We start from the raw sequence: 55730 nt of genomic DNA on the forward strand, positions 1-55730 counted from the left end.
TCCGTGCGGCACGGTGCACACCACTGCCCCCACACGTTGATCACCACGACATCGCCGGCGAAATCATCGAGGCTGAGCGTCGTGTCGGGGTCCAGCAGGTCCGGGCCCGAGATGGGTCCCGGGTTGCCGCGGTCGGCGGGCGGGTCGTAGAAGATGTCGGTCTGCCCGCCCGGTGCGACGAACTCGAACGTCCCGCCCTGGGCCACGGCGTCGTCACCGGTGGCGCAGCCGGTCAGCGCCAGCATGAGCGCGCACCCCAGGACTGCCAACCACCGCATCACAGGTGCCCAGCCGGCTCCGCGTAACCCCAGCCGACCAACCGGTCGCCGTCGAACTCAAACGATGTCAGCGAGGCCAGGTTGCACATCCGCGCACCCTTGGTGGGCAGGTGGGCCAACCTCTTGCCGGTCATCGCGCGGCGCAGCGTCTCCACCGGGAGTTGATGCGAAACACACACGGCCTCATGCCCTTCGGCGGCGACGCGGGCCCGGTGCAGCGCGGCGATCATCCGCGGCGCCACCTCCTTGTACGGCTCCCCCCACGACGGTTTGAGCGGGTTGCGCAGCAGCGGCCAGTTGCGCGGGTTGCGCAGCGCACCGTCCCCCGGGGCCACCCGCTGGCCTTCGAAGACGTTCCACGACTCGATGAGATCCGCATCGGTGTCGATGGGCAGACCGTGGCGCGAGGCCGTGGCCGCGGCGGTTTCCTGGGCGCGTTCCAGCGGGGAGGCGACGATGTAGGTGATGTCCCGGTCGGCCAGCCAGTCGGCAACAGCCTTGGCCTGAGCGCGCCCGCGGTCGGACAGGTGATAGTCCGGAAGCCTGCCGTAGAGCACCTTCTCCGGGTTGTGCACCTCACCGTGGCGCATCACGTAGACGCGGGTGTTCACGCGGTGGCCTCGGCGGCTGCCTTGGCCGCGCCAGGCAGCGCAGCGGCGATGTGTTCAAAAGCAGTGTCGTCGAGAGCGGCTGAGACGAACCAGGTCTCGTAGGCACTGCACGGCGGGTAGACACCCGCATCCAGCAGTGCGTGGAAAAACGGCGGGAAGCGCCAGGTCTCGGTGTTCTTGGCTTCGGCGAAGTTCGTGACGGGTGTGTCGGTGAAGAACACGCTGAGCATGTTGCCAGCCCGCTGGATGACGTGCGCCACCGACTCTTTGGTGAGCGCTTCGGTGATCAGCGCATCGAGCCGGTCGGCATTGGCGTCCAGTTTCGCGTACGCCGCGTCGTCGGCGTTGCGCAAGGTGGCCAATCCGGCGGCCATGGCCACCGGGTTTCCCGACAGTGTGCCGGCCTGGTAGACCGGCCCCAGCGGAGCCAGCCGCTCCATCACCTCGGCGCGGCCGCCGAAGGCCGCCGCGGGCAGCCCGCCGCTCATCACCTTGCCGAAGGTGAACAGGTCGGCGTCCACCGGGTCCACGCCGTACCAGCCCCCGCGGCTGACGCGGAAGCCCGTCATCACCTCGTCGGAGATCAGCAGCGCGCCGTGCTCGGCGGTGATACGGCGCAGCGCCGCGTTGAAGCCCGGCGCGGGCGGGACGGTGCCCATGTTGCCGGGGCTGGCCTCGGTGATGACGGCGGCGATCTGGTCACCCGCGGTCGTGAAGGCGTCTTCGACGGCGGCGACGTCGTTGTAGGGCAGCACGATGGTGTCAGCGGCCGCGGCGCCGGTGACTCCGGGGCTCGACGGCAGGCCGAGGGTGGCCACACCTGAGCCGGCGTCGGCCAGCAGGGCGTCGCTGTGGCCGTGGTAGCAGCCGGAGAACTTGATGATCTTGGGGCGTCCGGTGAAGCCGCGGGCCAGCCGGATGGCGCTCATGGTGGCCTCGGTGCCGGAGTTGACCAACCGGATCTTGTCGACCGGCGCCACCCGGCTGATGATCTCGTGCGCCAGCTCCGACTCGCAGGCGGTGGGCGCTCCGAAGCTCAGCCCGTGTTGCGCGGCCTCGGTGACGGCCTCGACCACGGCCGGGTGCGCGTGACCGAGGATCATCGGACCCCAGGAGCACACCAGGTCGACATAGGTGTTGTCGTCGGCGTCGGTGAGCCGGTAGCCCTGGCCCTTGACCAGGAAGCGCGGTGTGCCGCCGACGGAGTTGAACGCCCGGACCGGCGAGTTGACGCCGCCGGGGATGACGGCGGAGGCGTCGGCGAAGAGCTTGGCGGAGCGCTCGGTACTGCCCATGCCCAACAGTGTCCCAGTTCCGACCAAATCGTCCACTACAGGGTGTAGTTGATGGCGCCCAATAATTTGCGCACGTGCTAATTTCGGCACAGGCTGGAAGGCGTGACCGATCCGCATCGACAGACCCAGATCGAGGACACCGACTTCGCCGAGCTGGCACATGCCCGCAGTCGCGCGGAGATCGTCGAGGCATTGCACACCAGTACCGACGGCCTGAGCGCGGCCGAGGCCGCCGCCCGACTGGCCGCAGAAGGACCCAACCGGCTGCCGCAGCAGAAGCGCCGCCCCGCCATCATGCGGTTCTTCCTGCAGTTCAACAACGTGCTGATCTACATCCTGGTGGCCGCCGCCGTCCTCAAGGCGATCCTCGGCGAGTGGGTGGACTTCGCCGTCATCTTCAGCGTCGCGGTGGTCAACGCCGTCGTCGGCTACCTGCAGGAAGGCAAAGCCGAGCGGGCACTGGAGAGCATCCGCAACATGCTGTCGGTGTCCGCGCAGGTGCGTCGCGACGGCGAATGGGTCAACGTCGACTCCGAATCCATCGTGCCGGGCGACGTGGTGCGCATCAGCTCCGGCGACCGCATTCCCGCCGACATGCGACTGCTGCGGGTGACCAACCTCCAGGTGGAGGAGTCCGCGCTGACCGGAGAGTCGGTGCCTGCGATCAAGAACACCACCCACGTCGAATTCGACGCCGGCCTCGGTGACCGCACCTCGATGGTCTACTCGGGCACCATCGTCGCCGCCGGGCACGGGGTGGGGGTGGTCACCGCCACCGGCTCGGCCACCGAGATCGGCCGCATCCAGGCACTGATCAGCGAGATCGACAGCATCCAGACGCCGTTGACGCGTGAACTCGCGCAGTTCGGCAAGCGGATGTCACTGGCGGTGCTGGGCATGGCCGCGGCGATGCTGGTGATCGGCCGGATCTTCCACGACTTCACCGTCGACGACTTGATCTCGGCCGCAATCGGTTTCGCCGTGGCGGGCATTCCGGAGGCCCTGCCAGCCGTGGTGACCGTGACCCTGGCGCTGGGGGTCCAGCAGATGGCGCGACGCAATGCCATCACCCGCAAGCTGCCCGCGGTGGAAGCCCTGGGAGCGGTCAACGTGATCTGCTCCGACAAGACCGGCACGCTCACCCAGAACGAGATGACCGTGCGATCGGTGATCACCGCCGCACACCAGTTCGCCGTCACCGGGACCGGGTACCGCCCCGAAGGCGACATCGAACTCGACGGTGCCCGCATCGAGCTCGACGACCACCCCGACCTCGCCGCCACCGTCACCACCATGGGCGTCTGCAACAACGCCCGGCTGACCGACGCCGATGGCCAGTGGCGCATCGTCGGCGAACCCACCGAAGGTGCGTTGCGCGCCCTGTCGGTCAAGGCCGGCATCGACGACAGTGCCTATCCCCGGCTGGCCGAGATCCCGTTCGAGTCCGCCCACAAGTTCATGGTGACCAGCAACACCAGCCCCGACGGCAGCCAGTATCTGCATGTCAAAGGCGCTCCGGACCGGTTGCTGGATCGCGCGGCAGTTCAGTTGCGCGGCGGTGTGCTCGAGCCGATGGACCGCGACTTCTGGGAACGTCGCATCGACGAGCTCGGCGATCAGGGTCTGCGGGTGCTGGCGGCGGCCCGCAAACCCGTTGCACCGCAGAGCCTGGACACCGACGACATCCGGATCGAGGACGTCGACGACGGACTGGAGCTCCTGGGCGTGGTGGGCATCGTCGACCCACCGCGACCCGAGGCCATCACGGCGATCAGCAGCTGCCACAACGCCGGCATCCGGGTCAAGATGATCACCGGCGACCATGCCGGCACCGCGCGGGCCATCGCCCGCGAGATGGGGATTTCCGACCGGCCCGATCCCCCGGTGCTGACCGGCGCCGATCTGCAGGCGATGAGCCAGCCGCGGCTGCGCCAGGTCGCGGGCGAGGTGGACATCTACGCCCGCACCAGCCCGGAACACAAGCTGCGGATCGTCAGCGCACTGCAGGCCGAAGGCAAGGTGGTCGCGATGACCGGCGACGGCGTCAACGACGCACCGGCGCTGACCCGCGCCGACATCGGCGTCGCCATGGGCATCAAGGGCACCGAGGCCACCAAGGAAGCCGCGGGCATCGTGCTGGCCGACGACAACTTCGCCACCATCGAGCGTGCGGTGGAGGAGGGCCGCCGCATCTACGACAACATCCGCAAATCGGTGCTGTTCCTGTTGCCCACCAACGGTTCTCAGTCACTGGTGATTCTGGTGGCGATCCTGTTCGGTTTCGCGCTGCCGCTGCAGCCGGTGCAGATCCTGTGGGTGAACATGGTGACGGCGGTGACACTGTCGTTGGCGCTGGTGTTCGAGAAGGCCGAGGACGGACTGATGGCCCGCCCACCGCGGCCGCAGGGACGCTCCATCGTGGCGCCGATCGACCTGACGATGATTGCGCTGGTCTCGGTGCTGGTGGCGGGTGCGACGTTGGCCGTGTACTTCGTGGCGCGTGCCAGCGGGTACCCGTTGGCACAGGTGCAGACGGCGGCGGTGAACATGCTGACGCTGGGTCAGGTGGCCTATCTGTTCAACTGCCGATTCATCACCGCCTCGAGCCTGCGACCGGCGGTGCTGCACGGCAATCCGTGGATCTGGCGGATGACGGCGGTGCTGATCCTGCTGCAGGCGCTGTTCATCTACACACCGTTCATGAACACCTGGTTCCACTCGGCGCCGCTGAGCCTGCGCGGATGGGGCGTGACCGTCGGACTGGCGGTCGCGATCTTCCTGGCAGTGGAAGCCGCCAAGGCGCTGGGCCGGCGATTGGGCGCCCCGTTCACAACGTCACGCTGACAGCGTCGTCATCGATATATATCCGTTGTGACGCTGCCAGCGTGACGTTGTGGGCGGTTCTACATTGGCCGCGACGAGAAGCCCACCTGCATCATCCGCAGGATCACCTCGTCGGGCAAGGGAATGCTGCCGCGTGCCAGTTCCGCCGGCACGGGCGGCAGATCCCCGTGGACATCGTGGTGCAACCGCTCCATCTCGGTGTCCAGCCGGGCCGCGGTCTCCGCCGCCTCCGCCAGCGTCTGCGAGATGTCGCCGGGCACCTCACCGTCGTACTTGTAGTAGATCTTGTGCTCCAGGCTGGCCCAGAAGTCCATCGCGACGGTGCGCAGCTGTACCTCCACCGGTACCGTCACCGCCCCCGTGGAGAGGAACACCGGCACCTCGAGAATCAGGTGAAGGCTGCGGTAGCCATTTGGTTTAGGTTGGCGCACATAATCTTTGACCTCCAGCACGATGACGTCATCCTGCCTGGTCAACGCTTCGGACACTCGGTAGACGTCCGAGGTGAAGGAACACGTGATGCGGACGCCCGCGATGTCGGTGATGGTCTTGCGGATGGAGTCGAACCGCGGCGGGCACTTCTTGCGGGCGATCTTGTCCAGCACGCTGTCGGGTGTCTTGAGCCGGCTGGTGACGTGCTCGATGGGGTTGTACTGCTGCAGATGCTCGAACTCCTGCTGCAGGATCCCGACCTTGGTGGTGACCTCCTCCATACCGAATTTGTAGGAGAACATGAACCGGGAGAACTCCTCGCGCAGCCTTCGGAACTCGTCCAGATCCCACAGCGGTTCGGTGTCGAGCAGGTCAGTCATTCCTCCAGCATGCCTGGTGACTGCTCCTGCCCTGCTCAGAGGCGTCAGCCGGTGAGGGATCGATGCTGCTCTGATCAACAAGGTGCTGCGTCCCTTCAGCCCGTAGGACCGCGAAGGCCAGCGGGCGGCTACACCCGTGGGAGGCTGTGATCAGTCGTATCGGCCAGCGCCCGGTACAGCGGGGTCGTCGCCGCCGTGGTGACGATGGCCAACCCGCACAGCATCGCGAAGCCGAACGGGCTCACCAGGCCGGCCTGGAAACCCACTGACGCAATGGCGATCTCGGTGACACCGCGGCAGTTCAGCAGCACACCGAGTCGCATCGACGAGCGCCAGTCCCACCTATGCAGCGCCCCGAAAACACCGCCTGCGGTCAGTTTTGACACGAACGCGACAACCGCCAGCGCCGCCAAGCACACCATTCCTGCCCAGCTGACCTGATCACGCAGCGCCTGCAGCGGTACCGACATCGCGGCGCTGACGAAGAACGCCGGCAGCAGTACATCGACCACCGAACCGAACGTTCGCTGGGCGCCGGCGTCCAGGCGCCCCGCGGGGAAGAAGAAGCCCGCAAGCACGGCGCCGATGGCGGGGTGGAAACCCAGGAACTGCGTGGCGGCAGCACCGGCCAGCGCCGACACCACCATGACGACCACCAGGGGTCCCCCTTGCACCTGCGCCACCACCCGCGGAATGACCACGGTGACGACCACCAGCAGAACCGCACCGGCGGCCAGCGCTGCGACCGAGACGTCACCCAGGTGCGTGGCGATCACCAAGGCGGTCACCAGGATCCAGGCCAGCCCGTCGGTCACCACGGCGATCCGCAGCGCCGCCCCGGCCACCGGCGACGACCCGATGCCCAGATCCGCGATGATCGTGACCAGCACCGGGACGGCGGTGACACCGAGTGCAATGCCGACGAACAGCCAGCCGTAGCCCGCGTGGTCGCCCGTCACCCCGAGGTGCTCGCCGAACGGCCAGGCGACCAGCGCACACATCAGGATCGGCAGCACCACACACGGCAGGATCCGCCAGCTGAACGTCGGCCGGTCAGCGGCACCCACCCCACGCAACTCCGCGCCCACCAGGAACATCAGCAGCAGCAGACCAGCCGTGCCCGCGGCCTCCAGCAGGTACTTGGAGGTATGCGGAATCAGCACGGCCCGAACATCTTCCGAGCACGCCGCGATGGCCGTCCCCACTGCGATGCCTAGACTGATGGGGCCGAGCACGCGTGGCTGCCGGATGCTGGCGAACAGCCGTCCGGCAGCCAGCGAGGCCAGCACCACCAGCGCCAGAATGGTCAACCCGTGCAGGACATCTCCGAGCGGCATCGTCAGCCGAACAGGTGCTTGGGATGCACCTTCGAGGGCATCAACCGCAACAGGGAGAATCTGAACGCCACCCGGAACCGGTCCTCGACGGGCTCGGAGTAGAGGTCTGCCAGGGCCAGCGGGCCCCGATTGTGCGGGCCCACAACGCGATAGCAGGACGGGTTGAAGCTGCCGAACCACAGCTGCACGAACAGTTTCGGGTTGAGCACCAGCTTGCGCATCGGGATCAGGCAGCCAACCTCACGGGCCAGCGAATCCAGGTAGAGGATCTGCGACGGGATGGACTCGGTGTGCCGCGGACTCAGCGACGTCCAGTGCTCCTCCCAATCCTTCTCGCGGCTGATGACCTGCTCGAGATCGGCCGGGAGCGCTAGCTTGCCGCTGCACACCAGCGCGAAGTAGCGCGCTTGCATCTCCGCGCAGATGGGGATGCCTCCGGAGAACGGCCGGACGAAGCCGATGAAGGCCGCGGTGCCGTTGTGGTCGGGATGCAGGAAGTGCTTGTAGAGGTTGCGGACGTTGTTGTCCTTGACCTCGAGGTCACCCAGTCGCAGGTCTTTCTCGTAGCCGGTGCACAGGACCACGGTGTCGAATTCGGCTGCCTTCGCGTCGCAGAAGAAGACCTTTTTGCCGTCGGACCGCTCGATTCCGGAGTCGTTCACCGTGACTCGCCCGGAGACGATGCTGGGGACGAAGCTGACGTTCTTGCAGAAGATGCCCCGCTGGCTCCAGCTGCCGTCGCGGTGCGACCGTCGGTTCCAGTCCTTGATCAGCTCCATGTTCTCGGGCGTGTCGACGGTGCCGATGTCGAGCTTGGCGGGCAGCACCGGCTCTCCCATCGGGTTCACCAGCGGCGGCGCGGTGCGGTGACCCCTCAGTTTGTTGACCACGCCGACGGCCGCGGTGGCGAATCCGTAAACCACCGACAGCGTGACGAACAGCGCCTTGGCGAGTTTGCTGGTACCCCAGAAGGTCTGCAGGGGCTGCGGGTAGTCGGAGCTACGGTCATACATCTCGTGCAGGTGGGCGCGGACGGTGCCGTGGTCGGTGCTGCGGGTGCCGTTGTAGATACGCGGCAGCAGGAAGGTGTAGGACCGGATGGCCAGAGTGCAGGCCTCGGCGACGTCGCCGATCTCACGGACGATGTCGGCGCCGGATTCGGCCAGCCCGACCACCAGGACGCGCTTGCCCGCGAATCGTTTGTTGTTGCGGTACTCCGCCGAGTGCACGATCTCGCCGGTGAAGTCCTCGAGCCCGGGGATGGTCTTGTGTGGTGTCTTGAAGGGGCCGGAGCAGATGGCGACGGCGCCGAACTCCTGTGTGGTCTCGATGCCGTCGTGCTCCACGGTGACGGTCCACGAATCGGCGTTGCGCTTGAGGCCGGTCACGGTGTGGCCCGGGCGGATGTGTTCGGCGAGCCGGTAGCGGTCGGAGTAGCCCTTGAGGTAGTTGAGGTACTGCTCCCGCGAATAGAAACGGCGCTCTCCCTGGAACGGATGGTCGGAGTAGGCCATCAGCTTCATCGAGATGGTGAGCATGAGGTTGTCGAACGCCTTCGTGGTGTCCTCGTCGCCCTCGTGGCGCAGCCAGATGCCACCCAGGTCCGGGTTCTTGTCGAAGCACACGACGTCGTGCCCTTCGTCGAGTAGCTGTTTGATGGTCGTCAATCCGCAGGGCCCCGCCCCGACGACGCACACCTTCACCTGGACCTCCACGTTCACACGATTCACTGCAGACGACGTTCGATTAGGGGAGGCTAACCTATATGTAGGTAACCGATCCAAACCTATGAATGCGCTGTGACGGGGCTGTCAATTTACTGGATACATCGGTACGGGGTCCCGACCGTCGATCGGGGCGGCGTTGCCGAAAGCGATTGTTCGACAATGCCTTCAGGGCATCGTGATGACGACAACAGCAAGGCTGCCAGGAGACTCACAGCAATCGAGCCGGCGGGTCCCGGCTCTGCGCCGTCGACACTGCTGCGCTCACCGTCGCCAGGTGAGCAGCTCCCCCGTACCCCGGGTCATGATCGTGCCCGGCATCACCCGCAGCCGCGACGGCGTGAGTTTCCAGCCGGAGAACGCGGGCGAGGTGGGCCCATCCGCCCAGGGTTCGATGATGGCCGGGTCGTAGCCGACCGGTGCCGGACCCTCCTTGAACCGGTTCCACAGCTCGATTTTCTGAGCGTCGCCGACAACCCACTCGACAGAGGCCTCGGCACTGCACGTGTCGTGCGACGAAGCCCAGTAGTTGATCGACACGTAGGGGTGTGCGGCGATGTGTGCCCGCTTGATCGGGGTGGGGCCCGTCGCGATCCATCCGGTCAGCGTTGTACCGTCCCACTCCCAGATGGGGTGCAGCATGCGGGATCGGGGCCTGCCGTCAGCGCCCACCGTGGCCACCGACGCCCAGACGATCTGGTGGGCCATGCCGACGAAGGCGGGTGCGACGTCCTCGAGTGCGCTCATGCTCTGAGTTATACGGACACCGTGCGCAGCGCCGCAGGCAGACTCGGCAAGAAGTGCGCTGCCGCGAAACTGCGCAGGTCCTCGGCGGACTCCAGAGGCTGTGCGCCGGGCAGCAGCAGCGCCATCATCGCGTAGCGCAGGATCGCGTCGGCCAGTTCGTTGACCACCGCCGGCCCCACCCGGTCGGAAAAGCCGGCAGGAAAGATGCGCTCCAGCGCGTCGGCGATGCGCAGCACCGCAGCACCGTAGTGCTCGCGCGCCAGTTCCAGTGCCAGTGCCGGGTCGTCGGCGATGAGCTGGTTGAGCACGCGGTGGTTGCGAAATCGCACGATCGCCGAGACAAACGCCTCCACGTAGTAGTTCGACTGCGGTGCTTGGTGTTTCAGCTCGGCGGCGATATCGGCGCACAGTGCGATGTTCTCACGGTCGATCACGGCGGCCACCAGTTCGTCACGGTTGGCGAACCGGCGGTAGATGGTGGTACGGCTGACCTTCGCCCGTCTGGCGACGTCGTCGAGAGCCACCCGCCGGAAACCGTGTCGTTCGAACTCGGCGACGGCGGCGTCGAGGATCTTGGTGGTGGCAGGGTCGGTCACGCGCCCTCCCTCGCGAAACCAGCTTGTGCAATTCTGTTGTAGCGCACCGACATCGGCAGCTGATTCCACACCCAGTTCACACCCCGGGTGCGCCAGAACGCGGCAAAACGTTGGTAACGACGCTCCTGCCGGGCGGTCCACGGCAGGTTGAGCGTCGCCCGGGCCTGCGGCGGCATGCCACCTGTGGTCAGGAATGCTGCCACCGGGTTGAACACCTTTTGCGCGACCGACCACACCAGCGGTGACACACCTTTGGGGCGCGGAAACCCTTTGGTGACGTAGCCGACGCTGTAGGTCGCCGACGGGTGATCGAGCACCACGTCGTCGAGCATGTGCTGCCAGTACTTCTGGAACTCGGCGTAGGTGGTCGGCATGGGCCGGTCGCTCACGCCGTAGCGGCGATACCACGTCTTGGCCTCCAGGTACATCTGCTCCTTCTCGGCGTCGGTCAGCCGCTTGACGAAGGTGTCGGCGAAGTAGAAGACCTGGTCCAGGAAGGTGGCGTGCGCCCAGAAGTAGGTGTCGGGATCCAGCGCGTGGTAGCGCTGCCCGGTCTGGGGCATCTCGCCCTTGATGTTGTGGTGGAAGTCGCGCACTTGGATGCCGGCGTTCTGGTCATCGGAGCCGTAGACGGTGCGGAAGATCGGCGGCAATGAACGCTTGATCCGCGCTGCGGTGTCGGCGAAGAACACCGAGTGGTCCTGCACACCCTGGCCGAGCTCGGCCAGCATCAGCTGGAGCACCCCGGGGCGCGGTCCGATGAGGAACATGCGATTGTCGCCGAAATACTTCCAGATCAACGAGTCGGCCCCGAGTGGGAGCGCGTCGGGCTGCACCTGGGTGTTCTGATCCGCCAGTTCGGTCACTGCAACAGTGTTACAGATTTTGACCTTTGTTCCAACGTCTAGCTGAAACGGCGTAGGCGCAGGCTGTTCGCCACCACCAGCACCGACGACGCCGCCATGGCCGCACCGGCGATCATCGGGTTCAGCAGCCCCAACGCCGCCAACGGAATGGCCGCGGTGTTGTAGGCAAACGCCCAGAACAGATTCACCCGGATGGTGGACAGCGTGCGCGTCGACAACCGCAACGCCGTCGGCACGGTCCGCAGATCCCCGCGCACCAGCGTGACGTCACCGGCCTCGATGGCCGCGTCGGTGCCCGTGCCCATCGCCATACCGATGTCGGCGGTGGCCAGCGCCACCGAGTCGTTGACGCCGTCGCCCACCATGGCGACCTTCTTGCCGTCGGCCTGCAGACGCTTGACGGCCTCGGCTTTCTCGGTGGGCAGCACCCCCGCGATCACCTGGTCGATGCCGACCTGCGCGGCCACGTCGTTCGCCACTGCCTCGTTGTCACCGGTGAGCAGTACCGGCGTGATGCCCATGGCCTTCAACTCGGCGATGGCCGCCGCGCTGCTCGGTTTCACCACGTCCGCCAGCCGGATGGTGCCGCGGACCCGGCCGTCCCAGGTGACGTCGACCCCGGTGCCGGGCGTGGCAGGCGCGGGTGCCAGCAGATCGATACCGGTGATCGAACCCTGCCGGGTGACGCGCACCTGCACCCCGTCGACCACACCGCAAACACCGATGCCGGGTTGGTTCTCGAAGTCGGTGACCTCGGGCAGGTCGAGGCCACGCGCGCGAGCGGCGGCGACAATCGCCGCCGCCACCGGGTGTTCGGAAGCGGCCTCCACAGCGGCGGCGCGCCGCAGCACCTCGTCGGCGTCCTCACCGGGGCGGGTGTCGAGCGCACCGACCGTCATCCGCCCGGTGGTGACGGTGCCGGTCTTGTCCAACACCACGGTGTCGATGCCGGTCACGGTCTCGAGCACCTGCGGGTCCTTGATCAGCACACCCAGCTGGGCGCCGCGACCGGTACCCACCAGGATCGCGGTGGGCGTAGCCAACCCCAGCGCGCAGGGGCAGGCGATGATCAGCACCGCGACAGCCGCGGTGAACGCGGACGCCACACCCGCGCCGGCCAGCAGCCAGCCGGCCACCGTGAACACCGCGATCACCAGCACCGCGGGGACGAACACCGCCGACACCCGGTCCGCCAGCCGCTGAATGGACGCCTTGCCGTTCTGGGCATCGGTGACCAGCTGACCCATGCGCGCCAGCTGGGTATCGGCGCCCACCCTGGTGGCCCGGACCCGGATACGGCCGTAGGTGTTGACCGCCCCGCCGAGCACCGCGGAGCCGGCCGTCACATCCACCGGCACCGACTCCCCCGTCATTGCCGAGGTGTCCAGCGCCGAGTTGCCGTCGACCACCTCACCGTCGGTGGCCACCCGCTCACCGGGTCGCACCACGAAGATGTCGCCGACCTTCATGTCCGCCACCGGGATCTGCACCTCGGCGCCGTCCCGGATGACCACGGCATCCTTGGCGCCGAGGGTCAGCAGTGCCCGCAGCGCGGAGCCCGCCGACCGCTTGGCGCGGGCTTCGGCGTTGCGGCCGGCCAGCAGGAAGACCGTGACGGCAGCGGCCACCTCGAAGTAGACGTGCTGGTGAAAATGCGGGCCGGGATTCGTCACGACGGTGAATGTCGACCACAGATAGGCCGCCAGGGTGCCCAGCGAGACCAAGGTGTCCATGGTGGACGCGCCGTGACGGGCCGCGGTGACAGCGGCCCGGTGAAACGGGTAGCCACCCCACACCACGATGGGTGTGGTCAACGCGAGCACCAGCCACTGCCAACCGGTGAACTGCCACGCCATCACCATCGACAGCACCACCACGGGTACCGCCAGGATCGCCGATCCGATGAGACGGTTGCGCAGACTCGGTTCCTGGACGTCCGAAACGGGCTGTTCACCGGGGGTGGGCACCGGGCTTGCGTGGTAGCCCGCGGCTTCCACGGCCCCGATCAGCTGGCTGACCGTGACGGCCGGATCATGCTCGACGTGGGCACGTTCGACGGCGAAGTTGACGCTGGCCTGGACGCCGTCGAGGCCGTTGAGACCCCGCTCGACGCGGGCCGCACACGACGCGCACGTCATCCCGCGCAGATCGAGATCGGTCGCGACGGTGCTCACCGAGGAATTGGTCATGACGCCATGGTACCCCTAGGGGGTATGGGTTTGGGACCTCCGCCAGCGAGCGACCCCGAGCACCACCAGAACACCGGCCACCGTCACCAACAACAACGCCAGGACCAGCGGCGGAGCGTGATACACCCACGATGTCGTAGGCGGCTCCCCCGCGGTGATGGGGGCGACGTCGACGATCTCACGCACGTTGGCCGCGCTGAACGCCGCGCCGACAACCGCGGCCAGCGCCAGGATCAGTTCGACCGCCGCACGCTTGCGCTGCGTCATGACCGGCTGTCCATGAGCTCGGTCAGCGCCGCCCGCAGCTCGGCATGCCGACGCGCCCAGGCCTGTGCGGTGCGCCCCTTGGTGAGCTTGAGACCGATCCCGGTACGCCCGCGAGGAACACCGGTGAGCTCACCGAGCGCGCGCGCAGACTGCCACTTCGCCACGGTCGCCGAATCGTCGGCTTCTTTCGGCTTGGGCGCAGGCAGGTCGGCAGGGTCGATCCCGGCCTTCTTCATCGCCCGACTGGCCAACGCATTTCCCTTACCCGCATTCTTGTTGAGCAGGCGGTCGTCGTAGTAACTGCGAGTCGCGTTCTTGGGCGCGGGGTAGACGGAAACGATCTCGTCGACGCTGATGGTCTGGGTGCCCTGACGCAGCGAGGTCTCGGTCAACTCGACCGAGGTGTGAATCCGGGCGGCTTTGATCTGCACCGCGATGAACCCCGACACCAGCACGAAGAACGCCGTCGGCACCACCCATTGCACGCCCGCGCCGCTGCTGAGCTGGATGCCGAGGATGGCCAGGGCCGCAGCGGGACCCGCCAGCACCCAGTACCAGCTGGCGCCCTTCTCGAAGAACAGCACGCGCTGCGGCCCCTCAGCCACCGGCAGTGTCCTGCTCGATGAACCAGGCGACCACCGGCGGGCGGGTCAGCATCAGCGCCCCGACGATCACGGGCACCACGGCCAGCAGCGCCACCACGAAGACGGCCTTCGCCAGCACGGCCAGGCCCAACACCAACACTGTGATGGTGGCGGCGAAAGCGATGGTGGCACGGCGGAATCGAGCGTCACCTTGGCGCATCTTGCCGGTGACGAATCCCAGAGCCGCGCCCACGACAACAAACAGAATGCCCAACCCGCGCTGGAACACCAGCAAGTTCTGCAACCGGGGATCGCTGACCGAGGTGAAGCTCAGCGTCGTCGCCATCAGGCCGTTGATCACCAGCAGAATCGCACCCGCGACCAGCAGCCAGAATGCGGTGTCCACGGCTTTGGGGCGAGGGGTGGCCGGAGTCGAGGTCATGGTCGGGTCAGCTTACGCTCGGCGACCGATCGCCCGAGGCACGAGGGCGTGAGGAGCCGGGCAAATCAGACACCGCTCGGCGACCGATCGCCCGAGGAACGAGGGCGTGAGGAGCCGGGCAAAAATGACAGCGCTCGGCGACCGATCGCCCGAGGAACGAGGGCGTGAGGAGCCGGGCAAAAATGACAGCGCGGGCCGGCTGCCACGACGGTGAGCATCCGGCTACGCCCGGCCTGCGATTTGCGCGGTGCACCACACGTGTATGGCGGCACGGCAGCCCGTCAGCGAGTGAAGAACTCGTGCGACTCTTTGCGGTGCAGCAGGTAGATACCGCCGGCGATCAGAACAACGCCGACAATGCCGGTGACCGCCGAGCTCACCGCGGCCCACGGAGGGCGGCCTGCGGCGAACAATCCGAACACGGTCGAGACAATGGACGCCAGTCCGCCTGCTGTCAGCACCGTGCGGGTCCAGCGGTAGCCGGACCGCATCAGGATCAAGAAGGTCACCACCAACGCGTCGACCACGAACAACACCGTCAGCGAGATGGCGATGCCCAGGGCAACGCTGTTCTCCCCCGAAATCGCATCAACGGTGTAGCTGATGCTCATCAGCGGCAGCGCGATCACCCACAGCCAGAAGCCGGTGTCGACGTCGGCGGGCCGTTCGCGCTTGGGTTTCGGGGCCGGCGGAGGCTGGTGTCCAGGCGGTGGGTAGTAACCCTGCGGATGGCTCACGCCAACCAGCCTGCCACGTCGGCCGCCCAGTAGGTCAGCACGATGTCCGCGCCTGCCCGGCGAATCCCGACCAACGCCTCCAACGCGGAGGCCTGCAGATCGATCCACCCGTTGGCGGCCGCGGCGCTGATCATCGCGTACTCGCCGGAGATCTGATAGGCCGCGACGGGCACCGGCGAGATGTCGGCACACTGGCGCACCACATCCAGATAGCTCATCGCGGGCTTGACCATCACCATGTCGGCGCCCTCGGCGATGTCGAGTTCGATCTCACGCAGAGCTTCCCGCGCGTTGCCGCTGTCCTGCTGATAGGTGCGGCGGTCACCCTGCAGGCTGGAGCCCACCGCTTCGCGGAACGGACCGTAGAACGCGGAGGCGAACTTCGCCGCATACGCCAGGATCGCGACGTCGGAGTGCCCCGCGGCGTCCAGGCCGTCGCGGATGGCGGCCACCTGCCCGTCCATCATGCCGCTGGGAGCGACTACGTGCGCACCCGATTGCGCTTGTGCCACAGCCAGTTTCACGTACTGCTCATTGGTGGCGTCGTTGTCGACCCGGCCACGGTCATCCAGCACGCCGCAGTGGCCGTGGTCGGTGAACTCATCGAGGCAGGTGTCGGCCATGATCACGGTGTCCTCACCAAGATCCTTGGCCAGATCACGCAACGCCACATTGAGGATGCCGTCGGCCTCGATACCGATCGAACCGCGCGAGTCCTTGTCCTCGTCGCGCGGCACTCCGAAGAGCATCAGCCCACCCACCCCGGCGGCCACCGCATCGGCTGCCGCACGGCGCAACGACTCGCGGGTGTGCTGCACCACGCCGGGCATCGACGAAATGGGGCGCGGTTCGCGGATGCCGTCAGCGACGAACATCGGCAGCACCAGATGCCGTGGCTCCAAGGAGGTCTCGGCCACCAACCGGCGCATGGCCGGCGTCGAACGCAACCGGCGTGGACGCTGACGCATGCCTAGCGGCGCCTGCTCTTCTTACGCGGCGGAGGCAACGCACCCTCGGCGCGCAGCCGGGCGGCGTGCTCGGCCAGCGCCTCGACCAGCGGACCGATGGCCGCGGTCTCCGGCTGCACGTCGACCCGCAGCCCGAACTCGGCTGCCGTCTCGGCGGTCTTGGGGCCGATGCAGGCAACGATGGTGCGCGCGTGCGGCTTTCCGGCGATACCCACCAGGTTGCGGACCGTGGAGCTCGAGGTGAAGCACACCGCGTCGAACCCGCCGGTCTTGATCATCTCGCGCGTCTGCGCCGGCGGCGGAGCCGCACGCACGGTGCGGTAGGCCGTGACATCCTCGATCTCCCACCCGCGGTCGCGAAGCCCCTCGGCCAGCGTCTCGGTGGCGATGTCGGCGCGCGGCAGCAGCACCCGGTTCACCGGGTCGAAAACGTCGTCGAAGGGCGGGAATTCGTCCAGCAGCCCCAGCGAGGACTGCTCGCCGGACGGCACCAGCTCCGGGCTGATACCGAAGGCCCGCACCCGGTCGGCGGTGGCCTCACCCACACACGCGATCTTCACCCCCGAGAACGCACGCGCGTCGAGCCCGAACTCGCCGAACTTCTCCCACACCGCACGCACCGCGTTGGTGGAGGTGAACACGACCCACTGGTAGCGGCCGTCGACCAGGCCCTTGACCGCACGCTCCATCTGCGCGGGGCTGCGCGGCGGCTCGACGGCGATGGTGGGCACCTCGATGGGCAGCGCGCCGTGGCTGACCAGACGGTCACTCATCTCGCCGGCCTGGTCCTTGGTGCGGGGCACCAGCACGGTCCAGCCGTACAGGGCGCGGCTCTCCCACCAGTTCAACTTCGCGCGGTGCGAAACGGTCTTGCCGATGGTGACCACCAGCGGACCGGTCAGCGGGCCGGCGGGCTCTCCTGCACCGATGGCGGCGCGGTCGGTCAGCTCGTGCAGCGTGGCCTCGACGCTGCGCTGCGCACAGGTGGTGCCCTGGGCGGTCACCACACACGGCGTGCTCTCCACCAGGCCGTGCTCGATCAGCGTGCGCGCCGAGTCGGCCAGGTGCTGCGGGGTGGCGTGCAGGATCAGCGGGCCCGGAGCGGCGGCCAGAGCCGCCCAGTCGACGTCACCGCGGACGTCTGCGACCGTGTGCGCCGAACCCAGCGGCAGCCCGGCGTAGGTGGGCACCGCGGTGGCGGCGGGCAGTCCTGGCACGATCTCGAAGACCAGGTTGGTCTTGGCGACGGCGTTGACCTCCGCCAGCACCGCGTCCACCGACAGCGGGTCACCGGCGACCAGGCGCACGACGTCGACGCCGGTGGTGCGGGCCTCGTGGGCCAAGGTCTTGGCCACCTCGGCGGGATCGCCGAGGGCGGGGCGGATGTCGGGGCCGAGATCGACCACGGGTGGGGCGATCTCGTCGGCGATCACCCCGTCGCTGCTCGACTGGACCGAACTATCCTTGGCGCCGTCCTTCTTCTCGGGCGCAGGCGCGGGTCCGGAGGCCGGCGGCAGCTCCGAACCGGCAAGTGCCAGCACCGGTTCCGGTACGTCGGGGTCGGTGAACACCAACGCGGCGTTCACCAGCACGGCGCGTGCCCGCGTCGTCAGCAGGCCCGGGTCGCCCGGTCCGGAACCGACGAACAGGATGCGCCCCGGCTTCGGCTTCCGGCCCCGACCAACGGTCTGGGAGGTCGTCGTCGTGTGGGAGGTCATTGTCGCTCCGCTCTACTTCTCATCGCGTGTCCGCAATGATCTCGCGCGCCCCGAGCTCGAACAGTTCCGTCGCGACCGAGAGCCCCAGCTCCTCGGCCCGCTCGGGAGTCCCGATGCCGGACGCGCGAATCACGTCGGATCCGTCCACCGCCGCCACACAACCGCGCAACGACAGTTCGTCGAAGACGTGACCGTCCTCATCGATCGACTCGACCACCTCGGCAATCGCGCCCACCGGTGCGGAGCATCCCGCCTCCAGCTTGGCGAGCAAGGTTCGCTCTGCGGTGACCGCGATCCGAGTGTCGGAGTGGTCCAAAACGGACAACACCGACACCAGGTCGGAATCACCGGCACGGCACTCCACCGCCAGTGCCCCCTGAGCCGGCGCCGGCAACATCTGCACCGGCTCCAGCGTCTCGGTGACAACATCGAGGCGTCCGATGCGGGCCAACCCCGCCCGGGCCACCACGATGGCGTCCAGATCACCGCTGCTTACCCTGTTCAACCTGGTGTCTAGGTTGCCTCGTAGGGGGCGGATTTCCAAACCGAGACCCAGTGCTCTAAGCTGTGCCGCCCTGCGCAGGCTGGAAGTTCCGATCACAGAGCCGGCCGGCAACTCCCCCAGCACCAGGCCGTCACGGGCCACCAGCGCGTCACGGGCGTCCGCCCGGGCCGGCACCGCGGCGATCACGAATCGGGGGTCTTGCGCGGTGGGCAAATCCTTGTAGGAGTGCACGGCCATGTCGACCTCGCCGTCGGCGATGGCTTCGCGCAGTGCGGCAGTGAAGACACCGACACCGATCTCGGCTATCGGCGCCGACGAGCGGTCACCGGCGGTGGAGATGATCACCAGTTCCGCGTTGTGCCCGTGCTCGATGAGAGCGTCCCGGATGACCCCGGCCTGCGTCGTCGCCAGCAGGCTGCCACGGGTGCCGATGCGGATCAATGGCTTGTCCCTAGTCATAGAGCCGGACAACTATGACTCGGCCGCCTCAGGTCGAGGACCTTCGTAATCCGTTGGCACCAAAGGCAATTCACCCGCGGTGGCCACTGCGTCGACAGCGGTGGGATCCAGCTCGAACAGCTCGCGCAGCGCCTCGGCGTAGCTGTCGCCGCCCGGCGCGCTGGCCAGTTGCTTCACCCGCACGGTGGGCGCGTGCAACAGCTTGTCGACCACCCGACGCACCGTGTTGGCCACCTCGTCCCGATGCGCGATGTCCAGCCCCGGCAGCCGGTTGTCCAGCCGCAGCAACTCGGCCTCCACCACGTCGGCGGCGCGTTGGCGCAACGCGGTGACGGTGGGGGTGACCTCCGACATCCGTTGGCTGGCCAGGTAAGTGGCAACCTCTGCAGCCACCATCCGGCGGGCCGCGTCGGCGTCGGACGCGGCAGCGCGCGCCGCCGGTTCCCGCTGGATGCGATCCATGTCGACCACCCAGACCCCGGGCAGCCCGGCGACGGAGGCGTCCACGTCCCGCGGCATGCCCAGGTCACAGATGACGAGCTGGCGGTTGCCGCCGGCCAGCGCATTGTGGACGTCAGCCAGCGACACCACCGGGCGCACGGCGCCGGTGCTGCTGATGACCACATCCACGTCGGCCATCGCGACGGCCACGTCGTCGAGACTGTGCGCGTGGGCGTCGACGCCCTGCTCACGCAGGTTCTCGGCCAGCCGCTGCGCCCGCGGCATGGAGCGGTTGACCACATGCACCGTGGCAATGCCCGCGCGCACCAGGTGCGCTGCCGACAGCGCGCCCATGGAGCCCGCACCGATCACCGCGGCCGACCGGCCGGCCAGCCCGTCGAGCCGGCCTTCGGCCATGCCCAGTGCCACCGACACCACAGACGCGCCGGCGGCGTCGATCCCCGTCTCGGCGTGCACCCGCTTGCCGATCGACAGTGCGCGCTGCGACAGCTCGTGCAGGGTGCGGCCGACCGTGCGGTTGGTCTCGGCGGCGGCATAGGCGCGGCGCACCTGGCCCAGCACCTGCTGCTCGCCGATGACGGCGGAGTCCAGGCCCGAGGCCACCGAGAACAAATGCTCGACCGCGGCTTCGGCGTAACGGACGTAGGCGTACTTGGTGAGATCGCCCATCGTCATCCCGGAATGCTCCGAGAGCACCTGCCCGATGACCGAGAGGCCGCCGTGGAACGCTTCGACCACTGCGTAGACCTCGACACGGTTGCAGGTCGAGAGCACCATCGCCTCGGTCACCAGAGGCGACTGCAACACCTGGTCGATGATCTTGGCCTGGTCGGACTCGTCGGTGGAGAGCTGCTCCAACACCGAGACCGGCGCGCTACGGTGGGAAACTCCAAACAGCAAGACGCTCACAGACACGCCACCAATCGAGCGATCACCTAGCACGCTCCCTTGCCGCCAACGGTGAAAAAGCTTGCCAACTTCGGCAGAAACTGTCGTCCACGGTAGCCCCTGAGCTGCAGGCCACCAAATTGATCGGCGGTTTTGTGACTCACCTCTGCCTGGCTGCCAGGTCAGCCCGCAGCTGCGGCTCGTCGACGTCCCAGTAGCTGTGCTCGACCCCGTCCAGCATCACCACCGGCAGCCGGTCGCCGAACTCCGCCCGCAGGCCGGCATCACCCTCGGCGGCCCGCGCGTCGACGTCCACTGTCGTCAGGTCGAAGTCCAGTTCAGCGGCCAACTGCACCAGTCGGTCCCGGACCCGGACGCAGATACTGCAGCCATCCCGGGTCAGCAATAACACCTGTGCGCGACTCACCTGAGTCAGTCTCCCAAGCCCGCAGGCAACCTGTCTTAGTAGGGTGATCTGCAGTCGATAGGCCAGGAAGGGGGTCCGCGATGCTCGGGCGCCATGTCGACGGTGCGCAGGGGGTCGCGGGCGAGGCCAGCGCCGAACGCGCCTCGCAGGGCCTTTCCGAGGTCGAGGCCACCGCGCTGGAGAGCACCGAACCGCCCCCGCCGCCGCCGGCCGACCTGACCGCCGCCGCGTTCTTCGACGTCGACAACACCCTGGTGCACGGGTCGTCACTGGTGCATTTCGCGCGCGGACTGGCCGCCAGGAAGTACTTCACCTACGGCGATGTCCTCGGCTTCGTCTACGCCCAGGCCAAGTTCCAGCTGACCGGGCGGGAGAACAGCGCAGATGTGGCGGAGGGCAGACGCAAGGCGCTCGCGTTCATCGAGGGCAGACCGACCGCCGAACTGGTGGCACTCGGCGAGGACATCTTCGACGAGATCATCGCCGACAAGATCTGGCCGGGCACCCGGGCGCTGGCCCAGATGCACCTCGATGCCGGTCAGCAGGTCTGGCTGGTGACCGCCACGCCCTACGAGCTCGCGGCCACCATCGCGAAGAAACTCGGCCTCACAGGCGCGCTGGGCACCGTCGCCGAATCGGTGGACGGGGTGTTCACCGGCAGGCTGGTCGGTGAGATCCTGCACGGCACCGGCAAGGCCCACGCCGTGCGCGCGCTGGCCATCCGCGAGGGACTCAACCTGCGTCGCTGCACCGCCTATTCCGACAGCTACAACGACGTGCCCATGCTCACGCTGTGCGGCACCGCGGTTGCGATCAACCCCGACGCCGATCTGCGTGACCTCGCCCGGGAACGAGGCTGGGAGATCCGCGATTTCCGTACCGCCCGCAAGGCAGCCAGGATCGGGGTGCCGTCGGCGCTGGCGCTGGGAGCCGCAGGTGGAGCGCTGGCGGCCGTGGCGTCACGCCGACGCTGATCGACGGAGGAGCCGGGGAGGAGAGCCGACGCTGATAAGCCGCGTCGGACGACGAGGCGGCGACGGAGGAGCCGGGGAGGAGAGCCGACGCTGATAAGCTCCGCCGCTGAACACCAGTGCAAAGGACGCGTCACCAGCCATGGCCATTGCTGAAGAGATCATCGGCACGCATTACCGCTATCACGACAGCTTTGTCGTGGGCCGGGAGAAGATCCGCGAGTTCGCCAGCTCGGTCAAGGACGAACACCCCGCGCACTATGACGAGCAGGCCGCCCGGGAACTCGGCTACGACGCCGTGGTGGCATCTCTGACGTTCATCGCCGTCGCCGGCAGGCGGGTGCAGATGGAGATGTTCAAGAAGTTCGACGTCGGCATCAATCTGGCGCGTGTACTGCACCGGAACCAGAAACTGGAGTTTCACCGGCCGATCGTTGCTGGCGATGTCCTGTATTTCGACTCTTACCTGGATGACGTCACCGAGTCGCACGGCGCTGTGATTGCTGAACTGCGCAGTGAAGTCACCGACGCAAACGGAGAACCGGTACTGACCACCGTCGTCACCATGCTCGGCGAGGCGGTCAGCGATGCGGACACCGATGCACAGGTTGCGGCAATTGCATCGAGGATCACCGGAGCATAGTGTCGGCGGCTATGCCCTCGGCCAGCGAACCACACAACGGTGCTCTCACACCTCACTTCGAGGACGTGCAGACCCACTACGACCTGTCGGACGACTTCTTCCGACTCTTCCTGGATCGCACCCAGACCTACAGCTGCGCCTACTTCGAGCAGGACGACTACACGCTGGAGCAGGCCCAGATCGCCAAGATCGACCTGTCACTGGGCAAATGCGACCTCAAACCCGGACAAACCCTGCTCGACATCGGCTGCGGCTGGGGCGCCACGATTCACCGCGCCGTCGAGAAGCACGATGTGAATGTCATCGGGTTGACGCTCAGCGAGAATCAGCACGGCTACGTCCGGAAACTGCTCGCCAACTCGGCGGCGGTGCGAGAATCCGGCCGCAGCGCCGAGGTCCGTCTGCAGGGCTGGGAAGAGTTCGACCAGCCTGTCGACCGGATCGTGTCGATCGGCGCCTTCGAACACTTCGGCCGGGACCGTTACGAGGCCTTCTTCGACAAGGCCTATGCGTTGCTGCCCGACGACGGCACGATGATGCTGCACACGATCGTCAAGCCCGAGGACTCCGATTTCGCCGATCGCGGTCTGCCGCTGACGATGAACAAGCTGAAGTTCTTCAAGTTCATCATGGACGAGATCTTCCCCGGCGGTGACCTCCCGCAGGTCAGCGCCGTCGAGGCGCATGCCGAGCGGGTGGGGTTCACCGTCGCGCGGGTGCATCCGCTGCGGCTGCACTATGCCAAGACGCTGGATCTGTGGGCCGAGGCGCTCGAGTCCCGCAAGGACGAGGCCGTGGCCATCCAGAGCCAAGAGGTCTACGACCGGTACATGCGCTATCTCACCGGCTGCGCCGAACTGTTCCGTGAGGGCTACACCGACATCTGCCAGTTCACGCTGACCAAGGGCTGACCCGAGCCTTCCAGACGGAAGCCAGACAACATATTTCTCTGATTCTGTCGTCTGGTTTCCGTCTCGAGCGCGTTGTGGCGCTTTCTAGCCGAAGAACATGTTCCTGCGGCCCGCCAGCAACTGATACAGCGTCTGCTGGATGGTCTCGCGGACCTGATCGGTGAGCTCGAAGGTGACCATCGGGTCGTCGGCCGCGGCGTCGTCGTAGTCCGCGGTGCTGATGGGCGTGCCGAAGGCGATGTGCCATTTCGACGGCAGTGGCACCAGCCCCACCGGCCCGGCCAACGGAAACAGCGGCGTCACAGGGAAATACGGCAATCCGAGCAACCGCGCCAGCAGCTTGACATCGGCGAGCATGGGGTAGATCTCTTCGGAGCCCACGATGGAGCACGGCACGATGGGCGCCTTGGTCCGCAACGCCGCCGAGACGAATCCGCCCCGGCCGAACCGCTGCAGCTTGTACCGGTCCTTGAACTGTTTGCCGAGCCCTTTGTAGCCCTCGGGGAACACGGCCGTCAGCTCGCCACCCGCGAGCAGTCGGTGGGCGTCGGCGGTGCAGGCCATGGTGTGCCCCGCCTTGCGCGCGGCATGGCCCAGCACCGGCATGTCGAACACCATGTCAGCGGCCAACAGTCGCAGATCCCGGTGGGTGGGGTGATGGTCCTTGACGGCCACCGACGTCATCAGCCCGTCGAACGGCAGCACCCCGGCGTGGTTTGCCACCACCAGGGCCGCGCCCTCTTCGGGCAAGTTCTCGATACCACTGACCTCGACCCGGAACCAGGACTGGAAAAAGAATCTCAGCAAAGGCAAAAAGACAGCTTCGTTGAGGTGGGAATCGAAGCCGAAGTCGTCGACTATGTAGTCGCCGGTGAGACGCTTACGCGCGAACTCGGCAAGCGCTGCGATTCGTTGAGCCAGTTCGTTGGGGCTGTCGTCTTGGACACCACCTGGACCGGCACCACTGCGGTGGGCGTCGATCTCACGGACCACCGCGGCCATCTGCTCGGCAGTGGCATGAGTATCCGGTTGGGACAGCAGAGACGGATGGCGCCGCGCCGCGTCGGCACGCAGCGACGCGCGCCGCGCTGCCGCTGCACGGCTCGAATTACCGTGCAGCGGAATGACTTTCGCTTTTGGCTCACCCGACACGATGGCCACCCTCTCCCCGCCCGATTGAATGCATTTCTAGCTGCCCCAACGCTGTGCTGCTGCCACGGCGCGCCCCTCCACTGAGCGTACCCACCGCGGGTCGATTATCGGAGTCAAACCCCGGCCGCGCACGTAGTCGTCGAACGCCTCCACCGTCGTCCACTTGGGTTCATACCCCAACTCCGTACGCATGCGTGTGGTGTCCATGACCCGGCCGTAACTCATGTACGCCAGCTGGTCGCGGTTGAACTCCGTTCCGCTGGTGGCACGCAGCAGCGAATACATCACCCGCACCCCCGCCGACGGCAGCGGCATCGCCAGCCGACCCGAACGCCGGATCGCCTGCGACATCATGATGATTCCGCCGGCACCGACGTTGAACGTTCCCGCCTTGCCCGACATGGTGGCCAGCTCCAGCGCCCCGAGAGCGTCCTGCTCGTGCAACAACTGCAGGCGCGCGTCGCGCCCCACCACCGTGGGGACCACAGGGCCGGCGAGGTAGCGGGACAGAGCGGTGTCCATCGCGGGACCGATCATGTTGGCCAACCGCAACAACGTCACCGCGATATCGGGACGCCGCCGCGACAGCCCGCGTGCATACCCCTCGATGTCGATGCTGTCGCGGGCGAACCCGTCCCGAGGCGGACGGCGGCTGCTGCTGTCCTCGGTGAACATCACCGGGTCGTGCGGGCTGGAGCCGTAGACCTCCGACGTGGACTTGAGCACCACCCGCCGTACCGAGGGAGCCTTCTGGCAGGCGGCCAGCAGTTGCATCGCACCCATGACGTTGAGCTCTTTAAGAGTTGCCCGGCCACCCGAGCGCGGAGCGTAGGAGGCTGCAGCGGCGTGCACCACCGTGTCCACATCGCCATTGCGAATCACCTTGGCGATGAACGGGTTTCGGATATCGGCACGGACGAATTCAGCGCGGCCCATGCGCCGCAGCATGTCTTTGCTGGGTGTCACGGCATCCACCGCGATCACCCTGTCGATAGCGGGGTTGGCGGCCAAACGCGCAGTCAGGTAGCCGCCCAGGAACCGGCACGTACCCGTGACCAGAACGACTTTGGGGGGCGCTGAAGGCTTCTGGGATCTGCGGTGTCGCGGTCGCCGCCGGATTCCATCCAGCCAGGTTACCGGCCGGTCAGCACGACGGCATCACTACCTGCGACACCGACAGAAAACACACGGGCACTACACACCGATGATGCGGGCCCGCACACGGCGGACCCGCACCCATGGCGAGTTACTTACCGAGTTTTCTGCGCTGCACCCGGGTACGACGCAGCAGCTTGCGGTGCTTCTTCTTCGACATCCGCTTGCGCCGCTTCTTGATGACTGAACCCATGAACTCCGCTGCCTACTACCAGCGCGCAAAGCGCGCTTCACCGACACGACTGAACCCGGCCACCTTACCGAAAGAGTGGCCCCTACCAAAAAGCGGGCAACCAGTTCGCCCGACTCCCGGTCAGCCTGCGTCGAAGTACGAAGTCTCCAGCAGGTCGTGGACCGCTTTGGCGTGCACGCGGAACGAACGCCCCACCCGCACCGCCGGCAGCTCGCCGTTGTGCACGAGTCGGTACACCGTCATCTTGCTGACGCGCATCAGCGCAGCGACTTCAGCGACAGTCAGGAACTGCGTCCTGGCGGCCGGCTGGCCGTCACCGCCTCCACTGTCCCGCTTGCCACCCGATGGCCCGTTCATAGACGTCATCGCAACCCAATCAATCAGGCACGGCCAGTTCCAGCGGCTTCCCCTCCGCTGGCACGAACACGCGCTTACAACGAGGAGAATAGCGGGGCTGATGGGGTTACTGCGACGGGTGTGGGGTTATCCGTTCAAAATTCCTGAACTACTCTGATGTAATTCCGAGCTGCTCAGAGCGCTTTTTGGCGGATTCCACGGCGGCGGCGACCGCAGCCCGCAAACCTCCGCGCTCCAGCTCCCGCAGACCGGCTGCCGTGGTGCCGCCCGGTGACGTCACCGTCGCGCGGAGCTGGGCCGCAGTGGTGTCAGGGCCAACCGACTGGCCGCCGGCGCCACCTGCCTCAGACACCGCTCGCCGACCCTCGTCGATCTGCTCCAGCAACATCGCCGCGGACCCCGCCATGGTTTGCACCGCCAGGTCGGTGGCCACCGATCGGTGCAGCCCCGCGTCCACCCCGGCATCGACAAGCGCCTCCACCATGAGGAAAAAGTACGCCGGGCCGGAACCGGAGACCGCCGTCACCGCGTCGAGCTGACTCTCGGCGACCGTGAGCACGGCACCGACACTGTCGAACATCTCCGCGACGCCCTTGAGTTGCTCGACGGACGCGAACCGCCCACGCGCCAACGCGGTGACGCCGCCGCCGACCAGTGCGGGTGCGTTGGGCATGGCCCGCACCACCGGCGAGCCGGCAGGCAGCTTCGATTCGTAGAACGCCGTGGACACCCCGGCGGCGATGCTGACGAACACCTGCTCGGCACTGTCGGCGTCGGCTTTGGACGCAGCCTCGGCCACCTCGGCCACCACGGAGTCGACATCAGAGGGTTTGACGGCGAGCACGACGTACTGGGCGTGCTCCGCGGCATCGCTGACGGAGGCGACCTGCACCGAGTACTTCTCCGAGAGGTACTTCGCCCGCTCGGGCATCCGCTCGGACACCACCAGATCCTTCACCTGCCGACCGGCACGCAACAATCCGGCGAGCAACGCCTCGCCCATGTTGCCGCCACCGAGAATCGCGATTCTTGACATGGGGGGACCCTAACGAATGGTGACGGCCGCACCCTGGCAGCCACCGGCGGGAGTGGCCCATCTAACGCGCCAGGAGGCCGAGGCCAGGTGGGGGCTCCCCCGGCGAACCGACAGGGCGACGCAGAACCGGCCCCGACTAGCGTCGGGCCTTCAACTCGGCCGGATCCCGCGCCGGCACCAGGGCCAGCTGGCGCGTCTGGGCCACCACCTGGCCCGCGCTGTCGACCACCACGTAGTCCTGGTCGAACCACGTCGTGCCGATCTCGGTGGTGGTGGACAACACCCGCAACCAGCCGTCGGCCGGGCGGCGGCGCAGGAAAGCCGTCAACTGCACCGTCGGCGCCCACCCCCGGCGTTGCACCGCAAACGTCACCGGCGCAGAGATGTCCCCGCACAACAACGCGAACAACACGTCGGGAGCCTCGTCACGGGGCCGCACCCAGATCCGGGTACGCGGGACCTCCGTACCCGGGCGCAGCTCCGACAGATCAGGACGGATATCGCACCCGGCCACCAGATGGTTGACCCCGGCCAGCGGATGTCCCGGACCGATGGGCGCGACGTCGACGGGCGGCTCCGGGCTCATCAGCGCGGCCACCGGGCTGGTGTCCAGCAGCGCCGCTGAGTCTCGTTCGGACACGCCGAGAGTCACAGCCGCCCGCACCGCCACCCGGCCGCCCTGAACGAGGTCGACGTCGACCAGGCTGACCTGCCGACCACGTTTGCGGACGCTGGCCTCCAGGTCGACCGGCCCGGGATCGGGAGCGTGCAGGTAGTTCGCCGACACCACCACCGGTTCCAGACCGTCGACGACCGCGGACCGGGCCGCCTTGGCGCACAGCGCCAACATCACGCCGCCGTGGATCTTCGGCCCGATGGTCCAGTGCTCGTTGAGGTGCCCGGTGAACTGCACCCGGTCACCGTCGACGGGGCCCGGCTGCAAGGCCATGGCATGCGAGAACCGGGTTTCTGCGGACATGCGGATCCTCCACTCAGCGCAACAGGTGCGTCCGGGCGAAGTTCAGCGACTCGGCCAGCAGTGTTTCCCGCTCCGAGACCGACTTCGCCCCCGACGTCGTGACCTCCAGAATCACATGCCCGGCGAAATCACCCGCCGCCAGCATCTGGCAGATCTCCACAGTGGGCTGCGTCCCACGGCCCGGCACCAGGTGCTCGTCGGTGGAGGCGCCGTTGCCGTCGCACAGGTGCAGGTGCACCAGCCCCTCCCCCATCCGATGCGCCATCTCGAGGGCGTCGGTGCCCGCCGTGGCGGTGTGCGACAGGTCCAGCGTGTAATGCGCGTGGTTGCCGTCCAGCGGGTCATAGGACGGCGCGAACGCCGAGATGCCGACCCCTGGCCCGCCGCCGCGTTTGCGCATCCGCTGGATGGACGACTGCCCGGTGCCGAAGAACCGGTCGGTGCGGAACGGGAACATGTTCTCCACCGCCACCAACACCTCGCTGCCGGACTCCAGTTCGGCGACCTGCTCGCTGAAGCCTTCTGCGTAGCGACGCTGCCAGCGGAACGGCGGGTGCACCACCACCGTCTGGGCACCCAGCTGTTCAGCGGCGCGCACGCTGCGTTCGAGTTTGGTGATCGGGTTGGCGCCCCAGACGCGCTGCGAGATCAGCAGGCACGGCGCATGCACCGACAGCACCGGCATCGAGTACCGCGCCGACAAGGTCTCGATGGCGGCGATGTCCTGGCTGACCGTCTCGGCCCAGACCATCAACTCCACGCCGTCATAACCCAGGCGTGCGGCGTACTCGAAGGCGGCCTCGGTGCGCAATGGATACACAGAGGCCGTGGACAGGCCGACCTTGATGGCTGGGCGCACCGGAATGAGGCCTGGGCGAACTCAGCTCGCCTGCAGCAGAGCCAGTGGCCCGAATGTCACCAGGGCACCCACCGCCACCGCAGTGAGCGTGCTGCCGATGTCCTCGGTCTTGCGGACCACCCGGACGCCCACCACCAGACCGAGGATCACCAGGACACCAAGGATCAGCGCGACAATGCTGTTCCACTTCCACAGTTGGTCGAAGGCAATGAACAGTCCCGCGCCGAAGGCCACCGCCACGATGGACTGCGCCGCGATCAGCAGACCGCGCACCACCAGCTGACCACGCGAGAGCTGGTCGGTGGACGCAGCGGCGCTGCGTTTCTTCGCCGCGCCTTTCTCGGCGGGCTCCTCGAGCGCTTCCTCCACCTCGAGGTCGTCACCAACCACATCGAGGTCGGCGCCACTGCTGGATTGGCGGGCCATGTCGTCGGCGACGGTCTGCCCGCCGAACAGCGGCCCGCTGGTCGCCTTGAGATAGGTCTGCAGGGAGGAAGCCTCGGACGGGGTGGACCCGATACCGAGCTGGTCGGGCTGCTCCTCGACCTCGGTGTCCAGGTCGAGGTCGGCTTGCGCGGCCTCCTCGACGATCGGGTCGGGGCTCATGGTCTCGGCGGCACCGCGGCGAGCGGCCATCGGGAAGCGGCTGCGCTCGGGTTTGGCGGCGGGGCCGCGTCGGGCCACGGGGATGTCGGCGAGCTCGGGACGCGACCGCGGCTCCTCGGTCTCGGCGGAGGAGCCGTTGGTGGCCGGAGTGGGCTGCTCGGGTTCGACGGCCTCGGGTTCTGCTTCGGCTTCCTGGGTCGGTTCGGGTTCGTCTCGGACGACGGGGAGCTCTCCGGTGCGGATGATCGGGATCTCGCCGGTGAGCTCGGCGACCGTGACGGCGTCGCTGTTGCCACGACGACGCCTGCGCCGACCTCCCGGTGGCGCGGCGCCGATGGTTCCGTTCTTGGCCAGCAGCTCGGCCACCGAGATGGGCCGAGTGCTGGTTTCGCTGTCCTGTGGTCCTGTCATCGTTTGTTGCCTCTCGACCGGCCGTCACGCCGGTCCACTGTGGGGCTTCCCGTTTCCCGCACCGGAGTTTCCACCAGAGCCGTTCCGTCTGCTTCGCTGTCCAGTTTGCGCAGAATGAGTCCCTCGCGCAGCGCCCACGGACAGATGTCCACAGATTCGATCGACAGCGCTCGCATGGTCGCCTCGGCCACCAAGGCACCTGCCACGATCTGCGGGGCGCGCTCGGTGCTCACTCCTTCCAATTCCGCACGGTCAGCCGCCGTCATCCTAGAGATGAACGCTATGAGCTGTCTGAGACTGTTGGCTGTCAACGTCCGCTTCACCCTGGGTCCCGCCCCCGAGGGAGCCGCACCGGTGAGCCGCGCCAACGACCGGAAGGTCTTGGACGTCGCGACCGCCAGGTCCTGGCTGCCCGCTTTCAGCAGGGTGGCACTGGCGTCGGACAGCTCGTTGTCGAGCCAGTCGCGCAGCGCCCCGATGGTGCGACGGCTCGGCGGATCGTCGGGCAGCCACTCCCGGGTCAGCCGCCCCGCGCCCATCGGCAGTGACAGCGCCGCGTCAGGTTCCTCGTCGACACCGTTGGACAGCTCCAGCGAGCCGCCGCCGATGTCGATGTTGATGATGCGTCCGGCGCTCCAGCCGTACCAGCGCCGCACCGCCAGGAATGTCAGGCGCGACTCGTCCACCCCGGACAGCACCTGCAGCGCCACCCCGGTCTCGGCCCGCACGCGGGCGATCAGGTCCTCGGAATTGGTGGCATCGCGCACCGCCGACGTCGCGAACGCCATCAGCTCCACACAGCCCGAGCTGGCCGCAATTCGGGAGAACTCGTCGATGGTGGTGACCAGTTTGTCGGCACCCTTACGGGTGATCTTGCCCGAGTTGTCGATGGCCTCGGCCAGGCGCAGCGCAGCCTTGGTCGAGCTCATCGGCGTCGGGTGACCACCACGCCTGGCATCGACCACCAACAGATGAACGGTATTGCTACCCACGTCGAGCACGCCCAATCGCACGTACCCAAACCTATACCCAGGGATGTCATGCACGGACGCACCGCTGCAATTCGTCTACCGTTGGTTTCGTGACAGCATGGCACCCCGACCATCCCGGTGAAGTGGATCTGGACTTCCCCCGGGAGTGGGTGGAATTCTCAGACCCCGACAACGCCGAACACGTGATCGTCGCGGACATGACGTGGTTGTTGTCACGCTGGACCTGTGTTTTCGGAACCCCCGCCTGCCAGGGCACGGTGGCGGGCCGCCCCGACGACGGCTGCTGCTCGCACGGTGCGTTCCTGTCCGACGACGACGACCGGGCGATGCTCGACGACGCGGTCAAGACGCTCACCGCCGACGACTGGCAGTTCCGCGACAAAGGCCTGGGCCGCAAGGGCTACCTCGAGATGGACTCCTACGACGACAAGCCCAACCTGCGGACCCGGAAGTACAAGGGCGCCTGCATCTTCCTCAATCGCCCCGGTTTCAAGGCCGGCATCGGATGCGCGTTGCACAGCAAGGCGCTCAAGCTCGGCGTCGAACCGCTGACCATGAAGCCGGAGGTGTGCTGGCAGCTGCCGATCCGGCGCACCCAGGACTGGGTGACCCGGCCCGACGGAGTGGACATCCTCAAGACCACGATCACCGAATACGACCGTCGCGGTTGGGGTTCCGGCGGTGAGGACCTGCATTGGTACTGCACCGGCGATCCCGCCGCGCACGTCGGCAAGAAGCAGGTGTACCTGTCCTACGCCGCTGAGCTCACCGAGCTGCTGGGCGAGAAGGCTTACGCCGAGCTGGCCGCGATGTGCAAGCGCCGCAGCGGCTTGGGGCTGATCGCGGTGCATCCCGCGACCAGAGCCGCCGAGTCACACACCTGATTTTCTGCGCCAGGGCGGTGAATCCTCGTGACTCACAGCCCTTCTGCAGAAAGCTGAGCCTTCCAAGCCCGGCCCGCTAGCCTTCCAGCTTGTAACCCAATCCCCGTACCGTCACCAGGTGCACCGGGTTGGCCGGGTCGGCCTCGATCTTGCTGCGCAGCCGTTTGACATGCACATCGAGGGTCTTGGTGTCGCCGACGTAGTCCGCACCCCACACCCGGTCGATCAACTGCCCACGGGTGAGCACCCGCCCGCTGTTGCGCATCAGGTACTCCAAGAGGTCGAACTCCTTGAGCGGCAAGGTGATCTGGGTTCCGTTGACGCTGACGACGTGCCGTTCGACGTCCATGCGCACCGGCCCCGCCTCGAGCACGCCGTCAGCGAGACCGAGGTCGTCGGTGTCGCCGCCGCGACGCAACACCGCGCGAATCCGGGCTATCAACTCACGGGCCGAGTACGGCTTGGTGACGTAATCGTCGGCGCCGAGCTCGAGGCCCACCACCTTGTCGATCTCACTGTCCCGCGCGGTCACCATGATCACCGGCACACTGGAGCGAGCCCGCAGCTGCTTGCAGACATCGGTGCCCGACATCCCCGGCAGCATCAGATCCAGCAGCACGATATCGGCTCCGGTGCGGTCGAATTCAGCCAGCGCCGACGGGCCGTCGCCCACCACCGTCGCCTCGAACCCCTCCTTGCGCAACAGGAAGGCCAGCGGGTCGGCCAGCGACTCTTCATCCTCCACGATCAGGACATTGGTCATCGACGTCCTCATTCCTCTCCGTCGGTGTCGAGATCTATCTGTCCGGTGAACACCGGGATCGACAGCGTGAACGTCGATCCGGTGCCCGGTTGGCTCCACAGGCGGATGGACCCGTTGTGGTTGGCAGCGACGTGCTTGACGATCGCCAACCCCAATCCGGTGCCACCGGTCTCCCGCGACCGCGCCTTGTCGACGCGGAAGAATCTTTCGAACACCCGCTCCTGATCGGCGCGTGCGATGCCGAAACCGCGGTCTGTCACCGCGATCTCGATGTTGTCTCCACGCCGGCGACGGCTCACCGACACCGTGGAACCGTGCGGCGAGTAGGCGATGGCATTGGAGATCAGGTTGGCCAAGGCCGTCACCAGCAGCGGCTGGTTACCCAGCACCCGCAGACCGGTCGGAGCGTCGGTGGTGATGTCGATGTCGGCATTGTCGGCTGCCACTTTGTACCGCGAAAGCGCCTCGGAGACAACAATGTCCACATCGACCGGCTCCAGATCAGGTAGCCGCTCGCCACCTTGGAGCCGGGACAGCTCGATCAGCTCACCCACCATGTTGGCCAGCCGATTGGACTCCGCAAGCACCTTGCCACCGAACCGGCGGACCAGCTCGGGGTCTTCCGGCGAGGACAGCAGCGCTTCGGCGAGTACCCCCATGGCACCCACCGGGGTCTTGAGTTCGTGGCTGACGTTGGCGACAAAATCACGTCGCGTCGCCTCCATCCGGGCGTGCTCGGATTGGTCGTCGACGTAGAGCACCGCAAACCGGGTGTCCTCCTCGGCCAGCAGCCGCACCTGGCCTCGCACCGACAACCCGGAGCGTCCCGACGGGCCCGGTTTGCGCGGCGACAGGTCGATGACGCTGGGTTCACCGGTGGCCAGGGTGCGCTGGGCGGCCACCCAGGCGCGGTCGTCGAGCAGCCGGTCACGGACCACGCCCAGAGCGGCGGCCTGTTCGTTCATGAACACGACGTCGCGGTGGATGTCCACCACCACGATCCCGACCGGCGCGAGCGTGACGAGCCGCTGCAGCATCTCCGAGACGGTGATGCCGCTGGCCAGTGCGGCAGCCCGTTTGCGACGCTCAGTGAAACGGGGCACCACAACGGCTCCGATGGCGATACCTGCCGACAGCGCTACCAGGGCGCAGACCCCGGCGACGATGAACGCCGACAGCACACTCACGCGAAAATCGTACGCATCGAGTGAACGCCATCCCAGCAGCGTGAGGCCAATTCGGGACAAGTCACACAGTCACGACCAGGTGTTTCACTCGTGTTCACCTGCGTTCAACCGGTGTTTGCCCGGTGCTTGCCCGCAGCGCTACTTGGCGCCCTGGCTGGCTACCGCGGCTGCGCCCGCAGCGGCGGCTTCGGGGTCCAGATAGGTGCCGCCGGCGATGATCGGCTTGAGATTCTCGTCGAGGTCGTAGCGCAGCGGGATGCCGGTGGGGATGTTGAGCCCCACGATGTCCTCGTCGGAGATACCGTCGAGGTACTTGACCAACGCACGCAGCGAGTTGCCGTGCGCGGCGATCAGCACCGTCTTGCCTGACTTCAGGTCGGGGACGATGGTTTCCTCGAAGTACGGCACGAAGCGCGCCACCACGTCGGCAAGACATTCGGTCAGCGGGCCGCCGCCGATGTCCACGTAGCGCGGATCGGCGTCCTGGCTGAACTCGCTGCCCTTCTCGATGGGCGGCGGCGGGGTGTCATAGCTGCGGCGCCACGACATGAACTGCTCTTCGCCGTACTTCTCTTTGGTCTCGGCTTTGTTCAGACCCTGCAGCGCACCGTAATGCCGCTCGTTGAGCCGCCAGTCGCGGTGCACCGGGATCCAATGCCGGTCGGCGGCATCGAGCGCCAGGTTGGCGGTGGTGATGGCGCGGCGCAGCAGGGAGGTGTACAGCACGTCGGGCAGCACGCCTTCGGCGAGCAGCAGTTCGCCGCAACGGACCGCTTCTCGACGACCCTTGTCGGTCAGATCGACGTCCACCCAGCCGGTGAACAAGTTGAGCGCATTCCACTCGCTCTCGCCGTGACGGAGCAGCACCAGTGTCGATTCAGCCATGTGGTCAGTCTCTCACGCGACTGCCCGCGGCTCCTCTCACGATCAGGGGTTCTTCTCGTCTTCGATGAGGTGTTCGAATGCCGCCAGGTTCTTCAGCGACTCTCCGCGCGACACCCGCCACGCCCACTCCTTCTGGATGGACGAACGAAAACCCAATTCCAGCAAGGTGTTGAAATCCTGGTCGACGGCTTCGAGCACCTGACCCAGCACCCTGTCGATCTCGTCGGCGGTGACCGATTCCAGCGCCATCCGGCCCACGAGGTAGATGTCGCCCACGTTGTCCAGCGTGTAGGCGACACCGTAGAACCGGCGGTTGCGTTTGAGCAGGTACCGGTACACGCCTTCGAAGTTCTCGTCGGGTTTGCGGCACACGAAGGCCTCCACCCGCACCGAGTGCTCGCCGATGCTCAGGATCGTGTTGGTCTTGAGCTTGCGGTCGCCGGGCAGTTCCACGACGAGGCCGGGCAGGCCGCCGTGCGCGCCCTCGTGCCGGGTGTAGACCAGCTCGCGTTCCTGCAGCGCCGCCTCGATGAGTGCCGTCACCGACTGGTTCATGCGCGGACGCCCCGCCTGCGCGACCAGCGCCGCGCACCTCGCCTAGTGGCGAGGTCACGGGCCGACGGGCGACGATGCGTACGGCTGTAGTCGGTGATGGCCCGGTGGTAGGCGGCCAACAGGTCGTCGACGGTGTGGTCCCAGCTGAACTCCTGGGCGTGCGTGACGGCGGCACGGCCCAACGCGTCGAGGTCACCGGCCAGCAGCGTGCCGATGGTGTCGGCCCAGCGCTGCGGGTCGTGTCCGTCCACCAGGGCGCCGGTGGCACCGTCGCGGACGGCCACGGGTAGTCCGCCGACAGCGGCGGCCACCACCGGGGTGCCGCAGGCCTGCGCCTCGATGGCCACCAACCCGAAGGATTCCGAGTAACTGGGCACCGCCACCAGGTCCGCGGCGCGATACACCTGGACCAGTTGGTCGCGGGACTGCGGCGGCAGGAACGTCACGCGGTCGGAGATACCCAGTTCAGCGGCCAGTGCAACCAGCCCGTTCGGGGCGGCCAGCCCGCTGCCGGAGGGTCCACCGGCCACCACTGCGCGCACCCCGGGTTGCAGGGCGATGGCGCGCAGCAGCACGTCCGGCGCTTTCAACGGTTGGATCCGGCCGACGAACGCGACCGTGGGGGCCACCGGATCGAGGCCGAGCTCAGCCCGCGCCGTCGCCTTGGATCCCGGGCGAAACGTCGTCAGGTCGACACCGGGGTGCACGATGTCGATCCTGGCCGGATCGGCCTGGTGCAGCGAAACCAGTTGACGCGCTTCGTCTTCGGTGTTGGCGATCAGCCGGTCGGCCTCATCGACCACCTGTTGCTCCCCCACCGAACGCAGCGGCGGTTCCGGGCGGTCGCCCTGCGCCAGGGCCGCGTTCTTCACCGCCGCCAAGGTGTGGGCGGTGTGTACCAGGGGCACCGCCCAGCGGTCGCGGGCCAGCCAGCCGACCTGACCGGAGAGCCAGTAGTGACTGTGCACGATGTCGTAGTAACCGGCCTCGTGGGTGGCCTCGGCGCGCAACACCCCGGCGGTGAAGGCGCACAACTGGGTCGGCAGGTCGTTCTTGTCCAGACCTTCGAACGGACCCGCCACCACGTGGCGAACCAGCACCCCGGGGGCCACCTGCACCACCGGTTCGTCCGACGACGAGGTGGCCCTGGTGAAGATCTCGACATCGACGCCACGTCTGGCCAGGTGCAGCGCACTCTGCATGACGTAGACGTTCATCCCCCCGGCGTCGCCGGTACCCGGTTGGGCCAGCGGCGAGGTGTGGACCGACAACACGGCGACGCGCACACCGTCAATCATGACACCCCGGGGCCGGCACCCGGATCACGCGGGGTGCGGTATCGCGGCCTCCGGTGTGGCCAGCACCCGGGCACTGGTCGCAGCCCGCCGCATCGCCGCCAGCGGGTCGGTGTAGAGGCCACCGAGGGAGACGATGCCGGCACCGGCCTCTTGCACACGGTTGCCGAACGCACTGACCCGGATGTCGCGCGAGGGCAGCACACTGCGCGCGGCGAAGGCCGCTTCCACATCGGCCATGGCTTCGGGGTACTCGGTGAACGCCTGACCTCCGACCACCAGGTCGTCGGGGTTCAGCAGATCACGCAGCAGGGCGACCGCTTCGCCGAGCACCCGGGCCCGCTCGCGAAGCAGCTGCTGGCCGGGCGCACTGCCGTCGCGGGCGGCGCGTATCACCGAGGAGATCGACGCGTTGTCGCCGACCACCCCGAGTCCGCGCGCGGCGGTCAGCACTGCTTCGTCGCTGACCGTGGACTCGAGTTGGCCTGAGCCACCGAGCAATTCGGAGTGTGCGGGCAGGTTCGCGATGGTGCCGGGACCGGTGGTGGGGCTGTGTACCCGCCCGCCGATCACCAGCGCGTAGCCCACGGTCTCGCGGGCGTAGACGTAGAGGCTGGTGGCCTGTGGGTTGGGGAAACGGCGCATGCCCAGCAGCAGCTCGGCACCGGCCATGGCGTCCACGTGCGCGGCCACCGAGACCGGCAGTCCCAGCGCCTCGGCCAGCACCGGCCCCACCGGGGCCTGCGCCCAACCGAGCCGCTGGTGGTCGACGTGGCCGGTGTTGCCGTCGACGGTGCCGCCAATGGCCACCCCGACCCACAGCGGACGACGACGGTGCCAGCGGGACAGGTAACGCCGCGCACTGCCTGCCAGCGCCGCGAGAGCCTGGGCCTGCGGCCCGCGCGGGGTGGGGGTTTCCACCACGTCGAGCGTGCGGCCGAACAGGTCGGCGGCCACGATGCTGGTGGTCTTGGCGCCGATGTGCACACCGAGGGTCAGATAGGGCTCGTGGTTGACCTCGACAGGAACCCGCGGCCTGCCGATCGCACCGGACACCGCCAGGTCCGCGCGCTCACGCAGCAGACCGGCGTCCAGGAGCGCCGTGACCTGGCGGTTCACCGTGGCGATGGACAGTGAGGTGACCTGGGCGATGACGTCGCGGGCGATCGGGCCACGCAGCCGGGCGGCATTGAAGACCGCGGCCGAGGCGGCGTCGCCGATCCGCAGTGCCGGCGCGACGATGGCGTGGCGGGTCCGCAGCGGGTGCGCGGCAACCCGCGTCGGGCGGCCGGAACCGGTGGTCTTGCGGGTGAGTGCTGCAGTCATGGGAGGGGTCCTCGAGGAAGTCGGAACGATGGGCTGCGGGCCACGTCGTGCGACTCGGGAAACTCCCTGGGGTCGTCAGGCGCGGCAAAGACCGGGACAACAACACATCCCGGTAAGCGCGCTCTGGACACCCCTCAACACGTAGGACAAAGTAGCACGGTCACTAGAGTTGGGCCCATGACAAGCCCAACTGCCGCCTCCCCCCAGGCCGACCGCCGCATCGCCGTGGTGACCGGCGCCAGTTCCGGCATCGGTGAAGCCACCGCGAAAGTTCTTGCCGCACAGGGATTTCACGTTGTAGCAGTGGCTCGCCGGGCGGATCGGATCGAGGCTTTGGCCGCTGAGATCAACGGCACCGCGATTGTGGCCGACGTCACAGATGACGCGGCGGTGGCGGCCCTGGCCGACGCGATTGCCGGTCCGGTGTCGGTGCTGATCAACAACGCAGGCGGCGCGAAAGGCCTTGCCCCGGTGGCCGACGCGGACTACGACCACTGGCGCTGGATGTGGGAGACGAACGTGCTCGGCACGCTGAGGGTCACCCGTGCGCTGCTGCCCAAGCTGATCGATTCGGGCGACGGCCTGATCGTGACCGTCACCTCCATTGCGGCGTTCGAAACCTATGACGGCGGCGCCGGATACACCGGCGCCAAGCACGCCCAGGGTGCACTGCACCGCACGCTGCGCGGCGAGCTGCTGGGCAAGCCGGTGCGCCTGACAGAACTCGCACCGGGTGCGGTGGAGACCGAGTTCTCACTGGTGCGCTTCGGCGGAGATCAGGCGAAGGCCGACAAGGTGTACGCGGGCATCACGCCGCTGGTGGCCCAGGACGTCGCCGAGGTCATCGGCTTCGTCGCCTCCCGGCCGCCGCATGTGGATCTGGACACCATCGTCATCCGGCCCCGCGACCAGGCGCCCCACGGCCGGTTCAACCGCAGGGTCTGACTCGGTCTCCGACGCGAAATACCTGCAACGCAGCGGTACGGTGCGGGGGAAAACCACCCATCAGCCGGCTCGCCGTCTGACAACAACGCCTCAGGTCACGACATCTAGCCGCCCGGCGCAGCCGTGGGCACCGGCGCGTCGGTGGGTGTGGCGGGTGCGGTGCTCGGCAGGTTGAGCTCCGAGGTGTGGGAGTTGATCGCCGACATCGACGTCCACTCTTCCCACGGCACCGCCCAGTCCCAGATGTCGCCGTCGGCGTAGGACAGGTCGATGCGGGTGCCGGTGACCTCCACCGGATCGCCGTACATCGCGGTGTTGAAGTATTGCTCGGCGTCGGTGATCGAGAGGTTGATGCAGCCGTTGGTGACGTTGGAGTTGCCCTGCGCGCCGGAGCTGGCCGGGTTGGCGTGGATGAACTCACCGTTGTTGGAGATGCGCACCGCGAAACGTTCCCGCACGTTGGCGTAACCGGCCGCAGGGTTGGTCATGTAGAAGTCCTCGTACTTCTCCGTGACGACGTGGATGCCGCTGCGGGTGACGTTGCGGTCCAGGTCGCCTTCGCCGTAGCTACACGGGAAGTCCATGATGACTCCGGCGTCGGTGAGCACCTGGATGCGGTGGCTCGACGCCTCGGCCTTGACCAGTTGGAACCTGCCGACTGTGAAGTCCAGCGTCGAATCGGCTGCGCCGTAAGCATTCTGGCCGAACGGCACACCGTAGAGGTTGGCGTCGACATGCACGACGGTGCCCGCCGGGTAGTACTCCTTGGTGCGCCAGTGCACCCGTGATCCGCCCACCTCGTCGGGCAGCCAGCCCCAACTGCCCTCGACCACGGGCGTGGTGGTGACCTTGAGTGCCTTCTCCACCTCCGCGCGGTCCTCTTCGGCGATGGCCGCGTCGAACTGCAGGATGATCGGCGCCGCGACACCGACGGTCTGGCCGTCGGCGAGCTGGAACTGACCGTTGACGGTGACCGCCGGTGCCACCGTGGTGAAACTGCCCGCGACGGGCACCGACTTGCCGTCCTGCCCCACCGCCGACCCGCTCCAGGTGTACTGGACGCCGTAGCCCAGCGGTTCGGCCGTGGTGAACTCGGTGCGGTCGCGGTTGAGATTGCCCGCAACAACCTTGCCGTCCGGATTGGTGAGCGCGACCTTCTGGAACCAGCCGTCCTTGACCGCGACACTGACCGGTTCGGTGGGCGCGACGTCAGCGGTGGCCACCGAGGGGGTAAAGGACAGCGTGGGCTCCGGTGGCGGGCCCTGCACCGCTTCCTCGACCTTGTTCGCCGCTTCCGCACACGCCGCCAGCGCACCGGGTGCGGCGACGCCGAGAACGAGCGCCCCGAGAGCGCGACGACGATTCATGTACACGTGGTCCAAGGTTACGGACCAAGGCCGACACCAGTGAAATCCAGCAGGTCAGATCACACAGCCAACCAGAACAGGTTCTGGTTCCAGGCGGATTCCGAAACGCTCCCACACCCCGTCGCGGACCCGACGGCCCAGCGCGACGACATCGGCGCTGCGGGCGTGACCGCGGTTGGTCAGCGCCAGCGCATGCTTGGTGGACAGCGCCGCCGGCGCATCCTTGCCCGGGTAGCCCTTGCCGAAGCCTGCCTGTTCCACCAACCAGCCCGCAGCCAGCTTCACGCACTCGCCGGCCGGGTAGTGCGGCACCTGACCCTGCACCGAATCACGCAGCAGGTTGAACTCCTCGACACTCACCACCGGATTGGTGAAAAACGACCCGGCACTCCAGGTGTCGTGGTCATGCTCGTCGAGCACCATGCCCTTGCCGCGGCGCAGCCTCAACACCGCCTCCCGGACCCGCGCCGGCTCGGCCCGATTACCGGCGTCGACCGCCAGTTCCCTGCTCAGTTCGCCGTAGCGCAGCGGCGCGCTGCGCCCCGAGGGGTCGAGGGTGAACTCCACCTCCAGCACCACCGGCACCGGGCCCGGCCGCTTCAGGATGCTGGTCCGGTAGCCGAAGCCGAGTTCGGCGGCGTCGGCCCAGCGCGCCACGTCGCCGTCGAGCAACCGGACGCGGGTCAAGGTGTCGGCGACCTCGGCGCCGTAGGCGCCCACGTTCTGCACCGGCGTGGCGCCCGCCGAGCCGGGGATCCCGGACAGGCATTCCAGCCCGCCCAGGCCTGCGGCGATGGCAGTCACCACCACGTCGTCCCACACGGCTCCGGCCTCGGCCCGGATGATGGGACCGTCGAGGGAGATCCGCGGACTGGCCAGGTGTACCACCGTCAGATCGCAGATGTCGTCGTCGATCAGGACGTTGGAGCCGCCGGCCAGCACCAGGTGAGATTCGTCGCGCAGCGCGGCCAGGGTTTCGACGACCTGGTCGGTGGTGGTGCACGTGATCACCCGGCGCGCCACCGGCCCCACCCGCAGGGTGGTCAAAGGCGCCAGCGGCACGTCGTGCGCCACCGCCGCGCCACCGAAGAGCGAACCGGTCACGGGCGGTAACGGTAGCCTCACGGGCTATGCCGCGTTCATTCGACATGTCCGTCGAGTACGAGGGAACAGTCGAGCAGGTGCGCCAGGCCTTCGGCGACCAGCAGTACTGGCAGGCCCGTCTCGACGAAGTGGGAGTGGGTGAGTCGTTGCTGGATTCCTTGTCGACCAGCAACGGCACCGTCACCGTCGCCACCACCCTGGTGCTGCCGCGGGAGTTCCTGCCCGCGGTGGCCGCCCAGTTCCACAGCGGCGACATGCGCATCCAACGACGCGAGACCTGGCAGCCGGTGGTGGACGGCACGGCCGCCGGGACCGTCGAGTGCGCCATCGTGGGGGCGCCGGCCACCCTGCGCGGCACCAGTTCACTGTCGGGCAATGGCAGCGGAGCACGAATGGACCTGCGCGCGTCCGTCGAAGTGAAGATCCCGTTGGTGGGCGGCAAACTGGAGTCGTTCATCGGCGCTCAGCTGACAAACCTGTTGATCGAGGAGCAGCGTTTCACCACAGCGTGGCTCGCCCGCGGATGACCCGCCGCATGGAACACCTCGTGGAGTTCGAGGCCACGGCGTTCAGGATCTACACCGAGTTCACCGATCGCGAGTTCTGGGAATCGCTGATGTCGGCCTACCGATGGCAGAGGCAGATCTCCGAGCTGACCGACTTCCGCACCGGCGAATCGGGCACCGACATCGTGTTCCGGCAGGTGATGCCGCGCAGCGAGCTGCCGTCGGTGGCCCGCGCCGTCATGCCGGTGGACATGGTGGTGACCCGCGAACAGCACTTCGACCCGTTCGACCGTGAAACCGCTTCCGCTGAAGGCACTTACAAGGCCAGCATCCCCGCAGGCCTCGGGCATTTCGGCGGCAGTTACCACCTCACCGAGACGGCCTCGGGCAGCCGGTTGCGACTGGCCAGCGTGTGCAAGGTGTCCATCCCGTTTGTGGGCGGCACCCTCGAACAGCTGATCATGTCGAACATCACCGGGCTGTTCGACTCCGAGGGCGCGTTCATGTCCGACTGGGTATCACGGCATCGGTGATGAAGCCCCTCGGCGCCATCACCCGCGGTACCACCGGCCGTAACCGGTTGCGCCGCTGCGACCGCTGGATGGTGCACTCTCCGCTTGTGCGTTCAGCTTTGGAGTCGGCCGGCGATCCGCTGGTGGTGGATCTCGGTTACGGCGCGCTGCCGGTGACGACACTGGAGATGGCGGCGCGGCTGACGACGGTGCGCCGCGACGTCCGTGTGGTGGGGTTGGAGATCGACCCGGAACGGGTGCGGGTGGCCCGGCAGTGCGGAGGTGACGTCGAATTCCATTTGGGCGGTTTTGAATTGGCCGGTTTTCAGCCGGTGCTGGTACGGGCGTTCAACGTGCTGCGCCAGTATCCGGTCGACGAGGTGGCGGGCGCGTGGTCGACGATGCAGGCCGGGCTGGCACCGGGGGGCCTGATCGTCGACGGCACCTGCGACGAGCTGGGTCGACGGTGCTGCTGGGTGCTGCTGGACGCCGACGGCCCGCTGAGCCTGACCCTGGCCTGCGATCCGCACCACATCGAGCGGCCCTCGGATCTGGCCGAGCGGTTGCCGAAAGTGTTGATCCACCACAATGTTGCGGGTCAGCCCATCCATTCTCTACTGGAGGCCGCCGACCGGGCGTGGGCTGCGGCCGCCGGCCATGGAGTGTTCGGTCCGCGGGTGCGCTGGCGGGCCATATTGACAGCGTTGCGCGACAACGGCTTTCCGGTGGAACAGCAACGGCGCCGCCTGCGGGACGCCGTGCTGACCGTGCCGTGGAGTGCGGTGTGCCCCAACTGAATTCGACGATCGGCCGTACTAGAGCACCGCTTTGGCCGAAACGCCCGCGGCCAGCGCGTCGTCCACATCGTCGGCGACGGTGATGTCCAGACCGCGCAGTGTTGCCGGTGGCGTGGCCAGCGACACCGCAACGTAGGTGGCGATGGACGCGGCGAACGCGATGAACGTCGGCCACCCGTCGAACGCCGCCGTCACCAGATCGTTGGGGATGTAGAGGATGGTGTTCTCCACCCCGTACATCGTGGGTGTCATCGCGAACAACACGATGCGCACCACCAGTCCGACCACCATGGCGGCCAGCGCCGCCACGATGGTGCCGCGCCGCCACACCAGGCCCAGGATGAACGGCACCACCAGGCAGGCCAGCATCAGGTCGAACGCCAAAGTCAGCAGGATGCCGGTCTGCTGCACATACACCGCGATGAAGATGGACAGCACCGTCATCGGGGCCATGGCGAGGCGGCAGGCCCTCAGCAGTGGGTCGCCCTTGCCGGTGATGTGGGTGCGGCGCACGCCGCCGAGGTTTCGCACGCAGACGTTGGAGATGGCCAGGATGGCTCCGTTGGCGGTGCTCATCGACGCACCCACCAGGCCGCACAGCACCAGCACCGTCAGTGCCGCGGGGGCGTACTGGTCCAGCAGCACGAACAGCACAGGACCGTCGAGTTCGGCGGGAAGGAACGACGCCGCGGACAGGATCGCGATACCGAACGGCACGCCGATCAGGGCGGTGCCCGCAGCGGCCGAGAAGCAGGCCTTCTGGGCGGCTTCCGGAGACTTGGCCGCGAACACCCGCTGCATGAAGTCGATGGCCACGATGTCGCCGATGCCCAGCGCGATCAGGGTGGCCCAGTTGATCACCGCACCCTGGTTCGGGTCCGAGAGCTGACCGAAGTCCAGCGGACCCATTCCTTCGGGGCTGCCGAGGCCGTGGGTGTTGGCCATCCACACCAGCAGCCCGATGGCGCCGATCAGGATCAGGGCCATCTGGATGATCGCGGTGTAGGCGTCGGCGATCAGCCCGCCGGTACCGGTGTAGGCGACGGCGATGGCGGCGATCAGCACCGCGCCCAACCAGTAGGGCATGCCGAGGAAGTAGTTGAACAGCAGCCCGCCCGCCACCAGGTTGCCCGCCACCAGCATGCAGAACGCGACGATCAGCAACAGCGAGGCACCGATCTCCACCGAGCGGCCGAACCGCAGTCGGTAGTAGTCGGGGAAGGACATCAGGCCCATCCGGTTCATCGGCTTGGCGAAGAAGATGCCGGTGATCAGCAGGCAGAGGGCCAGGCCCAGCGGCAGTGCGGCGCCGGCCCAGAAGCCGAATCCGTAGGCCAGGTCGGTGTTGCCGAGCGTGGCGTTGGTATCGACGGCCGAGCCCATGAGGGCGCCGCCGACGAGCCAGTACGGCATCATCCGGCCGCCGACCAGGAAGTTGGAGCTGTCGCCTTCGACTTTTTTGGAGACGTAGAAACCGATGGCGACGACGACAGCGATGCTGATGGCAACACCGAGAAGAATCACGTGAGAGCCTCCCGTACGCGATGGAGTCTCCCGGGCTTTTGTCCCGCCGTGGAGCGACCTGCGCCGTTGCCTGCCGCCTGCACCTCTTGGACCAGACCTGCGGCAGCAGCGGAACCCTAGGCGCGCCTCATAGCAATATGAGTCAGTTGACAGGTAATCGTCACCGCGTTACGCGCAACGGCGCCCGGTGTAAATCCCGTGTTTCGGAGTGCTGACAGCATGCTGCGAGCACTCCGACGCCTACCCTTGGCAACATGCGAATCGCCTTGGCCCAGATCACCTCGGGCACCGATCCCGCGGCCAACCTGCAGATCGTCGAGCAGCACACCCGGCAGGCCGCCGACGCCGGCGCGGCGCTGGTGGTGTTCCCCGAGGCCACGATGTGCCGGTTCGGCGTGCCGCTGGGGCCGGTGGCCGAGCCGATCGACGGCCCCTGGGCTGACGGGGTGCGCGCCGTCGCGGCGCAGGCCGGTGTCACCGTCGTGGCCGGGATGTTCTGTCCCGCACCGGACGGCCGGGTCACCAACACGCTGATCGCGGCAGGTCCCACCGCCGACGCGCACTACGACAAGATCCACCTGTACGACGCCTTCGGGTTCGAGGAGTCGCGCACCGTCGCACCGGGGCGTGAACCGGTCACGATCACGGTCGACGATGTGACCGTGGGACTCACCACCTGCTACGACATCCGGTTCCCCGAGCTCTACGTGACCCTGGCGCAGCGCGGAGCGGCGCTGATCACCGTCAGCGCCTCGTGGGGCGCAGGTCCGGGCAAGCTGGAGCAGTGGACCCTGCTGGCCCGGGCCCGCGCGCTGGACACCGCCGGATACGTCGCCGCGGTGGATCAGGCGTACCCGGGCGACGAGGTCGCCGCCACCGGTCCCACCGGCGTCGGCGGCAGCCTGGTCGTCTCTCCGTACGGTGAACCCATGGCGGCAGCCGGCGCCGATCCGCAGCTGCTGACCTGCGACGTCGACGCCGCGGCGGTGGAGAAGGCGCGCAACACGCTGGCCGTACTGCGAAACCGCTCGGAGTTCGCACAGCTGAGTAAGGCAGAATCGCGACAGTGACGAATCCGCCACAAGGCCCCGGTGACCAGTCGCCGTGGGGCCGGCCCCCGCAGGACCAGCAGCCGACGCCGCCCACCGAACGGATAACCCGTCAGGGCCCGCCGGACCCGAACACCCAGTACATCCCGCAGCAGCGGTTCAATCCGCAGAGCCCGATGGACGATCCCACGCAGGCGACACCGCAGTGGTATCCGCCGGCCGCGTCTGGAGAGTCGCCGCCCCCGCCCCACGAGGACGACGACAGTGACCGCGGCATCCTCGGTTGGCTCAAGGATCCGCTGTCCTTGGTGCTGGTGTTGGTCATCGTCATCGCGCTGGCCGCAGCCGGTGTGGTCGCCGGCGAACTGTACGCACGCAAGCGGGCCGACGAGGTGGTGGGCGCGGCCGTCGCCTGCATCGTCAAGGATCAGGCCACGGCATCGTTCGGCGTGATGCCGCCGTTCCTCTGGCAGCACATGACGGGCCACTACACCAACATCTCCATCGAGACCGCGGGCAATCAGATCCGCGAGGCCAAAGGGATGAAGGTGAACATCGAGATCAAAGACGTAAGGCTCGAGGACTCCGGCAGCTCCGGTGGCAGCATCGGCTCGATGATCGGCCACGTGACCTGGAGCGCTGACGGCATCAAACAGACTGTGCAGGGCCTGATCCCGCTGTTCGGCGGCATCGTCAGCGATGTCAAGACCAACAAGAACGACGGCACCATCACCTTGGAGGGCGCGCTGGGCAGCATCACGGCCAAGCCCACAAGCGTCAACGGTGGGCTGTCGCTCGAGGTTCTGCAGGTCACGGGGCTGGGCTTCACGCTCCCGCGGGAGACCGTGCAGCCCGCGCTGGACGTCTTCACCGGCGAGCTCACGAAGAACTACCCGGTGGCCATCAACCTGCAGGATGTGCAGGTCACCGATTCGGGGGTGACCAGTCAGTTCACCGTGTCGGATTCGACCATGCCGCGCGGCGGCGAGGATCCTTGCTTCGCCGGGCTCTGAATCCCCGAGCCCGGGCTCTAACCCAGCCCGTCGAGCACGTCGCGGGACGCTGACAGTCCCAACCGGGTGGCGCCGGCGTCCAGCAGTGCGACGGCGGCGTCGGCAGTTCGGATGCCGCCGCTGGCCTTGATGCCGAGGCGACCACCCACGGTGTCCGCCATCACCGAGATGGCGGACAGGGACGCGCCGCCGGCCGGGTGGAAACCGGTGGAGGTCTTCACGAAGTCGGCGCCCGCGGCTTCGGCCGCTCGGCACACCGCAGCCAGGGTGCCGGCGTCGGCCAGGCTCAGCAGTACGGCCGACTCGACGATCACCTTGAGCACCGCGTCCGGGATGGCGGCCTTGACCGTTGCGATATCGGCCTCGACGGCGGCGATGTCGCCGGACAGCGCGGCACCCACGTCGATCACCATGTCCACCTCGACCGCACCGTCGCGGACGGCGAGCTGTGCCTCGGCGGCCTTGACCGCCGACGCGTGTTTACCGGACGGGAAGCCGGCGACGGTGGCGACGGGCAGAGTGCCCACGGCCGCCGGCACCAGCGACGGTGACACACACACCGCGTAGACACCCAGATCGGCGGCCTCTTTGACCACAGCCGCCACATCGGCTTCGGTGGCTTCGGGTTTGAGCAGGGTGTGGTCCACCAGCGCGGCCACCTGCGCACGCGTCCATGCCATCAGAACGGCTCTTCGCTACCGCCGGGGTTGCAGTTGGCCTCGTACATCTCGGCGTCGGTGACAACGGGTCGCCACGGCTCCAGGTTCCAGCTGACCTTGCCGGGCTCGAGCAGCTCGGCAAAAGCCCAGTGGCACAGGAACTGCTCGCGCATACCGGCAATGGCGGCATCGGGCGCCAACGACAGCACCTCGGCCCAGGCGGCTTCGCCCGTGCTGCGGTGCCCGATCCCCGAACCGGAGCGGCCAGCCGTCGTGGGGTACACCCGCAGACTGGAGAGATCACCCCATTTGGCCCACTCGACATGGGAGACGTACGGCGTGGCCTGGGCAGGCGGGGCCAGCATCAGGGCGGCGAACACAGTGCTGGTGGCTGCCAACGCAGCCAGAGAACGTGGCATGGGTCTAGCGCGACTTTCCCTGGATCTCAAGCAGTTTGGGGCGGACATCCACCAGGTAGACACCTGCGGCGCACGCGGCGATGGCCGAGCCGAAACCGGGACCCATGACGACCGCGAGCAACAAAGCAACACCCAGGATGATCAGCCACACCGGCTTGGTCAGCTTGTCCACCGCGGTGTAGGCGTCGGGACGTTGCAGAGCGGCGTGCACCAACGCATACAGCGTTGCGATCAGCACACCGACATGCACTGCATACAGGACGAGACCCGCCACACCTTGAAGCATCACAGCCCCAAGCGTAGGCGGGTCTCATACCGTGCGTCGAGTTGCTTACTTCTGGGTGACCTTCTTGGCCGGAGCCTTCTTGGCCGCCGTGGCCGGTGTGGCCTTCTTGGCCGGGGCCTTCTTGGCGGGAGCCTTCTTGGCCGGGGCCTTGGCGGCGACCTTCTTCACCGGCGCGGCGGCGTCTTCGGCCTTCTTGGGCAGTTCGACACCGACGAGCTTGGCGGCGCGCTCGCCGACCGCGCGGGTCTGGGTGGCGACGGTGCCCAGGGCGTCCTGGGTCAGTTCGACGGCCTGATCCACGTACCCCTCGGCACGCTCCGCGGCCTCTTCCAGCGCCGGCTGCGAACGCAGACGCTCGATGGCGGCTTCGCCGCGCTCGATGAGCTTGGTGTAGGTGGTCTGCGCCTGCTCGGCGTAGCCCTCGGCCACCTTTCGCAGTTCGTCGGCGCTCAGCTTCTCCTGCAGTTCACCGAACTGCTTGGGCAGGTCCTCCTGCAGCTTGCTGATGCGGTCCTTGGTCTCGTCGACGGCGGACGTCAGTGCGGTGCGGCGTTCCTCGGCGCGGGCGCTGGCGTCGGCACGGGCCTCTTCGGCGCGCTCACGCAGGGCCGCGACGATCTCGTTGACAGTTGCCAGCGCCAGGTCGGCGGCGCCGACGGCGGCGAGCAACGGGGCCTTCAGATCTTCGACAGTCGGGTTCTCAGCCATGGTGGCTCCTTTCGGAAATGTAGGTGAAAGTTGTTTTTTGGCAGCACTTCTCGGTTGCGGAGGGGTCAGTCAGTGGTGGACTCCTCACGGGCAGCTTCGAGTTGTGCAGTGGTGGTCTCGTTCTGTTGCAGGAACGAGGCGTAGATGTCGAGCAGCACCTGTTTTTGACGCTCGGTGATCGCCATGTCGGTGACGATGGCGTCGCGGACCGCGTTGGGCTCACCGGGTTCCAAGATCCCGGCTTGCACGTAGAGCACCTCGGCGGACACCCGGAGCGCCTTGGCGATCTGGTTCAGCACTTCGGCAGACGGCTTACGCAGCCCTCGCTCGATCTGACTGAGGTAAGGGTTGCTCACCCCGGCCTTCTCGGCCAACTGCCGCACCGAAACCTGCGCCGCCTCGCGCTGCGCCCGGATGAAGCTGCCGATGTCGGACGCGGCGTGAGTTACCACGGTGGCAAGATTTTCGTCCTGCGACATGGGTTTTCCTTCGGCACGGGCGGGTATCAACGGTGTGTCTGAAACTGACAGGTTCCACCGTACCTACCCGTGCTAGCTTTTGCAAGCACTTGCTAGCGCAGGTCAGAATATAATTTGCGCCACCGTGTAGATCACCAGGCCCGCAAGTGCGCCCACCACGGTGCCGTTGATCCGGATGAACTGCAGATCACGGCCGACATGGAGTTCGATACGCCTGCTGGCCTCCTCGGCGTCCCAGCGTTCGATGGTCTCGGTGATGATGGCGGTGATCTCCACGCCGTACTGCGACACCAGGTGCTGCACCCCGCGCACGATCCAGTCGTCCACCTTGTCGCGCAAGTCGGCGTCGCTGCACAGAGATTCACCGAGGCGCACCACCGACTCGGCGATCCTGGCGCGCAGCGTCGACGACGGATCGTCGACCCCTTCCAGCACAAGACGTTTCAGCGTCCGCCACGCCGTCTCGGCCGCCTTGGAAACCTCGTGTCGCGCCATCAGCTGCTCTTTGACCGATTCCGCCTTGGCGACGGTGGCCGGGTCGTTCTGCAGATCATTGGCGAATTCGAACAGGAACCTGTTGGCAGACTGGCGCAGTTCATGATTCGGGTTCCGGCGCACCTTGTCGGTGAAATCCATCAGCTCACGGTGGATCCGGTCACCCAGCAACTGGTCGACGAATTTCGGCGACCAGCTCGGCGAATCCCGCACCACCACCCGCTCGATGGTCTCGCCCGCATTCAGCGACCACTCGAACGCCCGGTCGCAGAGCAGCTGGATCAGAGCCTCCTGCCGGTTCTCGGCGAGCATCGTCGCGAGCACCCGGCCCGCTGGCGGTCCCCACTGCGGTTCGGCGATTCGACGCACGATCATCTTGTCGATGACCTGCTGGACGTCCTCGTCGCGCAGCAGCTCCACACCGACACGCAGCACCGTCGCCGACTCCGCGGCCACCCGAGTTGCATTGGCAGGCTCGGCCAGCCACTTTCCCAGACGACCCGCGATCTCGGCGTCCCGGATCTTGGTCTCCACCACCTGCGGGGACAGGAAGTTCTCGCGGACGAAGTTACCCAACCCCTCCCCCAGCTGATCTTTCTTGCGCCGGATGATCGCGGTGTGCGGGATCGGGATGCCGAGTGGATGCTTGAACAGCGCGGTGACAGCGAACCAGTCCGCCAGCGCACCCACCATCCCCGCTTCGGCGGCGGCACGCACGTAGCCCACCCAGGCATCCGCGCCCTGGGACTGCGCATAGGTGCACACCAGGAAGATGACGGTGGCCGCAATCAGAAAGCCCAGCGCCACCAGCTTCATACGCCGCAACGCGGTCCGGCGTTGCGCGTCGGCAGCAGAGTCGGCGCCGGCGAACGATTCAGCCAACGACGGGCGCTCCAGCGGGTTTCTCACGACCACATCTCCATCATCCGTCATGGGTTGATCGGCATTCCGGTTCGACGCCGTCCAGTTACTGTGACGACGTCTGCGGACCAGATCCGGCTCGCCGGGCCGATGCGCACTATCATCGGGTCCGAACCAGAGAAACGGATGAGCACGACAGTGGCACAACAGCCCGAGGCCGGACCCGCGAAAGTCGACGGTCGCAAACGGCGCTGGCACCAGCACAAGGTGGAGCGTCGAAACGAACTCGTCGACGGCACCCTCGGCGCCATCCGCCGCCAGGGTCGCGACATCAGCATGGACGAGATAGCTGCGGAAATCGGCGTCTCCAAGACCGTGTTGTACCGCTACTTCGTCGACAAGAACGACCTCACCACCGCGGTGATGATGCGCTTCGTGCAGACGACTCTGATCCCCAACATGGCCGCCGCGCTGTCAACCCATCTGGATGGCTACGCCCTGACCCGCGAGATCATCAGGGTGTACGTCGAGACTGTGGCCGCAGAACCAGAAATCTATCCTTTTGTCTTCGCAAACAGCTCTGCCAGCAAAAGCAAAGTGATCGCCGACAGCGAACGGATCATCGCCGGAATGCTCGCCGTGATGTTCCGCAGGCGCATGCAGAAAGAGGGCATGGACACCAAAGGTGTCGAGCCGTGGGCCTACATGATCGTCGGCGGCGTTCAGCTGGCCACCCACTCGTGGATGTCGCATCGGCGGATGAGCTCCGACGAGTTGATCGACTACCTTTCCATGCTCTCGTGGAGCGCATTGAGCGGGATCGTCGAAAGCGGTGGCTCGCTGGCACGTTTCAACAGCCAGCCGCATCCGTCACCGGAGTTGCCGCCGTCCACAGGCGCTGATCTATAGGCTGGACGCCCATGACCGACCTGCCCTCCCAGTGGACCCACGAACCACACAAAGTGCTCGCCTTCCGCCCGGGGGACAAGGTCTCCGAGATCGATGCCGGCGCCACTCCTGGGTTCAAGGGCAGCAAGGCCGACGCCCCCGCGCTGCAGGCCGAGCGCAATGATCGTTTTGCCGGACTGCAGGAAATGCTCTACGCCAACAGCCGCTCCGGTGACACCAGGTCGGTCCTGCTGGTTCTGCAAGGCATGGACACCGCAGGCAAAGGCGGCATCGTCAAACACGTGGTGGGCGCGGGCAACCCGCAGGGCATCCGCTACACCAGCTTCGGTGCGCCCACCCCCGAGGAGCTGTCACATCACTACTTGTGGCGGATTCACAAAGCCGTGCCCGCGGCGGGCCAGATCGGGGTGTTCGACCGGTCGCACTACGAGGACGTACTGATCGTGCGCGTGCGCAATTTGGTGCCACCGAACATCTGGGCCGGCCGCTACGACGAGATCAACGCGTTCGAGAAGGAGCTCACCGACGAAGGCACCACCATCGTGAAGGTGGCGATGTTCGTCTCGCTGGACGAGCAGAAGAAGCGCCTCGCCGAGCGGCTCGAACGGCCCGACAAGTACTGGAAATACAACCCCGCCGACATCGACGAACGCGCCCTGTGGCCCGCCTACCAGGAGGCCTATCAGGCGGTCCTGGACAAGACCTCCACCGAACATGCGCCCTGGCACGTGGTGCCGTGCGACCGCAAGTGGTACAGCAGACTGGCCATCCTCGAACTGCTCATCGAGGCGCTGAAGTCACTGAACATGAGTTGGCCGCCCGCTGATTTCGACGTGGAAGCCGAGAAGAAGCGGTTGGCCGCCATCTAGCGCTGGGGGCTAGCCCTTTTCCAGCGTGAACTGACCGATGTTGGTGACACCACGACGGAAGAAGTCGGCGCAACCGGTCAGGTACTTCATGTAGCGGTCATAGACTTCCTGACCCTGCATGGCGATGGCCTGATCCTTGGCCGCTTCCAGATTCGCGGCCCACATGTCCAGCGTGCGGGCGTAGTGCGGGCCCAGCAAGTGGGTGCGGGTCAGGTTGAAACCTGAGTCGGCGGCCAGCTTCTCGATGTCCTCGACAGCGGGCAGCTGTCCGCCGGGGAAGATCTCATCACCGATGAACTTCATGAACTTGAGATCGCTGAGAGTCAGCTTGATCCCGTTCTCGCGGAAGAACTGCTGTGTGTGCGCCAGGATGGTGTGCAGCAGCATCACGCCGTCGGCCGGCAAGATGTTGTACGCGCGCTCGAAGAACAGCGGGTAGCGCTCGGCCTTGAAGGCCTCGAACGCGCCGATCGACACGATGCGGTCGACGGGCTCGTTGAACTCTTCCCAGCCCTGCAACCGGATCTCGACGCTGCGCTCGGTGTCGAGCTTGGCCAGCCGCTCGCGGGCCCACTCCGACTGCGCCTTGCTCAAGGTGATGCCGATGACGTTGACGTCGAACTTGGTGATCGCCCGCTCCAGCGCGCCGCCCCAACCGCAGCCGATGTCGAGCAGCGTCATACCGGGTTCGAGGCCCAGCTTGCCCAGCGCCAGGTCGAATTTTGCGTTCTGCGACTCATCGAGATCCATGTCGTCGCGCTCGTAGTACCCACAGGTGTAGCCCATGGTGGGCCCGAGAAACAGCGCGAAGAATTCATTGGAGATGTCGTAGATCGACTGAGATTCTTCGTAGAACGGCGACAGATCCGGTTCGACTACTGACACGCTGCGACAGTCCTTGTGCATAGATTCGTGGTGCTCGGGGCCTGACATGGACGCAATCCTGCGCCTCGGCCGTGTCCCGGCGAGGGCCCTTCGGGCCTACGATTTGTCACCCTAACCAGTGTCACCGGTTAACGCCAATGAATGCATTCCGTGTCGTCAATAGCGGTAGAAGCCCTGTCCGGACTTCTTGCCCAACTGACCTGCCTCGACCATTCGCAGCAGCAGCGAGGGTGCCGAATAGAGCGGTTCTTTGAATTCGTCGAACATCTTGTCGGCGATCAACTTCAAGGTGTCCAGCCCGATCAGATCCGACAGCCGCAGTGGGCCCATCGGATGTGACAACCCGGCCACCACAGCGGTGTCGACGTCCTCGATGGTGGCCACCTTGGCCTCTACCATCCGGATGGCCGCCAAGAGGTAGGGCACCAGCAGGAAGTTCACCACGAAGCCCGAGCGGTCCGAACACTTGACCACCTGCTTGCCGAGCACTTCACCGGCGAACTGCTCGACGCGGGCGACGGCGCCCTGGTCGGTGACCAGAGTGCTGACGAGCTCGACAAGGGGCAGCACCGGCACGGGATTGAAGAAGTGCAGCCCGAGAACCCGGCTTGGGTTCGTCGTGGCCGCTGCGATCTTCATGATCGGGATGCTGGAGGTGTTGGACGCCAGCACCGCCTGCGGATCGGTCACGATGGCATCGAGCTCGGCGAAGATGGCGGTCTTGACGGACTCGTCCTCGATGACGGCTTCGATCACCAGCTGGCGGTCGGCGAGATCGTTGAGGTCGGTGGTGAAACTCAGCCGGGCCAGCGCCGCATCACGGTCCTGCGCGCTGAGCTTGCCCTTGGTGACGGCCTTGTCCAGGGAGCCGGTGATCCGGTCCTTGCCCGCAGCGGTGAAGCGTTCGTCGGTGTCGTAGACCACCACGTCGGCACCGGCCTTGACGGAGACCTCCGCGATGCCCGAGCCCATCTGTCCGGCGCCGACCACACCAACACGTTCGATGCTCACTGATTACCTTTCTGTCGCGAACAGACACAAACTCGCGTGATTCCCAAGGAAATCACGCGAGTTTGTGTCTGTTCAGCGGGGGGCCTTAGCGGCTCAGTGGAACTGACCCTCTTCGGTCGAACCCGCCAGCGCGGTGGTCGACGAGGTGGGATCCACCGTGGTGGCGATCCGGTCGAAGTAGCCGGCGCCCACCTCACGCTGGTGCTTGGTGGCGGTGTAACCGCGCTCCTCGGCGGCGAACTCACGCTCCTGCAGCTCGACGTAGGCACTCATCTGGTTGCGGGCGTAGCCGTAGGCCAGATCGAACATCGAGTAGTTGAGCGCGTGGAAGCCCGCGAGGGTGATGAACTGGAACTTGAAGCCCATGGCGCCCAATTCCTTCTGGAACTTGGCGATGGTGGCGTCGTCCAGATGCTTCTTCCAGTTGAACGACGGCGAGCAGTTGTAGGCCAGCATCTGGTCGGGGAACTCGCTCTTGACGCCCTCGGCGAACTTGCGGGCCAGCTCCAGATCCGGGGTACCGGTTTCCATCCAGATGAGGTCGGAGTACGGCGCGTAGGCCTTGGCCCGGGCGATGCAGGGCTCGAGACCGTTGCGGACCCGGTAGAAGCCTTCCTTGGTGCGCTCACCGGTGATGAACGGCCGATCGCGCTCGTCGACATCCGAGGTGATCAAGGTGGCGGCCTCGGCGTCGGTGCGGGCGATGACGACGGTGGGAACGTCGGCCACGTCGGCGGCCAGGCGCGCCGAGGTCAGCGTGCGGATGTGCTGCTGGGTGGGAATCAGCACCTTGCCACCGAGGTGACCACACTTCTTCTCCGAGGCCAGCTGGTCTTCCCAGTGCGAGCCGGCAACACCGGCGGCGATGAGGGCCTTCTGCAGTTCGTAGACGTTGAGCGCGCCACCGAAACCGGCCTCGCCATCGGCGACGATCGGGGCCAGCCAGTTCTCGACGGAACGGTCACCTTCGACCTTGGCGATCTCGTCGGCACGCAGCAGTGCGTTGTTGATGCGGCGCACCACCTGCGGCACGGAGTTGGCCGGGTACAGGCTCTGATCGGGGTAGGTGTGACCGGAGAGGTTGGCGTCACCGGCAACCTGCCAACCGGACAGGTAGATGGCCTTCAGTCCGGCGCGGACCTGCTGAACAGCCATGTTGCCGGTCAGCGCGCCGAGGGAGTTGACGAACTCCATGTCGTGCAGCTGCTCCCACAGCACCTCGGCACCGCGGCGGGCCAGGGTGTGCTCTTCGACGACGCTGCCCTGCAGGGCCACGACATCGGACGGGCTGTAGTCGCGGGTGATGCCCTTCCAGCGGGGGTTGGTGTCCCAGTCGTGCTGGATCTGCTCGGGCGATTTGGGGGTGCCAACGGTCGACATTGACGGCTCCTCTGAATGTGAAAGTGTGCGGCTGAA

At 67.0% G+C, this 55730-nt stretch carries 59 protein-coding genes and 1 riboswitch (1 of these 60 cut by a window edge); of the genes, 13 read left to right on the forward strand and 46 right to left on the reverse strand.

Annotation, left to right across the window (positions count from 1 at the left end; genetic code table 11):
• The 3 genes in view from BVC93_RS05495 to hemL are tightly spaced (at most 17 nt apart) and all read right to left on the reverse strand, a layout consistent with a single transcriptional unit that may run on beyond the window.
• Positions 1-278, reverse strand: the beginning of a protein-coding gene (locus BVC93_RS05495; RefSeq protein ID WP_192860206.1) for a TlpA disulfide reductase family protein. 319 nt of this gene lie to the left of the window's left edge; 278 of the gene's 597 nt are visible here — the first part of the coding sequence; its start codon is at positions 276-278; the stop codon falls past the left edge of the window.
• Positions 278-868 (reverse strand): histidine phosphatase family protein, encoded by a 591-nt coding sequence (locus BVC93_RS05500; protein WP_083740820.1) that lies wholly within the window; start codon positions 866-868, stop codon positions 278-280. The genes BVC93_RS05495 and BVC93_RS05500 overlap by 1 nt, the downstream gene beginning before the upstream one ends.
• A 17-nt stretch (positions 869-885) precedes the next feature.
• Entirely contained in the window at positions 886-2184 is a 1299-nt protein-coding gene (hemL, locus tag BVC93_RS05505) for a glutamate-1-semialdehyde 2,1-aminomutase (RefSeq protein ID WP_083736289.1), read from the reverse strand.
• A gap of 102 nt (positions 2185-2286) precedes the next feature.
• On the opposite strand from hemL, the gene BVC93_RS05510 reads away from it, so the two are divergent.
• A complete protein-coding gene (locus BVC93_RS05510; RefSeq protein ID WP_083736290.1) occupies positions 2287-5028 on the forward strand; it encodes a cation-translocating P-type ATPase in 2742 nt (913 codons plus the stop codon).
• Positions 5029-5087: 59 nt separating this feature from the next.
• Here BVC93_RS05510 and BVC93_RS05515 read toward each other — a convergent pair whose 3' ends face one another.
• The 16 genes from BVC93_RS05515 to BVC93_RS05590 all read right to left on the reverse strand — a co-directional run bounded on the left by BVC93_RS05515 (position 5088) and on the right by BVC93_RS05590 (position 20756).
• Entirely contained in the window at positions 5088-5840 is a 753-nt protein-coding gene (locus BVC93_RS05515; protein WP_083736291.1) for a GTP pyrophosphokinase, read from the reverse strand.
• Positions 5841-5968: 128 nt separating this feature from the next.
• Positions 5969-7177: a cation:proton antiporter gene (locus tag BVC93_RS05520; RefSeq protein WP_083736292.1), complete on the reverse strand. Its 1209-nt coding sequence runs from the start codon at positions 7175-7177 to the stop codon at positions 5969-5971.
• A gap of 2 nt (positions 7178-7179) precedes the next feature.
• The gene (locus BVC93_RS05525; protein ID WP_236950256.1) at positions 7180-8907 is read right to left on the reverse strand and encodes a flavin-containing monooxygenase; all 1728 of its coding nucleotides are present in this window, start codon (positions 8905-8907) and stop codon (positions 7180-7182) included.
• A gap of 258 nt (positions 8908-9165) precedes the next feature.
• Entirely contained in the window at positions 9166-9648 is a 483-nt protein-coding gene (locus BVC93_RS05530) for a pyridoxamine 5'-phosphate oxidase family protein (RefSeq protein ID WP_083736293.1), read from the reverse strand.
• Positions 9649-9656: 8 nt separating this feature from the next.
• A complete protein-coding gene (locus tag BVC93_RS05535; protein ID WP_083736294.1) occupies positions 9657-10244 on the reverse strand; it encodes a TetR/AcrR family transcriptional regulator in 588 nt (195 codons plus the stop codon).
• Positions 10241-11110: an oxygenase MpaB family protein gene (locus BVC93_RS05540; protein WP_083736295.1), complete on the reverse strand. Its 870-nt coding sequence runs from the start codon at positions 11108-11110 to the stop codon at positions 10241-10243. The genes BVC93_RS05535 and BVC93_RS05540 overlap by 4 nt, the downstream gene beginning before the upstream one ends.
• A 38-nt stretch (positions 11111-11148) precedes the next feature.
• On the reverse strand, positions 11149-13299 hold the full coding sequence (locus tag BVC93_RS05545) for a heavy metal translocating P-type ATPase (protein WP_083736296.1): 2151 nt from the start codon (positions 13297-13299) through the stop codon (positions 11149-11151).
• A 15-nt stretch (positions 13300-13314) separates the two neighbouring features.
• On the reverse strand, positions 13315-13566 hold the full coding sequence (locus BVC93_RS33495; protein WP_083736297.1) for a hypothetical protein: 252 nt from the start codon (positions 13564-13566) through the stop codon (positions 13315-13317).
• On the reverse strand, positions 13563-14177 hold the full coding sequence (locus BVC93_RS33870) for a DUF3093 domain-containing protein (RefSeq protein WP_442929070.1): 615 nt from the start codon (positions 14175-14177) through the stop codon (positions 13563-13565). Before BVC93_RS33870 ends, BVC93_RS33495 begins: the two co-directional genes overlap by 4 nt.
• Positions 14164-14592 carry a hypothetical protein gene (locus tag BVC93_RS05560; RefSeq protein ID WP_083736298.1) on the reverse strand — a complete coding sequence of 143 codons (429 nt, stop codon included), beginning with the start codon at positions 14590-14592 and terminating at the stop codon, positions 14164-14166. The genes BVC93_RS33870 and BVC93_RS05560 overlap by 14 nt, the downstream gene beginning before the upstream one ends.
• 281 nt (positions 14593-14873) lie before the next feature.
• Positions 14874-15329: a hypothetical protein gene (locus tag BVC93_RS05565; protein WP_157516785.1), complete on the reverse strand. Its 456-nt coding sequence runs from the start codon at positions 15327-15329 to the stop codon at positions 14874-14876.
• Positions 15326-16297, reverse strand: coding sequence for a porphobilinogen synthase (hemB, locus tag BVC93_RS05570; RefSeq protein ID WP_083736299.1), 972 nt, complete (start codon positions 16295-16297; stop codon positions 15326-15328). The genes BVC93_RS05565 and hemB overlap by 4 nt, the downstream gene beginning before the upstream one ends.
• A 2-nt stretch (positions 16298-16299) precedes the next feature.
• Positions 16300-18015 (reverse strand): uroporphyrinogen-III synthase, encoded by a 1716-nt coding sequence (locus tag BVC93_RS05575; RefSeq protein ID WP_083736300.1) that lies wholly within the window; start codon positions 18013-18015, stop codon positions 16300-16302.
• Between the two features lie 19 nt (positions 18016-18034).
• The gene (gene hemC / locus BVC93_RS05580; RefSeq protein ID WP_083736301.1) at positions 18035-18961 is read right to left on the reverse strand and encodes a hydroxymethylbilane synthase; all 927 of its coding nucleotides are present in this window, start codon (positions 18959-18961) and stop codon (positions 18035-18037) included.
• A gap of 30 nt (positions 18962-18991) precedes the next feature.
• Positions 18992-20350 carry a glutamyl-tRNA reductase gene (locus BVC93_RS05585; protein ID WP_083736302.1) on the reverse strand — a complete coding sequence of 453 codons (1359 nt, stop codon included), beginning with the start codon at positions 20348-20350 and terminating at the stop codon, positions 18992-18994.
• A gap of 139 nt (positions 20351-20489) precedes the next feature.
• Complete coding sequence (locus tag BVC93_RS05590) at positions 20490-20756, reverse strand: glutaredoxin family protein (RefSeq protein ID WP_442929022.1); 267 nt, start codon at positions 20754-20756, stop codon at positions 20490-20492.
• Positions 20757-20836: 80 nt separating this feature from the next.
• On the opposite strand from BVC93_RS05590, the gene BVC93_RS05595 reads away from it, so the two are divergent.
• From BVC93_RS05595 to BVC93_RS05605, 3 genes are all read left to right on the forward strand, one after another.
• On the forward strand, positions 20837-21730 hold the full coding sequence (locus tag BVC93_RS05595) for an HAD family hydrolase (protein WP_083736303.1): 894 nt from the start codon (positions 20837-20839) through the stop codon (positions 21728-21730).
• A 139-nt stretch (positions 21731-21869) separates the two neighbouring features.
• Positions 21870-22370, forward strand: coding sequence for an FAS1-like dehydratase domain-containing protein (locus BVC93_RS05600; protein WP_083736304.1), 501 nt, complete (start codon positions 21870-21872; stop codon positions 22368-22370).
• 11 nt (positions 22371-22381) lie between these two features.
• Complete coding sequence (locus BVC93_RS05605; RefSeq protein ID WP_083736305.1) at positions 22382-23281, forward strand: cyclopropane mycolic acid synthase family methyltransferase; 900 nt, start codon at positions 22382-22384, stop codon at positions 23279-23281.
• A gap of 84 nt (positions 23282-23365) precedes the next feature.
• Here the strand turns inward: BVC93_RS05605 and BVC93_RS05610 are convergent, their stop codons facing one another.
• The 9 genes from BVC93_RS05610 to BVC93_RS05650 form a co-directional block, all read right to left on the reverse strand.
• Positions 23366-24442, reverse strand: a complete 1077-nt coding sequence (locus tag BVC93_RS05610) for a lysophospholipid acyltransferase family protein (protein WP_192860207.1) — start codon at positions 24440-24442, stop codon at positions 23366-23368.
• 27 nt (positions 24443-24469) lie between these two features.
• A complete protein-coding gene (locus BVC93_RS05615) occupies positions 24470-25561 on the reverse strand; it encodes an SDR family oxidoreductase (protein WP_083736306.1) in 1092 nt (363 codons plus the stop codon).
• 118 nt (positions 25562-25679) lie between these two features.
• Positions 25680-25781, reverse strand: coding sequence for a 30S ribosomal protein bS22 (locus BVC93_RS05620; protein WP_003402602.1), 102 nt, complete (start codon positions 25779-25781; stop codon positions 25680-25682).
• A gap of 120 nt (positions 25782-25901) precedes the next feature.
• Positions 25902-26147, reverse strand: coding sequence for a cell division/environmental response transcriptional regulator (locus BVC93_RS05625; RefSeq protein ID WP_083736307.1), 246 nt, complete (start codon positions 26145-26147; stop codon positions 25902-25904).
• A 139-nt stretch (positions 26148-26286) separates the two neighbouring features.
• Positions 26287-27174 (reverse strand): pyrroline-5-carboxylate reductase, encoded by an 888-nt coding sequence (gene proC, locus BVC93_RS05630; protein ID WP_083736308.1) that lies wholly within the window; start codon positions 27172-27174, stop codon positions 26287-26289.
• Between the two features lie 136 nt (positions 27175-27310).
• Positions 27311-28153, reverse strand: coding sequence for a thioesterase family protein (locus tag BVC93_RS05635; protein ID WP_083736309.1), 843 nt, complete (start codon positions 28151-28153; stop codon positions 27311-27313).
• 13 nt (positions 28154-28166) lie between these two features.
• A complete protein-coding gene (locus BVC93_RS05640) occupies positions 28167-29012 on the reverse strand; it encodes a sugar phosphate isomerase/epimerase family protein (RefSeq protein ID WP_083736310.1) in 846 nt (281 codons plus the stop codon).
• A 21-nt stretch (positions 29013-29033) separates the two neighbouring features.
• Positions 29034-30029, reverse strand: coding sequence for a hypothetical protein (locus tag BVC93_RS05645; RefSeq protein ID WP_083736311.1), 996 nt, complete (start codon positions 30027-30029; stop codon positions 29034-29036).
• Positions 30026-31042, reverse strand: coding sequence for a Ppx/GppA phosphatase family protein (locus BVC93_RS05650; RefSeq protein WP_083736312.1), 1017 nt, complete (start codon positions 31040-31042; stop codon positions 30026-30028). The genes BVC93_RS05645 and BVC93_RS05650 overlap by 4 nt, the downstream gene beginning before the upstream one ends.
• Before the next feature lie 68 nt (positions 31043-31110).
• Between BVC93_RS05650 and BVC93_RS05655 the strand changes: the two genes are divergently transcribed.
• Positions 31111-31905, forward strand: coding sequence for a hypothetical protein (locus BVC93_RS05655; RefSeq protein ID WP_083736313.1), 795 nt, complete (start codon positions 31111-31113; stop codon positions 31903-31905).
• A 76-nt stretch (positions 31906-31981) separates the two neighbouring features.
• Here the strand turns inward: BVC93_RS05655 and regX are convergent, their stop codons facing one another.
• The 6 genes from regX to BVC93_RS05685 all read right to left on the reverse strand — a co-directional run bounded on the left by regX (position 31982) and on the right by BVC93_RS05685 (position 37916).
• Positions 31982-32668 (reverse strand): two-component sensory transduction protein RegX, encoded by a 687-nt coding sequence (gene regX / locus BVC93_RS05660; RefSeq protein ID WP_083736314.1) that lies wholly within the window; start codon positions 32666-32668, stop codon positions 31982-31984.
• A gap of 8 nt (positions 32669-32676) precedes the next feature.
• Positions 32677-33855, reverse strand: a complete 1179-nt coding sequence (locus BVC93_RS05665) for a sensor histidine kinase (protein ID WP_083736315.1) — start codon at positions 33853-33855, stop codon at positions 32677-32679.
• Positions 33856-33993: 138 nt separating this feature from the next.
• Positions 33994-34740 (reverse strand): phosphoglyceromutase, encoded by a 747-nt coding sequence (locus BVC93_RS05670; RefSeq protein ID WP_083736316.1) that lies wholly within the window; start codon positions 34738-34740, stop codon positions 33994-33996.
• A gap of 42 nt (positions 34741-34782) precedes the next feature.
• Complete coding sequence (locus BVC93_RS05675; protein ID WP_083736317.1) at positions 34783-35295, reverse strand: YbjN domain-containing protein; 513 nt, start codon at positions 35293-35295, stop codon at positions 34783-34785.
• The gene (mshA, locus tag BVC93_RS05680; RefSeq protein ID WP_083736318.1) at positions 35292-36593 is read right to left on the reverse strand and encodes a D-inositol-3-phosphate glycosyltransferase; all 1302 of its coding nucleotides are present in this window, start codon (positions 36591-36593) and stop codon (positions 35292-35294) included. The genes BVC93_RS05675 and mshA overlap by 4 nt, the downstream gene beginning before the upstream one ends.
• A gap of 24 nt (positions 36594-36617) precedes the next feature.
• Complete coding sequence (locus tag BVC93_RS05685; RefSeq protein WP_083736319.1) at positions 36618-37916, reverse strand: ROK family protein; 1299 nt, start codon at positions 37914-37916, stop codon at positions 36618-36620.
• A 177-nt stretch (positions 37917-38093) separates the two neighbouring features.
• Between BVC93_RS05685 and BVC93_RS05690 the strand changes: the two genes are divergently transcribed.
• A complete protein-coding gene (locus BVC93_RS05690; RefSeq protein WP_083736320.1) occupies positions 38094-38861 on the forward strand; it encodes an SDR family NAD(P)-dependent oxidoreductase in 768 nt (255 codons plus the stop codon).
• A 104-nt stretch (positions 38862-38965) separates the two neighbouring features.
• On the opposite strand, the gene BVC93_RS05695 is transcribed toward BVC93_RS05690, so the two are convergent.
• Both BVC93_RS05695 and BVC93_RS05700 read right to left on the reverse strand, forming a co-directional pair.
• The gene (locus BVC93_RS05695) at positions 38966-40228 is read right to left on the reverse strand and encodes a L,D-transpeptidase (RefSeq protein WP_083740825.1); all 1263 of its coding nucleotides are present in this window, start codon (positions 40226-40228) and stop codon (positions 38966-38968) included.
• Between the two features lie 54 nt (positions 40229-40282).
• Positions 40283-41332, reverse strand: coding sequence for a UDP-N-acetylmuramate dehydrogenase (locus BVC93_RS05700; protein ID WP_083736321.1), 1050 nt, complete (start codon positions 41330-41332; stop codon positions 40283-40285).
• A 26-nt stretch (positions 41333-41358) separates the two neighbouring features.
• Between BVC93_RS05700 and BVC93_RS05705 the strand changes: the two genes are divergently transcribed.
• Genes BVC93_RS05705 through BVC93_RS05715 form a run of 3 tightly spaced genes read left to right on the forward strand, consistent with a single transcriptional unit; the run spans position 41359 to position 43147 of the window.
• Positions 41359-41859, forward strand: coding sequence for a DUF2505 domain-containing protein (locus tag BVC93_RS05705; RefSeq protein ID WP_083736322.1), 501 nt, complete (start codon positions 41359-41361; stop codon positions 41857-41859).
• Between the two features lie 8 nt (positions 41860-41867).
• Positions 41868-42371, forward strand: coding sequence for a DUF2505 domain-containing protein (locus BVC93_RS05710; RefSeq protein ID WP_083740826.1), 504 nt, complete (start codon positions 41868-41870; stop codon positions 42369-42371).
• Positions 42371-43147: a class I SAM-dependent methyltransferase gene (locus tag BVC93_RS05715; RefSeq protein WP_157517181.1), complete on the forward strand. Its 777-nt coding sequence runs from the start codon at positions 42371-42373 to the stop codon at positions 43145-43147. The genes BVC93_RS05710 and BVC93_RS05715 overlap by 1 nt, the downstream gene beginning before the upstream one ends.
• A gap of 18 nt (positions 43148-43165) precedes the next feature.
• Here the strand turns inward: BVC93_RS05715 and BVC93_RS05720 are convergent, their stop codons facing one another.
• Positions 43166-44671 (reverse strand): sodium:solute symporter family protein, encoded by a 1506-nt coding sequence (locus BVC93_RS05720; protein ID WP_083736323.1) that lies wholly within the window; start codon positions 44669-44671, stop codon positions 43166-43168.
• 25 nt (positions 44672-44696) lie between these two features.
• Positions 44697-44802: riboswitch (guanidine-I (ykkC/yxkD leader) on the reverse strand.
• A 123-nt stretch (positions 44803-44925) separates the two neighbouring features.
• Here BVC93_RS05720 and BVC93_RS05725 point away from each other — a divergent pair.
• Together BVC93_RS05725 and BVC93_RS05730 are read left to right on the forward strand one after the other, a co-directional pair.
• Positions 44926-45741: a carbon-nitrogen hydrolase family protein gene (locus BVC93_RS05725; RefSeq protein ID WP_083736324.1), complete on the forward strand. Its 816-nt coding sequence runs from the start codon at positions 44926-44928 to the stop codon at positions 45739-45741.
• Positions 45738-46733: an LmeA family phospholipid-binding protein gene (locus BVC93_RS05730; protein WP_192860208.1), complete on the forward strand. Its 996-nt coding sequence runs from the start codon at positions 45738-45740 to the stop codon at positions 46731-46733. Before BVC93_RS05725 ends, BVC93_RS05730 begins: the two co-directional genes overlap by 4 nt.
• A 17-nt stretch (positions 46734-46750) precedes the next feature.
• Here BVC93_RS05730 and deoC read toward each other — a convergent pair whose 3' ends face one another.
• The 6 genes from deoC to BVC93_RS05760 all read right to left on the reverse strand — a co-directional run bounded on the left by deoC (position 46751) and on the right by BVC93_RS05760 (position 50712).
• Entirely contained in the window at positions 46751-47413 is a 663-nt protein-coding gene (gene deoC, locus BVC93_RS05735; protein WP_083736325.1) for a deoxyribose-phosphate aldolase, read from the reverse strand.
• Entirely contained in the window at positions 47413-47811 is a 399-nt protein-coding gene (locus BVC93_RS05740) for a DUF2599 domain-containing protein (RefSeq protein WP_083736326.1), read from the reverse strand. The genes deoC and BVC93_RS05740 overlap by 1 nt, the downstream gene beginning before the upstream one ends.
• 4 nt (positions 47812-47815) lie before the next feature.
• Positions 47816-48097 (reverse strand): DUF2516 family protein, encoded by a 282-nt coding sequence (locus tag BVC93_RS05745; RefSeq protein ID WP_192860357.1) that lies wholly within the window; start codon positions 48095-48097, stop codon positions 47816-47818.
• A 45-nt stretch (positions 48098-48142) separates the two neighbouring features.
• The gene (locus tag BVC93_RS05750) at positions 48143-48805 is read right to left on the reverse strand and encodes a heparin-binding hemagglutinin (protein WP_083736328.1); all 663 of its coding nucleotides are present in this window, start codon (positions 48803-48805) and stop codon (positions 48143-48145) included.
• 65 nt (positions 48806-48870) lie between these two features.
• Complete coding sequence (locus BVC93_RS05755; protein WP_083736329.1) at positions 48871-49284, reverse strand: helix-turn-helix domain-containing protein; 414 nt, start codon at positions 49282-49284, stop codon at positions 48871-48873.
• A 102-nt stretch (positions 49285-49386) separates the two neighbouring features.
• Entirely contained in the window at positions 49387-50712 is a 1326-nt protein-coding gene (locus BVC93_RS05760) for a DUF445 domain-containing protein (RefSeq protein ID WP_083736330.1), read from the reverse strand.
• Positions 50713-50826: 114 nt separating this feature from the next.
• On the opposite strand from BVC93_RS05760, the gene BVC93_RS05765 reads away from it, so the two are divergent.
• Together BVC93_RS05765 and BVC93_RS05770 are read left to right on the forward strand one after the other, a co-directional pair.
• On the forward strand, positions 50827-51549 hold the full coding sequence (locus BVC93_RS05765) for a TetR/AcrR family transcriptional regulator (RefSeq protein ID WP_442929023.1): 723 nt from the start codon (positions 50827-50829) through the stop codon (positions 51547-51549).
• Between the two features lie 11 nt (positions 51550-51560).
• On the forward strand, positions 51561-52418 hold the full coding sequence (locus tag BVC93_RS05770) for a polyphosphate kinase 2 family protein (protein ID WP_083736331.1): 858 nt from the start codon (positions 51561-51563) through the stop codon (positions 52416-52418).
• Between the two features lie 9 nt (positions 52419-52427).
• Here BVC93_RS05770 and BVC93_RS05775 read toward each other — a convergent pair whose 3' ends face one another.
• The 3 genes from BVC93_RS05775 to aceA form a co-directional block, all read right to left on the reverse strand.
• Positions 52428-53303, reverse strand: coding sequence for a cyclopropane mycolic acid synthase family methyltransferase (locus BVC93_RS05775; protein WP_083740830.1), 876 nt, complete (start codon positions 53301-53303; stop codon positions 52428-52430).
• A gap of 156 nt (positions 53304-53459) precedes the next feature.
• Positions 53460-54275, reverse strand: coding sequence for a 3-hydroxybutyryl-CoA dehydrogenase (locus BVC93_RS05780; protein WP_236950407.1), 816 nt, complete (start codon positions 54273-54275; stop codon positions 53460-53462).
• A 132-nt stretch (positions 54276-54407) separates the two neighbouring features.
• The gene (aceA, locus tag BVC93_RS05785; RefSeq protein WP_083736333.1) at positions 54408-55694 is read right to left on the reverse strand and encodes an isocitrate lyase; all 1287 of its coding nucleotides are present in this window, start codon (positions 55692-55694) and stop codon (positions 54408-54410) included.
• Positions 55695-55730 lie beyond the last annotated feature (36 nt).

The sequence above is a fragment of the Mycobacterium sp. MS1601 genome (assembly GCF_001984215.1).
GTDB lineage: Bacteria > Actinomycetota > Actinomycetes > Mycobacteriales > Mycobacteriaceae > Mycobacterium.

What these genes read in the sequence shown, in the direction of transcription:
- BVC93_RS05500 (WP_083740820.1), bottom strand. Translation starts at nt 868, where the DNA reads ATGCGCCACGGTGAGGTGCACAACCCGGAGAAGGTGCTCTACGGCAGG.
- hemL (WP_083736289.1), bottom strand. Translation starts at nt 2,184, where the DNA reads ATGGGCAGTACCGAGCGCTCCGCCAAGCTCTTCGCCGACGCCTCCGCC.
- BVC93_RS05515 (WP_083736291.1), bottom strand. Translation starts at nt 5,840, where the DNA reads ATGACTGACCTGCTCGACACCGAACCGCTGTGGGATCTGGACGAGTTC.
- BVC93_RS05520 (WP_083736292.1), bottom strand. Translation starts at nt 7,177, where the DNA reads ATGCCGCTCGGAGATGTCCTGCACGGGTTGACCATTCTGGCGCTGGTG.
- BVC93_RS05530 (WP_083736293.1), bottom strand. Translation starts at nt 9,648, where the DNA reads ATGAGCGCACTCGAGGACGTCGCACCCGCCTTCGTCGGCATGGCCCAC.
- BVC93_RS05545 (WP_083736296.1), bottom strand. Translation starts at nt 13,299, where the DNA reads ATGACCAATTCCTCGGTGAGCACCGTCGCGACCGATCTCGATCTGCGC.
- BVC93_RS33495 (WP_083736297.1), bottom strand. Translation starts at nt 13,566, where the DNA reads ATGACGCAGCGCAAGCGTGCGGCGGTCGAACTGATCCTGGCGCTGGCC.
- BVC93_RS05560 (WP_083736298.1), bottom strand. Translation starts at nt 14,592, where the DNA reads ATGACCTCGACTCCGGCCACCCCTCGCCCCAAAGCCGTGGACACCGCA.
- hemB (WP_083736299.1), bottom strand. Translation starts at nt 16,297, where the DNA reads ATGCGTCAGCGTCCACGCCGGTTGCGTTCGACGCCGGCCATGCGCCGG.
- BVC93_RS05575 (WP_083736300.1), bottom strand. Translation starts at nt 18,015, where the DNA reads ATGACCTCCCACACGACGACGACCTCCCAGACCGTTGGTCGGGGCCGG.
- BVC93_RS05595 (WP_083736303.1), top strand. Translation starts at nt 20,837, where the DNA reads ATGCTCGGGCGCCATGTCGACGGTGCGCAGGGGGTCGCGGGCGAGGCC.
- BVC93_RS05600 (WP_083736304.1), top strand. Translation starts at nt 21,870, where the DNA reads ATGGCCATTGCTGAAGAGATCATCGGCACGCATTACCGCTATCACGAC.
- BVC93_RS05605 (WP_083736305.1), top strand. Translation starts at nt 22,382, where the DNA reads ATGCCCTCGGCCAGCGAACCACACAACGGTGCTCTCACACCTCACTTC.
- BVC93_RS05620 (WP_003402602.1), bottom strand. Translation starts at nt 25,781, where the DNA reads ATGGGTTCAGTCATCAAGAAGCGGCGCAAGCGGATGTCGAAGAAGAAG.
- BVC93_RS05625 (WP_083736307.1), bottom strand. Translation starts at nt 26,147, where the DNA reads ATGACGTCTATGAACGGGCCATCGGGTGGCAAGCGGGACAGTGGAGGC.
- proC (WP_083736308.1), bottom strand. Translation starts at nt 27,174, where the DNA reads ATGTCAAGAATCGCGATTCTCGGTGGCGGCAACATGGGCGAGGCGTTG.
- BVC93_RS05635 (WP_083736309.1), bottom strand. Translation starts at nt 28,153, where the DNA reads ATGTCCGCAGAAACCCGGTTCTCGCATGCCATGGCCTTGCAGCCGGGC.
- BVC93_RS05645 (WP_083736311.1), bottom strand. Translation starts at nt 30,029, where the DNA reads ATGACAGGACCACAGGACAGCGAAACCAGCACTCGGCCCATCTCGGTG.
- regX (WP_083736314.1), bottom strand. Translation starts at nt 32,668, where the DNA reads ATGACCAATGTCCTGATCGTGGAGGATGAAGAGTCGCTGGCCGACCCG.
- BVC93_RS05670 (WP_083736316.1), bottom strand. Translation starts at nt 34,740, where the DNA reads ATGGCTGAATCGACACTGGTGCTGCTCCGTCACGGCGAGAGCGAGTGG.
- BVC93_RS05675 (WP_083736317.1), bottom strand. Translation starts at nt 35,295, where the DNA reads ATGAACCAGTCGGTGACGGCACTCATCGAGGCGGCGCTGCAGGAACGC.
- mshA (WP_083736318.1), bottom strand. Translation starts at nt 36,593, where the DNA reads ATGATTGACGGTGTGCGCGTCGCCGTGTTGTCGGTCCACACCTCGCCG.
- BVC93_RS05685 (WP_083736319.1), bottom strand. Translation starts at nt 37,916, where the DNA reads ATGACTGCAGCACTCACCCGCAAGACCACCGGTTCCGGCCGCCCGACG.
- BVC93_RS05690 (WP_083736320.1), top strand. Translation starts at nt 38,094, where the DNA reads ATGACAAGCCCAACTGCCGCCTCCCCCCAGGCCGACCGCCGCATCGCC.
- BVC93_RS05695 (WP_083740825.1), bottom strand. Translation starts at nt 40,228, where the DNA reads ATGAATCGTCGTCGCGCTCTCGGGGCGCTCGTTCTCGGCGTCGCCGCA.
- BVC93_RS05705 (WP_083736322.1), top strand. Translation starts at nt 41,359, where the DNA reads ATGCCGCGTTCATTCGACATGTCCGTCGAGTACGAGGGAACAGTCGAG.
- BVC93_RS05710 (WP_083740826.1), top strand. Translation starts at nt 41,868, where the DNA reads ATGGAACACCTCGTGGAGTTCGAGGCCACGGCGTTCAGGATCTACACC.
- BVC93_RS05715 (WP_157517181.1), top strand. Translation starts at nt 42,371, where the DNA reads ATGAAGCCCCTCGGCGCCATCACCCGCGGTACCACCGGCCGTAACCGG.
- BVC93_RS05725 (WP_083736324.1), top strand. Translation starts at nt 44,926, where the DNA reads ATGCGAATCGCCTTGGCCCAGATCACCTCGGGCACCGATCCCGCGGCC.
- deoC (WP_083736325.1), bottom strand. Translation starts at nt 47,413, where the DNA reads ATGGCATGGACGCGTGCGCAGGTGGCCGCGCTGGTGGACCACACCCTG.
- BVC93_RS05740 (WP_083736326.1), bottom strand. Translation starts at nt 47,811, where the DNA reads ATGCCACGTTCTCTGGCTGCGTTGGCAGCCACCAGCACTGTGTTCGCC.
- BVC93_RS05745 (WP_192860357.1), bottom strand. Translation starts at nt 48,097, where the DNA reads ATGCTTCAAGGTGTGGCGGGTCTCGTCCTGTATGCAGTGCATGTCGGT.
- BVC93_RS05750 (WP_083736328.1), bottom strand. Translation starts at nt 48,805, where the DNA reads ATGGCTGAGAACCCGACTGTCGAAGATCTGAAGGCCCCGTTGCTCGCC.
- BVC93_RS05755 (WP_083736329.1), bottom strand. Translation starts at nt 49,284, where the DNA reads ATGTCGCAGGACGAAAATCTTGCCACCGTGGTAACTCACGCCGCGTCC.
- BVC93_RS05760 (WP_083736330.1), bottom strand. Translation starts at nt 50,712, where the DNA reads ATGACGGATGATGGAGATGTGGTCGTGAGAAACCCGCTGGAGCGCCCG.
- BVC93_RS05765 (WP_442929023.1), top strand. Translation starts at nt 50,827, where the DNA reads ATGAGCACGACAGTGGCACAACAGCCCGAGGCCGGACCCGCGAAAGTC.
- BVC93_RS05770 (WP_083736331.1), top strand. Translation starts at nt 51,561, where the DNA reads ATGACCGACCTGCCCTCCCAGTGGACCCACGAACCACACAAAGTGCTC.
- BVC93_RS05780 (WP_236950407.1), bottom strand. Translation starts at nt 54,275, where the DNA reads ATGGGCTCGGGCATCGCGGAGGTCTCCGTCAAGGCCGGTGCCGACGTG.
- aceA (WP_083736333.1), bottom strand. Translation starts at nt 55,694, where the DNA reads ATGTCGACCGTTGGCACCCCCAAATCGCCCGAGCAGATCCAGCACGAC.